Source organism: Paracoccus sediminis (assembly GCF_900188295.1).
GTDB lineage: Bacteria > Pseudomonadota > Alphaproteobacteria > Rhodobacterales > Rhodobacteraceae > Paracoccus > Paracoccus sediminis.
Window position 1 is genome coordinate 1 of the sequence record NZ_FZNM01000005.1, and the last position, 57,203, is coordinate 57,203.

51 protein-coding genes (1 of these 51 running past the window's edge) are annotated in these 57,203 nt (G+C 68.1%); 30 read left to right on the forward strand and 21 right to left on the reverse strand.

Translation table 11 applies throughout. The annotated features are described in order from the left end of the window. Positions 1–123: 123 nt before the first annotated feature. The 7 genes from CHB77_RS08870 to CHB77_RS08900 form a co-directional block, all read right to left on the reverse strand. Positions 124–375 carry a WGR domain-containing protein gene (locus CHB77_RS08870; protein ID WP_089387857.1) on the reverse strand — a complete coding sequence of 84 codons (252 nt, stop codon included), beginning with the start codon at positions 373–375 and terminating at the stop codon, positions 124–126. Between the two features lie 130 nt (positions 376–505). Further along, positions 506–2,764, reverse strand: a complete 2,259-nt coding sequence (locus tag CHB77_RS08875) for an FdhF/YdeP family oxidoreductase (RefSeq protein WP_089387858.1) — start codon at positions 2,762–2,764, stop codon at positions 506–508. Beyond that, positions 2,761–3,855 carry a catalase family protein gene (locus CHB77_RS08880; RefSeq protein WP_089387859.1) on the reverse strand — a complete coding sequence of 365 codons (1,095 nt, stop codon included), beginning with the start codon at positions 3,853–3,855 and terminating at the stop codon, positions 2,761–2,763. Before CHB77_RS08880 ends, CHB77_RS08875 begins: the two co-directional genes overlap by 4 nt. Before the next feature lie 101 nt (positions 3,856–3,956). Then, complete coding sequence (locus CHB77_RS08885) at positions 3,957–5,135, reverse strand: ABC transporter substrate-binding protein (protein ID WP_089387860.1); 1,179 nt, start codon at positions 5,133–5,135, stop codon at positions 3,957–3,959. After that, positions 5,132–5,719: an ANTAR domain-containing response regulator gene (locus CHB77_RS08890; protein WP_089387861.1), complete on the reverse strand. Its 588-nt coding sequence runs from the start codon at positions 5,717–5,719 to the stop codon at positions 5,132–5,134. The genes CHB77_RS08885 and CHB77_RS08890 overlap by 4 nt, the downstream gene beginning before the upstream one ends. An 82-nt stretch (positions 5,720–5,801) precedes the next feature. Then, positions 5,802–6,710 carry an asparaginase domain-containing protein gene (locus tag CHB77_RS08895; protein ID WP_089387862.1) on the reverse strand — a complete coding sequence of 303 codons (909 nt, stop codon included), beginning with the start codon at positions 6,708–6,710 and terminating at the stop codon, positions 5,802–5,804. Continuing rightward, on the reverse strand, positions 6,707–7,708 hold the full coding sequence (locus CHB77_RS08900; protein ID WP_089387863.1) for a bile acid:sodium symporter family protein: 1,002 nt from the start codon (positions 7,706–7,708) through the stop codon (positions 6,707–6,709). The genes CHB77_RS08895 and CHB77_RS08900 overlap by 4 nt, the downstream gene beginning before the upstream one ends. Before the next feature lie 98 nt (positions 7,709–7,806). Here CHB77_RS08900 and CHB77_RS08905 point away from each other — a divergent pair, with 98 nt between their 5' ends. The 11 genes from CHB77_RS08905 (at position 7,807) to CHB77_RS08955 (ending at position 18,224) form a co-directional block, all read left to right on the forward strand. Continuing rightward, a complete protein-coding gene (locus CHB77_RS08905) occupies positions 7,807–8,241 on the forward strand; it encodes a GntR family transcriptional regulator (protein ID WP_165456245.1) in 435 nt (144 codons plus the stop codon). 52 nt (positions 8,242–8,293) lie between these two features. Next, entirely contained in the window at positions 8,294–9,127 is an 834-nt protein-coding gene (locus tag CHB77_RS08910) for a PaaX family transcriptional regulator C-terminal domain-containing protein (RefSeq protein WP_089387865.1), read from the forward strand. A 121-nt stretch (positions 9,128–9,248) separates the two neighbouring features. Then, on the forward strand, positions 9,249–10,454 hold the full coding sequence (pcaF, locus tag CHB77_RS08915) for a 3-oxoadipyl-CoA thiolase (protein WP_089387866.1): 1,206 nt from the start codon (positions 9,249–9,251) through the stop codon (positions 10,452–10,454). Positions 10,455–10,466: 12 nt separating this feature from the next. Further along, complete coding sequence (gene paaA, locus CHB77_RS08920) at positions 10,467–11,465, forward strand: 1,2-phenylacetyl-CoA epoxidase subunit PaaA (RefSeq protein ID WP_089387867.1); 999 nt, start codon at positions 10,467–10,469, stop codon at positions 11,463–11,465. A 54-nt stretch (positions 11,466–11,519) separates the two neighbouring features. Then, positions 11,520–11,804, forward strand: coding sequence for a 1,2-phenylacetyl-CoA epoxidase subunit PaaB (paaB, locus tag CHB77_RS08925; protein ID WP_089387868.1), 285 nt, complete (start codon positions 11,520–11,522; stop codon positions 11,802–11,804). Continuing rightward, the gene (gene paaC / locus CHB77_RS08930; RefSeq protein ID WP_089387869.1) at positions 11,804–12,655 is read left to right on the forward strand and encodes a 1,2-phenylacetyl-CoA epoxidase subunit PaaC; all 852 of its coding nucleotides are present in this window, start codon (positions 11,804–11,806) and stop codon (positions 12,653–12,655) included. Before paaB ends, paaC begins: the two co-directional genes overlap by 1 nt. A gap of 4 nt (positions 12,656–12,659) precedes the next feature. Continuing rightward, positions 12,660–13,181, forward strand: coding sequence for a 1,2-phenylacetyl-CoA epoxidase subunit PaaD (paaD, locus tag CHB77_RS08935; RefSeq protein ID WP_089387870.1), 522 nt, complete (start codon positions 12,660–12,662; stop codon positions 13,179–13,181). Positions 13,182–13,216: 35 nt separating this feature from the next. Beyond that, positions 13,217–14,290 (forward strand): 1,2-phenylacetyl-CoA epoxidase subunit PaaE, encoded by a 1,074-nt coding sequence (gene paaE / locus CHB77_RS08940; protein ID WP_089387871.1) that lies wholly within the window; start codon positions 13,217–13,219, stop codon positions 14,288–14,290. A 7-nt stretch (positions 14,291–14,297) separates the two neighbouring features. After that, positions 14,298–15,050: a Phenylacetic acid catabolic protein gene (locus CHB77_RS08945; protein ID WP_089387872.1), complete on the forward strand. Its 753-nt coding sequence runs from the start codon at positions 14,298–14,300 to the stop codon at positions 15,048–15,050. A 14-nt stretch (positions 15,051–15,064) separates the two neighbouring features. Beyond that, positions 15,065–17,128, forward strand: a complete 2,064-nt coding sequence (gene paaZ / locus CHB77_RS08950; RefSeq protein WP_089387873.1) for a phenylacetic acid degradation bifunctional protein PaaZ — start codon at positions 15,065–15,067, stop codon at positions 17,126–17,128. A 76-nt stretch (positions 17,129–17,204) separates the two neighbouring features. After that, positions 17,205–18,224 (forward strand): nucleotidyltransferase family protein, encoded by a 1,020-nt coding sequence (locus tag CHB77_RS08955; protein WP_089387874.1) that lies wholly within the window; start codon positions 17,205–17,207, stop codon positions 18,222–18,224. A gap of 706 nt (positions 18,225–18,930) precedes the next feature. Here the strand turns inward: CHB77_RS08955 and CHB77_RS08965 are convergent. The 4 genes from CHB77_RS08965 to paaG form a co-directional block, all read right to left on the reverse strand. Next, complete coding sequence (locus CHB77_RS08965) at positions 18,931–19,530, reverse strand: TetR/AcrR family transcriptional regulator (protein WP_089387876.1); 600 nt, start codon at positions 19,528–19,530, stop codon at positions 18,931–18,933. Positions 19,531–19,609: 79 nt separating this feature from the next. Further along, entirely contained in the window at positions 19,610–20,920 is a 1,311-nt protein-coding gene (gene paaK / locus CHB77_RS08970) for a phenylacetate--CoA ligase PaaK (RefSeq protein ID WP_089387877.1), read from the reverse strand. A gap of 23 nt (positions 20,921–20,943) precedes the next feature. Then, positions 20,944–21,369: a hydroxyphenylacetyl-CoA thioesterase PaaI gene (paaI, locus tag CHB77_RS08975; RefSeq protein WP_207303038.1), complete on the reverse strand. Its 426-nt coding sequence runs from the start codon at positions 21,367–21,369 to the stop codon at positions 20,944–20,946. A gap of 14 nt (positions 21,370–21,383) precedes the next feature. Then, on the reverse strand, positions 21,384–22,178 hold the full coding sequence (gene paaG / locus CHB77_RS08980; protein WP_089387879.1) for a 2-(1,2-epoxy-1,2-dihydrophenyl)acetyl-CoA isomerase PaaG: 795 nt from the start codon (positions 22,176–22,178) through the stop codon (positions 21,384–21,386). A 111-nt stretch (positions 22,179–22,289) separates the two neighbouring features. Here paaG and paaN point away from each other — a divergent pair, with 111 nt between their 5' ends. From paaN to CHB77_RS09015, 7 genes are all read left to right on the forward strand, one after another. Further along, complete coding sequence (gene paaN, locus CHB77_RS08985; protein ID WP_089387880.1) at positions 22,290–23,915, forward strand: phenylacetic acid degradation protein PaaN; 1,626 nt, start codon at positions 22,290–22,292, stop codon at positions 23,913–23,915. Positions 23,916–23,940: 25 nt separating this feature from the next. Further along, positions 23,941–25,083 carry an ABC transporter substrate-binding protein gene (locus CHB77_RS08990; RefSeq protein ID WP_089387881.1) on the forward strand — a complete coding sequence of 381 codons (1,143 nt, stop codon included), beginning with the start codon at positions 23,941–23,943 and terminating at the stop codon, positions 25,081–25,083. Between the two features lie 71 nt (positions 25,084–25,154). Beyond that, positions 25,155–26,027, forward strand: a complete 873-nt coding sequence (locus CHB77_RS08995) for a branched-chain amino acid ABC transporter permease (RefSeq protein WP_089387882.1) — start codon at positions 25,155–25,157, stop codon at positions 26,025–26,027. Positions 26,028–26,029: 2 nt separating this feature from the next. Continuing rightward, entirely contained in the window at positions 26,030–26,986 is a 957-nt protein-coding gene (locus tag CHB77_RS09000; RefSeq protein WP_089388040.1) for a branched-chain amino acid ABC transporter permease, read from the forward strand. Continuing rightward, positions 26,983–27,771: an ABC transporter ATP-binding protein gene (locus tag CHB77_RS09005; RefSeq protein WP_089387883.1), complete on the forward strand. Its 789-nt coding sequence runs from the start codon at positions 26,983–26,985 to the stop codon at positions 27,769–27,771. The genes CHB77_RS09000 and CHB77_RS09005 overlap by 4 nt, the downstream gene beginning before the upstream one ends. Further along, on the forward strand, positions 27,758–28,459 hold the full coding sequence (locus CHB77_RS09010; protein ID WP_089387884.1) for an ABC transporter ATP-binding protein: 702 nt from the start codon (positions 27,758–27,760) through the stop codon (positions 28,457–28,459). Before CHB77_RS09005 ends, CHB77_RS09010 begins: the two co-directional genes overlap by 14 nt. Position 28,460: 1 nt before the next feature. Next, positions 28,461–30,422, forward strand: coding sequence for a 3-hydroxyacyl-CoA dehydrogenase NAD-binding domain-containing protein (locus CHB77_RS09015; protein ID WP_089387885.1), 1,962 nt, complete (start codon positions 28,461–28,463; stop codon positions 30,420–30,422). A 15-nt stretch (positions 30,423–30,437) separates the two neighbouring features. Here CHB77_RS09015 and otnC read toward each other — a convergent pair whose 3' ends face one another. The 9 genes from otnC to CHB77_RS09060 form a co-directional block, all read right to left on the reverse strand. Next, a complete protein-coding gene (otnC, locus tag CHB77_RS09020) occupies positions 30,438–31,085 on the reverse strand; it encodes a 3-oxo-tetronate 4-phosphate decarboxylase (RefSeq protein WP_089387886.1) in 648 nt (215 codons plus the stop codon). After that, positions 31,082–32,320, reverse strand: coding sequence for a 3-oxo-tetronate kinase (otnK, locus tag CHB77_RS09025; RefSeq protein ID WP_089387887.1), 1,239 nt, complete (start codon positions 32,318–32,320; stop codon positions 31,082–31,084). Before otnK ends, otnC begins: the two co-directional genes overlap by 4 nt. 1 nt (position 32,321) lies before the next feature. Further along, positions 32,322–33,704: a flagellar biosynthesis protein FlgA gene (locus CHB77_RS09030; RefSeq protein ID WP_089387888.1), complete on the reverse strand. Its 1,383-nt coding sequence runs from the start codon at positions 33,702–33,704 to the stop codon at positions 32,322–32,324. A 10-nt stretch (positions 33,705–33,714) separates the two neighbouring features. Next, positions 33,715–35,220 carry a tripartite tricarboxylate transporter permease gene (locus CHB77_RS09035; protein WP_089387889.1) on the reverse strand — a complete coding sequence of 502 codons (1,506 nt, stop codon included), beginning with the start codon at positions 35,218–35,220 and terminating at the stop codon, positions 33,715–33,717. A gap of 12 nt (positions 35,221–35,232) precedes the next feature. Further along, on the reverse strand, positions 35,233–35,745 hold the full coding sequence (locus CHB77_RS09040) for a tripartite tricarboxylate transporter TctB family protein (protein ID WP_089387890.1): 513 nt from the start codon (positions 35,743–35,745) through the stop codon (positions 35,233–35,235). 68 nt (positions 35,746–35,813) lie between these two features. Continuing rightward, the gene (locus CHB77_RS09045; protein WP_089387891.1) at positions 35,814–36,806 is read right to left on the reverse strand and encodes a Bug family tripartite tricarboxylate transporter substrate binding protein; all 993 of its coding nucleotides are present in this window, start codon (positions 36,804–36,806) and stop codon (positions 35,814–35,816) included. A gap of 57 nt (positions 36,807–36,863) precedes the next feature. Next, complete coding sequence (locus CHB77_RS09050; protein ID WP_089387892.1) at positions 36,864–37,925, reverse strand: 4-hydroxythreonine-4-phosphate dehydrogenase PdxA; 1,062 nt, start codon at positions 37,923–37,925, stop codon at positions 36,864–36,866. A 120-nt stretch (positions 37,926–38,045) separates the two neighbouring features. Then, positions 38,046–39,755 (reverse strand): dihydroxyacetone kinase family protein, encoded by a 1,710-nt coding sequence (locus tag CHB77_RS09055; protein ID WP_089387893.1) that lies wholly within the window; start codon positions 39,753–39,755, stop codon positions 38,046–38,048. Beyond that, positions 39,752–40,690 carry a sugar phosphate isomerase/epimerase family protein gene (locus CHB77_RS09060; RefSeq protein ID WP_242626603.1) on the reverse strand — a complete coding sequence of 313 codons (939 nt, stop codon included), beginning with the start codon at positions 40,688–40,690 and terminating at the stop codon, positions 39,752–39,754. Before CHB77_RS09060 ends, CHB77_RS09055 begins: the two co-directional genes overlap by 4 nt. Positions 40,691–40,828: 138 nt before the next feature. On the opposite strand from CHB77_RS09060, the gene CHB77_RS09065 reads away from it, so the two are divergent. Both CHB77_RS09065 and CHB77_RS09070 read left to right on the forward strand, forming a co-directional pair. After that, a complete protein-coding gene (locus CHB77_RS09065) occupies positions 40,829–41,575 on the forward strand; it encodes a GntR family transcriptional regulator (protein ID WP_089387894.1) in 747 nt (248 codons plus the stop codon). Between the two features lie 112 nt (positions 41,576–41,687). After that, complete coding sequence (locus CHB77_RS09070) at positions 41,688–42,707, forward strand: GlxA family transcriptional regulator (protein WP_089387895.1); 1,020 nt, start codon at positions 41,688–41,690, stop codon at positions 42,705–42,707. Between the two features lie 43 nt (positions 42,708–42,750). On the opposite strand, the gene CHB77_RS09075 is transcribed toward CHB77_RS09070, so the two are convergent. Continuing rightward, positions 42,751–43,746: a GlxA family transcriptional regulator gene (locus CHB77_RS09075; RefSeq protein ID WP_089387896.1), complete on the reverse strand. Its 996-nt coding sequence runs from the start codon at positions 43,744–43,746 to the stop codon at positions 42,751–42,753. Positions 43,747–43,848: 102 nt separating this feature from the next. On the opposite strand from CHB77_RS09075, the gene CHB77_RS09080 reads away from it, so the two are divergent. From CHB77_RS09080 to CHB77_RS09130, 10 genes are all read left to right on the forward strand, one after another. Then, positions 43,849–45,102, forward strand: coding sequence for a sarcosine oxidase subunit beta family protein (locus tag CHB77_RS09080; protein ID WP_089388042.1), 1,254 nt, complete (start codon positions 43,849–43,851; stop codon positions 45,100–45,102). Between the two features lie 24 nt (positions 45,103–45,126). Beyond that, positions 45,127–45,420 (forward strand): sarcosine oxidase subunit delta, encoded by a 294-nt coding sequence (locus CHB77_RS09085; protein ID WP_089387897.1) that lies wholly within the window; start codon positions 45,127–45,129, stop codon positions 45,418–45,420. Then, positions 45,417–48,398: a sarcosine oxidase subunit alpha gene (locus CHB77_RS09090; protein WP_089387898.1), complete on the forward strand. Its 2,982-nt coding sequence runs from the start codon at positions 45,417–45,419 to the stop codon at positions 48,396–48,398. Before CHB77_RS09085 ends, CHB77_RS09090 begins: the two co-directional genes overlap by 4 nt. Positions 48,399–48,409: 11 nt before the next feature. Further along, complete coding sequence (locus tag CHB77_RS09095; RefSeq protein ID WP_089387899.1) at positions 48,410–48,940, forward strand: sarcosine oxidase subunit gamma; 531 nt, start codon at positions 48,410–48,412, stop codon at positions 48,938–48,940. A gap of 47 nt (positions 48,941–48,987) precedes the next feature. Continuing rightward, positions 48,988–49,746, forward strand: a complete 759-nt coding sequence (locus tag CHB77_RS09100) for a class I SAM-dependent methyltransferase (RefSeq protein ID WP_089388043.1) — start codon at positions 48,988–48,990, stop codon at positions 49,744–49,746. Further along, positions 49,743–51,440, forward strand: coding sequence for an alpha/beta hydrolase (locus CHB77_RS09105; RefSeq protein ID WP_089387900.1), 1,698 nt, complete (start codon positions 49,743–49,745; stop codon positions 51,438–51,440). The genes CHB77_RS09100 and CHB77_RS09105 overlap by 4 nt, the downstream gene beginning before the upstream one ends. 113 nt (positions 51,441–51,553) lie before the next feature. Further along, a complete protein-coding gene (locus tag CHB77_RS09110; protein WP_089387901.1) occupies positions 51,554–53,590 on the forward strand; it encodes an HAD family hydrolase in 2,037 nt (678 codons plus the stop codon). A gap of 2 nt (positions 53,591–53,592) precedes the next feature. Beyond that, positions 53,593–55,728: a galactosyltransferase-related protein gene (locus CHB77_RS18635; protein ID WP_242626601.1), complete on the forward strand. Its 2,136-nt coding sequence runs from the start codon at positions 53,593–53,595 to the stop codon at positions 55,726–55,728. A 15-nt stretch (positions 55,729–55,743) separates the two neighbouring features. After that, positions 55,744–56,871 carry a glycosyltransferase gene (locus tag CHB77_RS09125; protein WP_089387902.1) on the forward strand — a complete coding sequence of 376 codons (1,128 nt, stop codon included), beginning with the start codon at positions 55,744–55,746 and terminating at the stop codon, positions 56,869–56,871. Positions 56,872–56,967: 96 nt separating this feature from the next. Continuing rightward, positions 56,968–57,203: the beginning of a DMT family transporter gene (locus CHB77_RS09130; RefSeq protein ID WP_089387903.1), read on the forward strand. The gene runs 697 nt beyond the window's last position; only the first 236 of its 933 coding nucleotides appear in the window; the start codon lies at positions 56,968–56,970; its stop codon lies beyond the right edge, outside the window.

Here is a 57,203-nt window from a genome sequence, read left to right on the forward strand (position 1 = left end):
AAAGCTCAGGTGCTGGTAGTGGGAAGCCATTCGTCAACCTCAATGCAAATACCTGTATTACTTTGGCATTTGCACTTCGTTTGTGAATCCACCCGACATTCCTGGATATTTTGATAACCAGAGTTATGGAACGTCTACCTCCTCGTATCCGCGGCGGGTCTTGCGCCTTATCCAGGCGGCCTGTTCCCGCACGGCGTCGGCGGGTTCCGCGAACCATTGGCATCGCTCTTGGCCGCGCCTGCCGATACGGCCCCAGTTGCGCACCAGAACGACGCCGCCGAACAGGTCCGGCACGATGTCCAGCCGATAGAACCGCGCCATGTTGCGGTGCGGATCGATGCGGTCCAGAAGAACGTTGTCTGGTCGGGTCGCCATGATGCGCAGTGTGCACCCGCAACGGCCGCAGGTCCAATGACAACCGTGAATCGATGGGCACGGACGGATTCCGTTCCGTGATGAATGAACCGGAACCCCGCCGTGACCGCCGGTCACCGCGGGGCCTGTCTCAGGCCTCGATCCGTATGGGCGCGCCCTTGTAGGCAGGCGTCTTGGACGCCTGATCGTGACAGGACAGCGGGACAAGGGGGTTGGCCTCGGGATAATAGGCGGCGACGCAGCCGGGCGGCAGGTCATAGGGCGTGACCGTGAACCCGTCGACCCGGCGGGAAATGCCGTCCTGCACGGCCGATACCAGCGTCACCCGCTGACCTTCGGTCAGCCCCGCGCGCGCCATGTCCGTCCGGGAAATCAGGACGATCATCCGATCCCCCTCAAGACCCCGCAGACGGTCGTGGTAGTCATAGATGGTGGTGTTGAATTGGTCATTGGACCGCAGCGTGACCAGCGTATGCACGCCGGTATCCGGTTCGCCGCCAACCGCGGACAGGCTGGCGGGACAGCTGAATTCGGCCTTGCCGCTGTCGGTTTCCCAATTCCGTTCGCGCGCGGAATTGCCGCGATAGAACCCTCCGGCTTCGAACATGCGGCCGTTGAAATCGGCGAACTGATCGGGATAGGTCTGTTCGATCAGATCGCGGATGCGGTCATAATCGGCGATCCAGTCGTCCCAGCGGACCAAGGGGCTGGGCGACAGGGTCGTCTTGGCAATGCCCGCGACGATGGCCGGCTCGGACAGCAGATGCCGCGACGCCGGGGGCCGCTTGCCGATCGAGGCGTGGATATGGCTGAGGCTGTCTTCCATCGTGACCGCCTGCCGGCCCGATTTCTGCTGGTCGCGTTCGGCCCGCACCAGGCAGGGCAGCAGCCACGCCCCGTCGCCCACCAGCACATGCGAGCGGTTCAGTTTCGTGGCGATCTGCACGTTCAGGTCCAGCCCGGCCCATGCCGGATCGGCCCGCCCCTGATCCGGTATCGCGCGGGCGAAATTTCCGCCCAGGCTGACGAATCCCTTGACCGTGCCGTCGATCACGCCCTGTACGACCTCGATCGTGGTCATCCCGGTGTCGCGGGGCGGATCGAAGCCGAACATTTCTGCAAGCTTGTCCAAGGGCACGAGTTCGGGCTTTTCGGAAATCCCGACCGTGCGCTGTCCCTGGACGTTGGAATGGCCGCGCACCGGGCAAATCCCCGCCCCGGTCCGGCCGATGTTGCCGCGCATCAGCAGCAGATTGACCAGCATGGCCACGCTGTCCCCACCGTGGACATGCTGGGTCAGACCCATGCCATAGACGCCGATCACGTTGCGCGACCGGGCATAAAGGTCGGCCACCTGGATCAGGTCGGCGCGGTCCAGGCCCGATACGGTCTCGATGTCGTCCCAGGACAAATCCCTGATCCAGGATTCGAACCGGGCAAAGTCGTGGCAATGCTGGGCGACAAAACCATGATCCACGGCGTCGCGGTCCAGCAGGTGCTTGCACAGACCGGCGATGGCCGCGATGTCGCCGCCGGGCCGAACTTGCAGATAGATGTCGGAAATCGGCGTGGCCCGGCCGGTCAGCATCTCGGCCGGGTTCTGCGGGTTCATGAATTCGACCAGACCGCGTTCGCGGATGGGGTTGAAGGTGACGATCCGGCACCCGCGCTTGACCGCCTGCTGGATCGGATGCAGGAACCGGGGGCTGTTGCTGCCGGTGTTCTGGCCAAAGAACAGCATCAGGTCGCAGTGTTCGAAATCGTCCAGAACGCAGGTGCCGACCGGCGCGCCGATGGTCCGCTTCAACGCCACGCTGGTGGTTTCATGGCACATGTTGGAACTGTCGGGCAGATTGTTGGTGCCGTAAAGCCGGGCCAGCAGGGCATAGAGATAGGACGTCTCGAGGCTGGCGCGCCCCGACGCGTAAAAGACCGCCGCCCTGGGATCCATCGCCCGCAGCGCCGCGCCGATGGCCGCAAAGGCGTCGTCCCAGGTCGTTGCGACATAACGGTCGCTTGCCGCGTCAAAGCGCATCGGATGGGTCAGCCGGCCCACGGCCTCCAGATCGTGATCGGGCCAGGACCGCAGTTCGGTGATGGTGTGACGGGCGAAAAAGTCGGGGGTGCAGCGGTCGCGGGTCAGATCCCAGATGGTGGCCTTGGCGCCGTTCTCGCAGAATTCGGCCAGATGCGGGGATGGCGGTTTTGCCCAGGCGCAGGACGTGCACATATGCCCGCGCGGCTTGTTCTGGCGGCGCAAGGTTTCCATCACGCCGATGCCGATGCGGTTTCGGCTGGCCTGCCGCAGGACGCTTTTCAGCGATCCCCAGCCGCCGGTGGGATGATCGTAGAAAGGGGTTGTCGGATCCTGGTCGCGCTCGTCGGTCATGCCATGCCCTTTCGCGGTTCGGCGGCGGCGGGTTCGTGGATGGGACAGCGGTTGAAACCGGCCCGGAAGTCGGCGGACATGCGATAGGGGTCGCGCCGCGCGCGGTTGATTGCCCCCAGCGGGCGATGCGCCCGCAACCCGGTCCAGACGGAAAAGCGCATGTGTTCGTCCACCAGATCGGCGCTGTCCCGGCTCCAGCCCGGCTGGGCCGGGGCGTAAAGGCGGGCCACGGCCAGAAACGGGCTGGCGGCCTCGTCCCATTGCACCGTCGGATCCTCGACCGGCATCGTTTCAAGATCGCGGCACAGCTGCGCCCGCAGGGTCCAGACGGCGTCGCCCGCCCGCATGTCGGCATCGACGGTTTCGCGGATGGCGTCCGGGCGGCCCCGCGTATCGATGATGGCGCCGGTGTGGCGGGTCAGCGTGTCGGATTCGGGCCGCAGGGACAGCTTGGCAACATGATCGCCAAAGCGGAACGGCGTCTGGGTGTAATAGGTCTCGCCCAGGGGGTGCACGTTCGGCGCGCCGCCCAGGGTCTTCAGCGTGCCGCTTTCGCCGCCCACCGCCTCGACGATCCGTTCCGCGCCCCGCAGCACGGCCGACAGGCCGCGCTTGGCCCATTCCGCGCGGTCGGTCGTCTTGGCCAGCAGCCTGAGGTTCTTCAGGAAGGCTGCCGGGTCGGGGGCGGGAAACACCGGGCCGTTGACGAAGATGAAGTCCTGGGTCTCGCCCTCGGCGCCGTCCAGCCGGTCGCCCTTGGCCCCCATGATCTTCAGCGCCAGCCCGCGCGGGACCGACACCCCGTCATGCAGCAGATCGCCCGGATTGGTCGAGATGCGAAGGATCGCCGGATGACGACCGGGCCGCGCGAACAGCCCCTGCGCCAGTTCCGGCGGCAGGTCGGGAAGGATGTCCAGTTCCCCCCGGATGATTCCGTGGCTCTTGGCGTGGACCGCGCGGACGGCATGGCCGTAATCTCGCGAGGTGATGTCCAGAATGTCGCGCAGCGTTTCGGACAGATCCCGGATGACCTGCTCCTCGTCCGGGGCGACGGTTTCGACATCGGGCGCATAGCGAACGGGTGGCTGCATGATCGATCCTTGGCGTGCGGCGGGGATTGCAGGGATCAACCATCGCGCAGGCGATCCGTTCCGGCGCAAGGCGGCAAGACGCCTGTTGGCGCGGCGTTCGGTCAGTCGCCGGACGCAGGCGCGGCGGGATCGAAGGTGAAGCCGTCGAAAAATCCGTCCGCGCGCAATGTCATGCCGCCGCGTTCGGCGGCGACGCTGCGATCCTCGGCCAGGGCGCCTTCTACACGCATCGATGCGCCAGGCAGCGGCGTGCCCGCGGGGCGCAGATGCCGGCGGTACAGGTCGGTGCGGAAATGCGGCGCGGCGCGGTCCATGGCCGCGTCGGGGTCCAGCCCATGCCGCCCCGCCATGCCGCGCGCAAACAGCGCGGCCAGGCTTTTCCACGGAAAGCTGGCGGCGCCCGCGTTGAAGGTGATGAAGCGCGGCGCCTCGCGCAGCTCGCCACGGGCCGAGATCGCCATGCGCCCGGTCAGCCCCCGTTCAGCCAGTTCCGGCGGCAGATCCAGACAGGCGCCGCGCGACAGGATTTCCGCCGCCGTTCCCCGGTGGTCAGGATCGTCCAGCCATCGTCCGGCCCGCCAGACGGCGCGCATCAGGGCGCCGGTCTCGGCCGGTTGGCGGTCGGCGACATCGCGCAGCAGCACCAGGCCCTTTTCCGGCGGCGCGGCCCAGATCGCCGTGCCCGGCAGCAGCAGGGCCGCCAGCCCGCGTTCGACGGCAAAGCTGGCCCAGGGTTCTCCTACGCAGAAGGCATCGACATCGCCCCGCGCCATCGCGTCGGCCATCAGCGGCGGCGGCACGGTAATCAGATCCAGATCGGCGGGCGCAAAGCCGCAGGCGGTCAGCCAGTGGCGCATCAATTCGGCCTGGGTGGAAAAATGGAACGGCACCCCCACCCGCAGCCTGCCCGCCACGACCGCGCGCAGGGCGGTCCCCGCAGCGCGGGCATCGTCGAAGGCGAAACCGTGGCCTGCCGCCCGCAGCCGGTGTTCCAGATCGCGATTGACCGCGACGGCCTGTCCGCCCTGGGACAGCACCATCACCAGGTCCATCGGCGGCAGCGCGGGGCCAAGCCCAAGCGCCTGCGCGACCGGCATCGGCACCAGCATGTGCGCCGCGTCGATCAGCCCCGCGCCCAGCATGTCGCGCGCCTGTGCCCAGGCGCCCAGGCGGATCAAATCCAGGGTCAGCCCCTCCTCGGCGGCAAAGCCCAGTTCCTGCGCGACGATCAGCGGCGCAGCGTCGATCAGCGGCACATAGCCCAGGCGCAGCACGGTCATCGGCCCAGCAGCCCCGCCGCCATGACCAGCTGCTGCGCGATGTCGCCCACGCGCTTGCCCCCGTCCATCGCGGTCTTGCGCAGCAGGGCATAGGCCGCTTCCTCGTCGATGCCGCGCGCCTTCATCAAAACCGCCTTGGCGCGGTCGATGATCTTGCGTTCCTCCAACGCGGCGCGGGTGGCGGCCAGTTCGGCGCGCATCTGCTGGAAGATGTGGAACCGCGCGATGGCCGCGTCCAGGATCGGCTTGATCCGTTCGGGCCGCAGCCCGTCCACCACATAGGCGGAAATCCCGGCCTCGATGGCGGCGCGCGTCATCCCCTCGTCCGACCGGTCCACGAACATCGCCACCGGGCGTTCCGAGGGGCCGGAGGCCAAGGCCAGTTCCTCCAGAACGTCGCGAGACGGATTGGCGATATCGATCAGCACCACATCGGGACGCAGATCGGCCACCTGCCGGGCCAGCCCCGACTGTTCGGCGATGATGCGGACGTCGTGGTCTCCCGCCTCGCGCAGCCCTTCGGCAATGGGCTGCGCGCGGGCGCTGTCGGGTTCGACGACGACGATGAGAAGGCGTTTCGACATGGATTCTGGTTGCACGGACACGGCGGCCTGCGCAATGCCCGGAAGGCTGCCACGGCGCCCGATGCCCAGGAAACGGGCAGACCTAACCGAACAGCGCCGCGGCCCGGTCCACCTGCCCCGCCGCGATCAGCGCCGCCAGCAGCACGCGGGCCTGACCGGGGCGCAGCACCGGCGACAGGATCGCCCCGGCCCCCGCCAGATCGTGCCCCCCACCCCCGCCGCCATAGCTTGCGGCAAGCCGTCCTGTCAGAACCCGGCTGGACACGACGACGGGCACCCCCGCTGCCCGAGCACGCGCCACGGCGGCGACCACCGCGGGCGTGGCATTCCCGGACCCAAGCGCGGCCAGCACGATCCCCTGCGCGCCCGCAGCCAGACTGGCATCGACATGCGTGCCCTCCGCGCCGGGGTGGATCGCGACCGTATCGACGCGGACGCCGCCCACCGGGGCGGTCAGCGTCACGGGCGGCGGCGCCATGTCCACCGCCAGCCGAAAGGCATCGGCGCTGTCGGTCGCCGACTTGACCAGACCCCAGGCGGGAAGCAGCCGCCCGCCAAAGGCCACCCGCACCCCCTTGCCCCCCAGGACCGCGCGGACCGCGGCGGCCATGTTCGCCGGGCCGTCCGCCTGCGGATGATCGTCGGTGAACTGTGCGCCGGTCAGGACCACCGGGGCGTCGGAATGCTGCAAGGCCAGCAGCAGGGCGGTTTCTTCCATCGCGTCGGTGCCGTGCAGGATCACGATGCCTGCCGCCCCGCGCGCCAGTTCGGCGCCGGCCGCATCGCTGATCGCCTGCATGTCGGCCAGCGTCAGGGTCGCGGAATCCCGCGCCATCAGATCGACCGGGCGCAGTCGGACCGGGGGCGGACCGTCCAGCCGCGCCAACAGGGCCTGCCCGTCCAGGCTGGGCGTGCTGGACCCGTCGGGATTGCGTTGGCTGGCGATGGTGCCGCCCGTGGCGATGACGGCGATCAGGGGCGCGTCGGTCATCGGGCGGCCTGCACGTCCAACCGGCCCATCATCCGCTGCGCAATGATCGCGCAGACGGCCAACTGCGCCAGATGGAACAGCATCAGGGGCAGGATTATCAGCGAAATGTCCTGCCCCGCGAACAGGATCCCCGCCATCGGCAGGCCGGTCGCCAGGCTTTTCGTCGATCCGCAATACAGCAGCGCCATCATATCGGCATGATCCATCCGCGCCATGCGCGCCGCCAGCATCGCCGCGCCCATCACCGCCGCCAGCAGGACCAGGCACAGGGCAACCAGCACCGCCAGCGATCCGACCGACATCACCTGCCAGATGCCGTTGACCACGCCCGCCGAAAACGCCGCATAGACGATCATCAGGATCGACCCCCGGTCCACGATCATCACGGGTTTCCTGTACCGGGCAAGCCAGCCCGCCAGCAGCGGGCGGCACACCTGGCCCAAGGCGAAGGGCAGCACGATCTGCTGGACGATCTTCCAGATCGCCGCAGGCTCGACCCCGAAGCCCGTGCCCTGCGGGATCAGCGCCGCGAACAGCAGGGGCGACAGGACCACCCCGATCAGGTTCGAGATCGAGGCCGCGCAGACCGCCCCCGCGACATTGCCCCGCGACACCGCCGTGAACGCGATGGAGCTTTGCACAGTGGACGGCATGCAGCCGATATACAGGAACCCCACCCCGATGGCGGCCGGCAGCCAGATCATCGACAGGGGCTTCAGCGCCAGGGCCAGCACCGGGAACAACACGAATGTCAGCGCCAGCACCGACAGTTGCAGCCGCCAGTTGGTCAGCCCCGCAACGATGGTGGCCGTGGTCAGCTTGGCGCCATACAGAAAGAACAGAAGCGCGATCACCCAATAGGTCAACTGGGACAGGATCGCGGCCCCCGCGCCCCGCGCAGGCAGGATGGTTGCCAGCACCACGCTGAGGATCAGCAGCAGCATGTAGCGGTCGAACCCGAAGCGGGCCAGGACGGCCTCGGCCTTGCGCAACGACATGACGGTTCCCTGATATTTTATCTGCGTCTGCCTATACGTTTGGGGCATAGGCAAGCCAAGCGCAAAGCATGGCGGATTTTTCTGGATATTGGACGATCGTGACATCTGACCCCAAGACCTTGCTGGATCTTTTCGAAGCCCTGGCGGAAATCGAGGCGCTGTGCGCCACCCTTGCCGCCCAGCGCGCGCGGGCGTCCGACCTGCGCCGGCTGGAAGACGCCCTGCGGCGGATGGAGGTTGCGGCGCCCCCGGAATATCCGCAGCTGAACCTGGATTTTCACGACAGGGTGTGCCGCATGTCGCGCAATGGCGAACTGGCCCGGCTGGCCTGCGGGCTGCGGCATCGCCTGGCGCCCCTGCGCCATGTTCAACTGGCCCATGCCGACCGGCAGGAACGGTCGATGCGGGAACATCAGGCCCTGGTCGACGCGATCGGCGTCCGCGACGGGCCCCTGGCGGGCAGCATCATGCGCGCGCATCAACGCATCGCCATGCGCGAGGTGCTGTTTCTTCACGAACCCTCGGCCGTTTGACATCGGGCGGCGCTGCCCCTACCCCGGTGGCACCCCATGCCCGGATCCGCCGATGAGCCAGACCGACCTGATCCCGCGACTGACCGCCGATCTGCCCATCACCGCCGGATCCTTCATCGTCACCGTCTATGGCGATGTCGTGGTGCCGCGCGGCGAGGTGTTGTGGATCGGCAGCCTGATCGCGATCTGCGCCCGCATCGGCATCCGCGAGAACCTGGTGCGCACCGCCGTATCGCGCCTGGTCGCGGCGGATCGGCTGGAGGGCACGCGGGTCGGGCGGCGCAGCTTTTACCGCCTGGCCCCCGCCGCGCGCGCCGAATTCGCGGATGCGGCGCGGCTGCTGTATGCGCGAACCGAACCGTCGGGCGACTGGCTGGTGATGCTGGCCCCCGACATGCCCGAGGATCTGGCCCGGCGGCACCGCATGGCCCGGATGGGGGGCGACCTGTGGCTGTGCCCGGCGCGGAACGGTTTGCCCGATGCGGGCGGGCTGGTTCTGGTGGCCTCGCCCGTGGCGGGGCTGGAACACGTGCCGCAGTTGGCGGGTTTCTGGGATCTGGAGACCTTGGCCGACGGCTATCGCGTCGTGCTGGACCGTTTCCGCCCGCTGGCCGATGACCTTGCGCTTTCACCCGAGGACGCCCTGACCGCCCGGCTGCTGCTGGTCCATCAGTATCGCGGCGTCCTGCTGCGCGATCCTGGCCTGCCTGCCGCAGCCTTGCCGTCCGACTGGCCGGGGACGATGGCGCAGGCCCTGTTCCGCAGCCTCTACATCGCACTGTCCCCCCTGGCCGAGGCGCATATCGCCCGCGTGATGGAAGGCGAAGACGGCCCCTTGCCCCGGACCACCCCACGGACGCAGGCGCGTCTGACCGCGCTTGGCTGAAACATTACAAAACATCGCATATTTTTCTTTGCGATGTAATGTATCGTCTGCTATAAGCTGACCAATCGGTCGATGAATTGGGAGAATCATCGGCGTCTTCTGCACATTCCGGGGGTCTTGCATGCCTGATGCCTTCATCTGCGACGCGATCCGCACGCCGGTCGGCCGTTACGGCGGCGCGCTTGCCACGATCCGCGCCGACGATCTGGCCGCCCTGCCGCTGAAGGCGTTGATGGGCCGCAATCCCGGCGCGGACTGGTCCGCCGTGGACGACGTGATCCTGGGATGCGCCAACCAGGCCGGAGAGGACAACCGCGATGTCGCGCGCATGGCTGTGCTGCTGGCCGGAATGCCGGTGGGCGTGCCGGGCACCACGGTCAACCGGCTGTGCGGATCGGGCATGGACGCCATCGGCATGGCGGCGCGCGCGATCCGGGCGGGCGATTGCGATTTCATGGTCGCGGGGGGCGTGGAATCCATGACCCGCGCGCCTTTCGTGATGCCCAAGGCGGAAACCGCATTCTCGCGGTCGAACGCGGTTTATGACACCACGATCGGCTGGCGCTTTCCGAACCCGGCGCTGAAAAAGGCGTTCGGCACCCATTCCATGCCCGAAACCGCCGACAACGTCGCCGCCGACTTCGGCATCAGCCGGGCCGACCAGGACGCCTTTGCGGCCCGGTCGCAGGACCGCTGGGCCGCGGCCCAGGCGGCGGGCCTGTTCCGGGACGAGATCATTCCGGTCCATGTGCCGCAGAAAAGGGGCGACCCGGTGGTCTTCGACACCGACGAACACCCCCGGCCCGGCACGACCGCCGAAACCCTGGCAAAGCTGCGCGGCGTGAACGGCCCCGACCTGACGGTGACGGCGGGCAACGCGTCCGGCGTGAACGACGGGGCCGCGGCCCTGGCGATCCTGTCCAAGGATGCGGCCCGCGCCCAGGGCCTGACGCCCAAGGCCCGCATCGTCGCGATGGCCGCGGCGGGCGTGGAACCCCGCATCATGGGCATCGGCCCGGTGCCCGCGGTGCGCAAGGTTCTGGCGCGCGCGGGCCTGTCGCTGGACGCCATGGATGTGATAGAATTGAACGAAGCCTTTGCCGCACAGGGGCTGGCCGTGCTGCGTGACCTGGGACTTGCCGACGACGACCCGCGCGTGAACCCGAATGGCGGGGCCATCGCCATCGGTCATCCCCTGGGCATGTCCGGCGCCCGGCTTGTGACCACGGCGATGTATCAGTTGATCCGCACCGGCGGGCGATACGCGCTTTGCACCATGTGCGTGGGCGTGGGCCAGGGCATCGCCATCATCGTCGAACGCGTCTGAAGGGAAACTGCCATGTATGCACAGATGGTCACATCCGAAGGGTCCAAGGCCCGCAAGGACATGACGCCCGACGAAACCGCCTTCCAGGACCGCATCGACCGGAACGAGAAGATCGAGCCCAAGGAATGGATGCCCGACGGCTATCGCAAGACGCTGATCCGCCAGATCGGCCAGCACGCGCACAGCGAGATCGTGGGGCAACTGCCCGAAGGCAACTGGATCACCCGCGCCCCCACGCTGGAACGCAAGGCGATCCTGCTGGCCAAGGTCCAGGACGAGGCGGGCCATGGCCTGTATCTGTATTGCGCCGCCGAAACCCTGGGCGTGTCGCGCGACGAATTGCTGGAGGCGCTGCATTCCGGCAAGATGAAATATTCGTCGATCTTCAACTATCCGACGCTGACCTGGGCCGACATGGGTGCGGTCGGCTGGCTGGTCGACGGCGCGGCGATCATGAACCAGGTGCCCTTGCAGCGCACGTCCTATGGTCCCTATGCCCGCGCCATGGTCCGCATCTGCAAGGAGGAGTCGTTCCACCAGCGGCAGGGTTACGACATCATGATGAGGATGTGCGCGGGCACCCCGGAACAAAAGGCGATGGCCCAGGACGCGCTCAACCGGTTCTGGTATCCGGCGCTGATGATGTTCGGGCCGTCCGACAAGGATTCCGTCCATTCCGCGCAATCGATGGCGTGGAAGATCAAGATGAACACCAACGACGAACTGCGCCAGAAATTCGTGGACCAGACCGTGCCGCAGGCCGAATACCTGGGCCTGACCGTCCCCGACCCGGACCTGGCATGGAACGAGGACAAGGGCGGCCATGATTTCAGCGAACCCGACTGGTCGGAATTCTTCGCCGTCATCGCCGGGAACGGTCCCTGCAACGCCGAACGCCTGGGCGCACGGGTGAAGGCGTGGGAGGACGGCGCCTGGTTCCGCGACGGGCTGATGGCGCACGCCGCCAAGGCCGGCGAACGCGCACGCGCCGCCCGCCACGCCGCCGAATAACCGGGCATCCCTGCCCGCCCAGCCACGTCCCCGCAGCTTTTGGGAGGAAACGACATGTCCGGCGAATGGCCGCTTTGGGAAATCTTCATCCGGGGCCAGCACGGCCTGAACCATCGCCACGTCGGCAGCCTGCACGCGCCCGATGCCGAAATGGCGATCCGCAACGCCCGCGACGTCTATACCCGCCGCAACGAGGGCGTGTCGATTTGGGTGGTAAGGTCGAACGACATCACGGCCTCCAGCCCGTCGGAAAAGGGGCCGCTGTATGATCCGTCGAACAGCAAGGTCTATCGCCATCCGACCTTCTACGACATCCCCGATGAAATAGGTCACATGTGATGCCCTCGCTGCCCGACATGACCACGCCGAACCTGACGGCGCTTGCCGGTCAGGCCCTGGCCGACAGCGGCCACGTCCAGGTGCCCGCCCCCGATGCCGGACAGGACGCCCTGGTGGAATGGCTGCAACGGATGGGCGACAACGGCCTGATCCTGGGCCACCGCCTGTCCGAATGGTGCGGCCATGGCCCCGCGTTGGAGGAGGACATCGCGATTGCCAATCAGGCGCTTGACCTGATCGGCCAGTGCCGGTTGTGGCTGGGCCTTGCGGCCGAGGTCGAGGGCCGCGGCCGCGATGCCGACGCATTTGCCTATCTGCGCGACGCGGGCGCGTTCCGCAACCTGCTGCTGGTGGAACTGCCCAACGGCGATTTCGGCGTCACGCTGATGCGGCAGTTCCTGTTCGACGCCTTTCATGTCGAACTGCTGCGGGCGCTGAAGGCATCGTCGGACAGCCGCATCGCGGACATTGCCGCCAAGGCCGAGAAGGAGGTCGCCTATCACCTGGAACGCTCTGCCGATCTGGTGATCCGGCTGGGCGACGGCACGGATGAAAGCCACCGCCGGATGCAGGACGCGCTGAACCGGCTGTGGTCCTATACCGGCGAGATGTTCCTGGACGACGCCGTGGACCAGGCCATGGCCGATTCCGGGATCGCGCCGCTGCCGTCATCGCTGAAGGATGCCTGGGACCGGACGGTCGCGGCGGTCCTGGACGAGGCGACGCTGGCCCGTCCCGCCGATGGCTGGCACCACAAGGGCGGCAAGAAAGGCATCCACACCGAACATCTGGGCTATATCCTGGCCGAGATGCAGTTCCTGCAACGCGCCTATCCCGGCGCCCGGTGGTGACGCCATGCCCGCCACGGCGCTGCCCCGTACCGACCTGATCTGGGACTGGCTGTCGCAGGTGCCGGACCCGGAAATCCCGGTCATCAGCCTGACCGACCTGGGCATCATCCGCGATGTTCAATGGCGGGGCGATACCCTGGTCGTCACGGTGACGCCCACCTATTCCGGCTGCCCCGCGACCGGCATCATCAACCTGGACATCGAAACCGCGCTGCGGTCCCACGGGATCGAAAAGCTGGAACTGAAACGCCAGCTTGCCCCCGCCTGGACGACCGACTGGATCACCGCCGAAGGGCGCGACAAGCTGCGCGCCTATGGCATCGCGCCCCCGGTCGATGGCACGGCCGCGGACGGGGTGCTGGCGGGCCGGGTGTCGCGCCTGATGGGCGGCAACCTGACCATCCAATGCCCGCGCTGCGGATCGACCCATACGCAAAAGGTCAGCCAGTTCGGCTCGACCCCCTGCAAGGCCAGCTGGCGCTGCGCCGACTGCCTGGAACCCTTTGACTATTTCAAGTGCATCTGACGGCACGCCCCCACTGACGCCCAAGGAAGACCCCGATGGCACGCTTTCTGCCCCTGACCGTCACCGACGTGCGTCGCGAAACCCGCGATGCGGTGGTCGTGACCCTGGCGCCCCGCGATCAGGACCGCGCCCTGTTCGATTTCACCCAAGGGCAATACCTGACCTTCCGCCGCGCCTTTGACGGAGAGGAGTTGCGCCGGTCCTATTCGATCTGCGCGGGCGTCGATGACGGCTGCCTGCAAGTCGGCATCAAGCGCGTCGATGGCGGGGCCTTTTCCACCTGGGCCAACGAAAACCTGGCGCCGGGCGACATGATCGAGGCGATGCCGCCGATGGGCAAGTTCTCGATTCCCTTGGACCCGGACACGGCGCGGCATTACGTGGGCTTTGCCGCCGGATCGGGGATCACGCCGGTCCTGTCCATCGTCAAGACGGTGCTGCGGCGCGAACCGAAATCGCGCTTTACCCTGGTCTATGCCAACCGCCAGATCAGCAGCATCATGTTCCGCGAGGAGCTTGAGGATCTGAAAAACCTGTATCTTGGCCGCTTTTCGGTCCTGCATGTGCTGGAAAGCGAGGCGCAAGAGATCGACCTGTTCACCGGCCGCATCGACGCCGCCAAGATGACCGCGCTGTTCGACCGCTGGATCGACCCCCGGTCGGTCGATGCCGCCTTCATCTGCGGCCCCGAGCCGATGATGCTGACCGTGGCCCAGTCGCTGCGAGACCATGGCCTGCGCGACGACCAGATCCGGTTCGAGCTGTTCGCCAGCGGCCAGCCGGGCCGCGCCAAGGCCCGGCCGGTGTCGAAGGCGGCCGAGGGCGGCGAGGGCACGCAGGCGACCGTCACGCTGGACGGCGCCACCCGCAGCTTTGCCATGCCGCGCCAAGGGCAGACGATCCTGGACGCCGCCATCGCCAACACCCTGGACGCTCCCTATTCCTGCAAGGCGGGCGTCTGTTCCACCTGCCGCTGCAAGGTGCTGGAGGGCGAGGTCGAGATGGCCGTGAACCACGCTCTCGAGGATTACGAGGTGCGGGCGGGATATGTGCTGTCCTGCCAGGCCTATCCGCTGACCGACCGCGTGACCGTCACCTATGACGAATGAGGGCGCCATGTCTGAGACCATGAGCATCGAGGATTATCTGGCCCAGGGCGGCATCCTGACGGCGCCGGGCAACGTGCCCCCCCGCTATCGCGGCGAACTGCTGCGGCTGATGGCGTCTTTCGTGGACAGCGAACTGGCGGCCTCGGCGGGGTTCGCCTCCTCGATCAACTTCGCCCCCGGCATCCGCGAACGGATCGCCGCCAGTCGGATCACGCTGGAAAAGGCCGATCACGCAGAACGCGTGCTGGCGGTGATGGCCGATTTCGGCACCGACACGGACCGTTACCAGTCCAGCCACGACTGGGCCGCCCGCGTCCCCCGCGACAGCGACCTGGGCGCCGCCCGGCGCGAGGGCGACATGCGCTTGTCGGTGTTCCACTATCCGATCACCGGCTGGACCGACGCCGTGGTGATGAACGTGCTGCAAGGCTTGGCCACCGGCGTGCAGATGACGGAACTGGCCCTCGTTTCCTATGCCCCCCTGGCCGAGGTGTTCCGCGCCATCGCCCCGCGCGAGGCGCGCCACGCCGAACTGGGTCTTGAAGGATTGGCCAGGGTCGTCGTGACCGACGAAGGCCGCAGGCAGGCGCGGGAAAGCCTTGGCTATTGGCGCCCCCGCATCGCGGCAGGCTTCGGGGCTGCCAATTCGGCCCGTTACGGCATGCAGGCGCGGTGGGGCATCCGTCACACCCCGAACGAGGATCTGCTGGCCCGCTGGGACAGGCTGACCCGCGATCATCTGGCCCCCCTGGGCCTGTAAGGAAGGACAAGACCATGACCATCACGCTTCGCGCCCCGCGCCGCCTGGAAAGCCATGTCTGCGGGGAATGGGTGCCCGGCGCGGGTGACGGCCAAACCCTTCTGGACGCCGCCACGGGCGATCCGGTGGCGATCATCGATTCCACGGGCATCGACTTCGCGGCGGCGCTTGATTACGGGCGGACCACCGCCGGGCCACGGCTGCGGGCCATGACGTTCCATGAACGGGCCGGGATGCTCAAGGCGCTTGGCCTGGCGCTGATGGAGCGCAAGGAAGACTTCTACGCCGAAAGCCTGCACACCGGCGCGACCCGCGCCGACGGCTGGGTCGATATCGAGGGCGGCATCGGCACGATGCTGACCTTCGCCTCCAAGGGCCGCCGTGAACTGCCCAATGCCCGCGTGCTGACCGACGGCGGCGTGGAGCCGCTGTCGCGCGACCACAGCTTCAGCGCCCAGCACATCCTGACCCCGCTGCACGGCGTGGCGGTCCACATCAACGCCTTCAACTTTCCCGTCTGGGGGATGCTGGAAAAGATCGCGCCGACCCTGCTGGCGGGCGTTCCCTGCCTGGTGAAACCGGCCAGCCAGACCGCCTATCTGACGGAACTGGTGGTCCGCCGCATCATCGACACCGGCATCCTGCCCCCCGGCGCGCTGCAACTGGTCTGCGGATCGGTGGGCGATCTGCTGGATCACGTCACCGAACAGGACGCCGTGACCTTTACCGGATCGGCCCATACCGGGCGCAAGCTGAAGACCCACCCCGCGATCATCCGGCATTCCACCCGCTTCACGATGGAGGCCGACAGCCTGAACGCCACCATCCTTGGTCCCGACGCGGTGGCGGGCACGCCGGAATTCGACCTGTTCGTGCGCGAGGTCGCGCGCGAGATGACCAGCAAGGCGGGCCAGAAATGCACCGCCATCCGCCGCGTCATCGCCCCGCGTGGACAGGTCGATGCGCTGATCGCCGCGCTGCGCGACCGTCTGGACAAGACCGCCCTCGGCCTGCCGGGCGACGAGGGCACGCGCATGGGGCCGCTGGCCAGCCTCGATCAGCGCGCCGAGGTCCGCGCGCGCATCCGCGAATTGCAGGCGGTGGCGCAGATCGTCGCGGGCGATCCCGACGACGTGCGCATCGCCTCGGGCGACGCCGACAGGGGCGCCTTCCTGAACCCCGTGCTACTGTATGCCGACGCGCCCTTCGACGCGGCCCCGGTCCATGATTGCGAGGCGTTCGGGCCGGTGTCTACGGTGATGCCCTATGACGACCTGGACGAGGCCGTCGCCCTGGCCGCGCTTGGGCGGGGATCGCTGGTGTCTTCGGTCTTCACCGACGACCGCGACGTGGCCGAACGCGTGGTGCTGGGCGTGGCGCCGTTCCACGGACGGGTGCTGATCGGCAACCGCACCTCGGCCAAAACGTCCACCGGACACGGCTCTCCCTTGGCGCCGCTGGTTCATGGCGGCCCCGGCCGCGCGGGCGGGGGCGAGGAAATGGGCGGCATTCGCGGCGTCAAGCATTTCATGCAGCGCACCGCCGTCCAAGGCGCGCCCCGCCTGCTGTCTGCCGTGACCGGCCGCTGGATCGAGGGGGCGGAGACCCGGCAGGGCATCCACCCGTTCCGCAAGTCGCTGGCGGAACTGCGCATCGGCGACCAATTGGTCACGGCGGCGCGGCAGGTGACTCGACAGGATGTCGAACATTTCGCGCAATTCACCGGCGACACCTTTTATGCGCACATGGACAGCGAGGCCGCCAAGGCCAACCCGTTCTTCGACGACCGCGTGGCCCACGGCTATCTGATCGCGTCATTCGCCGCCGGGCTGTTCGTCGAACCCAATCCCGGCCCGGTTCTGGCGAACTATGGCGTGGACAACCTGCGCTTCCTGACCCCGGTCTATTTCGGCGATACCCTGCGCGTCCGCTTGACTTGCAAGGAGATCAACCCGCGCGAAAACGCCGGGCATGGGGAAGTCCGTTGGGATTGCCAGGTCACGAACCAGGACGGCGCCGTGGTCGCCCAGTACGACGTGCTGACCATGGTGGCCAAGGACTGGCCGCCGGTGGCGTGACCGGCGGTATGTGCATCAAACTTATCCTTGATGCACACTTGCCTTGTGTGCATCAAACTTTTACATGATGCACACGATGGAAGCGATCTCTCATTCCCGCGCCGCGCAGGTCGCCTATCAGGATCTGCTGCGGCTGCATCTGGACGACGCCGCGTCGGAACTGCTGGGCAGCGTCGAGGAACGGCATCGGGGCGGGCGGGTCTATCTGTATGACCGGTTCCGCCTGGGGACCGAGATGAAAAGCCGCTATCTGGGCGAAGGCACCCCCGACCTGCGCGCCCGCCTGGCCCGCGCGGCCGATCTGCGCGCCGATGCCAATGCGCGGCGGACGACCATGGCCCGCCTGGCCCGCACCCTGCGGGCCGAGGGCTTCGTCACGACCGACCGCGACACCGGCTCGATGCTGGGGGCCTTTGCGCGGGCGGGGGTGTTCCGGCTGGGCGGCACCCTGATCGGCACGGCCGCCTATGCCCTGTACCAGGGCGATCTGGGCGTGCGCTTCGATTCCGAGGAATTGGCCCAGACCGGCGACATCGATTTCGCCAGCTTCGAACGCCTGTCCCTGGCCCTGGGCGACCGGGTAGAGGAAAACCCCGGCGCCATCCTGACGGCGCTGAAATTCGATCCGGTGCCGGGCGTGGCCGACCGGCAGGTGTGGAAATGGCGCCAGAACCGGGGGCAAGCCCTGGTCGAATTCCTGACCCCCGCCTTTGGCGACGAACGCGTCAAGCCCCTGCCCGCCCTAGGGGTCAGCGCGCAGGGGCTGAATTATCTGAACTTCCTGCTGGCCGATCCGATCCCCGCCGTCGCCCTGTATAGGGCAGGGATCTTGGTCCAAATCCCCCGCCCCGAACGGTTCGCGATCCACAAGCTGATCGTCGCGGATCGCAGGGTTGGTGGGCCGGACCAAGCCAAGGCGCGCAAAGACCGCGGCCAAGCGGCCTTCCTGATCGCCGTCCTGGCGCAGGACCGCCCCGACGACCTGGCCGAGGCTTACGGGGACGCCCGGTCGCGCGGGCCGCGATGGCGGGAGCGGATCGCGGCGAGCCTGGCGCGGATGCCGGGGGCGGAGGGGGTGTTGCGGGGGCTGGGGTGATGGCGATCGGTGATGCGGTAGGATGCGTGCTTGCACGCATCCTACGCTTGCGGCCCCTTATAAGCGTAATCCCAGACAAGTTGCTCCAGCGGAGGAAACTTTCGAGGGAAGTTGCGAGGCTCAAAGGGTAGTCTTTCTAAGGCAGCGTTTTCGACGGACAGATCGAGATAACCGTGTTGTTGAGAATAGTAGTAACAAATTTTAAGGTATCGCCGCAGTATTCCAAGGCTAGGAAAGGTTTGGTTTTCTCTGTGCCATCCCATTAGATCCTTGGCTCCTCGGCTGATATTGCAACGCGGACAAGATCTTACTTGGTTCAATGGAATGTATAAACCGTACAGTTTGCTTCGTGGAACCATGTGATCCCAATGGTATTTGGAGGATAAGCAGCCAAAATGAGCGCAAACGTGCGCCCCATCCTGTGAAAGCCTATCATCTCGATCTAAATCACGGATTTTCTTTTGTGACCCTTGAAAGTGGGACATCAAAATATTCGCTGCTTTGGTTCGTCCATTTGGATGAGGTGAAGGCTCTCCCTTCCTTGTGCGCTCCATAATCTCGCGGGAGACGCTGAGCATGGAGTATGACCAGAAGATATAATCTCCGACAGTGTGAAGCTTCCTCTGCCGCTTCGGCTCATCCCACTGCCAGCAAATCGCCATTAAACTATCTTGCTCCGTCCTTTTTGACTGCAACGCCCACCCCCTCACCGCACCGCCTTGATCCCCTCCAGGATCAGCGTCGTCGCCACGTCGGCGTAATCCTCGCGGCTGATGCGGCCGCCGTCCTTGAACCACATGTAGACCCAGTTCATCATCCCGAACAGAGACATGGTGACGGGCATCAGCAGCGGACGGTCCTTGTCCTTGAGATCCGGGTTGATCTGGTCCAGCACCGCCGAGAACCGTTTCACGATCCCCCGTTCCACCGCCATGATCCGCGCCTTCTGCTCGTCGGTCAGCGCGGCGGTGGCGTTCAACTGGACCTTGTGCTGGTTGTCCGCGCCGCGATAGGTGTCCAGCACCGCGCCGACCAGACTGCGCAGCCGCCGGCGGGGGTCCAGGGCGGGGTCGTCGGCGGCCTCGATGGCGTCCTGCAATTCCTCCAGATGCGTCATGATGATCGCGAAGATCAGCGCGTCCTTGCCGGGGTAATAATGATACAACAGCGCCTTGCTGACCTGGGCCTGCTGGGCGATCTGCGCCATCGACGCCTTGTCCATGCCCTGTTCGGCAAAGACCGACGCCGCATGATCCAGGATGCTGCGGCTCTTTTCCTCGAAATCCTGTGCCCGCGTCCGCGCCATGCTCAATGTCCTGCCTGTTCGTCGCCCGCCGCTTTAACCGGGGGTTGTGGGAAAGTCATCACTGCCCCCGGCGCGACGGTCATTCTTTCGGGCGATTGTCGATGACCCGCTTTGCCTTGCCTTCGGACCGGGCGACGCCGCCGGGGTCGCGCACCTCGATCCGGGTGGAAACGCCCACCACCGACTTGATGTGATGGCCCAGTTCCTTGGCGGATACCGCACGGGCGTCGGCTGCCGCGTGGTCTTCGACGCATTCGACATGGACGATCATCGTGTCCATGCGGCCTGCACGGGTCAGCTCGATCTGGAAATGCGGGGCCAGCCCTTGGCATTTCAGGATCTGCTCCTCGATCTGGGTGGGAAAGACATTGACGCCGCGCAGGATAATCATGTCGTCGCAGCGCCCGGTGATCTTCTCGATCCGGCGCATGGATCGGGCGGTGCCGGGCAGCAGCCGCGTCAGGTCGCGGGTGCGATAGCGCACCATCGGCAGGCCTTCCTTGGTCAGCGTGGTAAAGACCAGTTCGCCCATCTGGCCATCGGGCAGGACGTCGCTGGTCACGGGGTCGATGATCTCGGGATAGAAATGATCTTCCCAGACGTGCAGGCCGTCCTTGGTTTCCACGCATTCCATCGCCACGCCCGGCCCCATCACCTCGGACAGGCCATAGATGTCCACGGCGTGCATGTCGAAGGCCTCCTCGATTTCCCGGCGCATGGCGTTGGTCCAGGGTTCGGCGCCGAAGATGCCGACCTGCAAGGACGACTGGCGCGGATCCAGGCCCTGGCGGCGGAATTCGTCCAGGATCGACAGCATGTAGCTGGGCGTCACCATGATGATGCGCGGCTGAAAATCGTGGATCAGCGTCACCTGCCGTTCGGTCATGCCGCCCGACATGGGAACGACCGTACAGCCCAGCCGTTCGGCCCCGTAATGCGCGCCAAGCCCGCCGGTGAACAGCCCATAGCCATAGGCGTTGTGCAGCATGTCGCCGGGCCGCCCGCCCGCCGCGCGGATCGACCGGGCGATCAGGTTGGCCCAGTGGTCGATGTCGGCCTGGGTATAGCCCACCACGGTCGGCTTGCCGGTGGTTCCCGACGATCCGTGGATGCGCACCAGTTTCGACTGCGGCACGGCGAACATGCCGAAGGGATAACAGTCGCGCAGATCCTGCTTCACGGTAAAGGGGAACCTGGCGATGTCGCGCAGGGACTTCAGATCCTCGGGATGGACATCGGCCTGGATGAACCGGTTGCGGTAGAAGGGCGAATTTTCAAACGCGTGCTTCAGCGACCGCTTCATGCGATGGAATTGCAGCGCCTCGATCTCGTCGCGGGACGCGGTCTCGATCGGGTCGAGATCCTTGGGGTTCGGGGTCAGGTCTTCCATGGTTCTCCTCCCTGGAATGCGGTTCAGGCGGGCAGGTGCGTGCCCTTGACGGTGCGCGAATGGCCGCGGAATTCGGCCACATGGTCCCCGTCCTGATTGGTGATGCGGATGTCGTAGAGGCCCGACCGGCCCCGGCGCGAAGTTTCGGTGGCGGTGGCTGTCAGCCGGTCGCCGATCCGGCCGGGGATCAGGTAGGTGATGGAACAATGCTGCGCCACGGCCATCTGGTTATGGCTGTTGCAGGCGAATGCGAAGGCGCTGTCGGCCAGCGTGAAGATGTATCCGCCGTGGCAGTTGCCGTGTCCGTTCGACATGGCGTCGGTGACGGTCATGGACAGCGTGGCCTGTCCCGGCGCGATGCGGTCCAGCACCATGCCCAGCCGCTGGCTGGCGGAATCGTCGTTCCACAGGGCGCGGGCGGACGCCTCGGCCAACTCCTGCGGGGTCATGTCGCTGGCGGGTTTCATCGGCCGCTGAACCGCGCCGAGCGCTTTTCCAGAAAGGCGGTAACGCCCTCGGCGTAATCCGCGCTGCGGCCCGCCTGCTGCTGGGCGTCGCGTTCCGCGTCAAGCTGCTGGTCCAGGCTGTTGGTCGCCGCGTCCTGAATCAACCGCTTGGTCAGGCCCAGGCCCAGGGTCGGGCCGGCGGCAAGGCTGGCCGCCAGGGCCTGCGCCTGATCCATCAGGTCGGCATCGTCCACGGCCTTCCAGATCAGCCCCCAATCGGCGGCCTTTTCGGCCATCAGCGGCTCGGCCGTCAGGGTCAGCGCCTTGGCGCGGGGTTCGCCCAGGATGCGCGCCAGCGACCAGGTGCCGCCCGCATCGGGGATCAGGCCGATCCTGGCAAAGGCCTGGATGAACCGCGCCGATTTCGCGGCCAGAACGATGTCGCAGGCCAGGGCGATGTTGGCCCCCGCACCCGCCGCGACGCCGTTGACCGCGCAGACCACGGGCTTTTCCAAGGACCGGATCAGCCGCAGCGTCGGGTTGTAGAACATGTCCAGCGTATGCCCCAGATCCGGCGCAGGCCCGCCCCTGCGGGGATCGCGGTCGCCCAGATCCTGCCCAGCGCAGAAGCCGCGCCCCGCGCCGGTCAACAACACCGCCCGCACAGCCGAATCATCATGCGCCCGCCGGATGCCCTCGCGCAGCGCCCGGTGCATGTCCTCGTTAAAGGAATTCAGCTTGTCGGGGCGGTTCAGCGTCAGCGTCAGCACGCCGTCGGCCAAGGCCGACAGCACCGTTTCGGAACGGGTCATGGTCGTCTCCCTTGCGCCGATTTCTCGGCCTCCTCGCAGAAAGTTGTTGCATAAACCGACCGGTCGGTCAATGATATTCGCGAGCCGGAGGAGGAACCGGCGGAGGAACCCATGACCGCGTTTTTCGCCCGCCATCGCCCGATGCTGGATGACGCCGTTCAGGCGCTTGCCGCGCGCGGGTTCTGGACGCCCTTCCCCGAGGTGCCCAGCGGAAAAATCTATGGCGACACCGCCAAGGCGGATGGCGAGGCGGCTTATGCGGCGCTGATCGGGCGCGACTTCGCCCTGCCCGGCCATCCCGGCCAGCGCCGCCTGGGGGCCGAGGTTTCGCCCTGGGGCGATGCGCTGCGCATCGCCTATCCGGCGGCGGACACGCCTGCGCTGATCGCGGCGGCACAGGGGGCGGCGGACGATCTGGCAGCGGCAAGCGTGGAACAGCGCGTCGGCGCCTGCCTGGAGATTCTGGCGCGGCTGAACCGGATCAGCTTCCTGCTGGGCCACGCGACGATGCACACCACGGGCCAGGCCTTTGCCATGGCCTTTCAGGCGGGCGGGCCGCATGCGCAGGATCGCGGGCTGGAGGCGGTCGCGGTCGCCTGGATGGAAATGACCCGGTTCCCGGAAACGGCCCGCTGGGTAAAGCCGCAGGGCAAGGCCGCGCCCCTGGTGATCGACAAGCACTGGACGCTGGCGTCGGCCGGGGTGTCGCTGGCCATCGGCTGCAACACCTTTCCGACCTGGAACAGCTATCCGGGCATCTTCGCCAGCTTAGCTGTCGGCAACCCGGTGATCGTGAAGCCGCATCCCGCCGCGATCCTGCCGCTGGCCCTGACCGTGCAGGCCGCGCGCGAGGTTCTGGCCGAGGCCGGGCTGCCCGCCGACGCCATCCTGCTGGCCGTGGACGAACCGGGGGCCGAGATCACCCGGCAACTGGCGACCGATCCCGCCGTGCGGCTGATCGACTATACCGGGTCATCCACCTTTGGCGCCTGGCTGCGCGACCATGCCCGGCAGGCGCAGATCTTCGCCGAGGAAACCGGGGTCAACAGCGTCGTTATCGCCGCCACCGACGATTTCGATGGCATGTGCGCGAACCTGGCGTTTTCGCTGTCGCTTTATTCCGGACAGATGTGCACCGCGCCGCAGAACCTTTATGTGCCGCAGGGGGGGATCGCGACGGATCGGGGGCACATGACCGTCGATCAGGTGGCCCAAGGGCTGGCCCGCGCCATCGACACGCTGCTGGCCGATCCGAAACAGGCGGCGGGCATCTGCGGCGCCATCGCCAATCCCGCGACGCGGGACCGCGTGGCCCAAGCCCGTGTCCAGGGCCGCGTCATCCGCGACGGCACGCCCTTGCTGCTGGCGGTCGACCCCGACGCCCCCGTGGCGCAGGACGAATGCTTTGGCCCCGTAGCCTTTGTCATCCCCTGCGCGAACGCCGACGACGGCATCGCCCGCGCCGCCGGTCTGGCGGCCCGCAAAGGTGCCATCACCGCCGCGCTGTACGACACCGACGACGCCCGCATCGCGCGCGCCGTCCGGGCCTTTGCCCGCGCGGGCGTCAACCTGTCGGTCAACCTGACCGGCGCCATCTATGTCAACCAGTCGGCGGCCTTCAGCGATTTCCACGTCACCGGCGCCAACCCCGCCGGAAACGCTAGCCTGACCGACACCGCCTTCGTGGCGACCCGCTTTCGCCGCGTGATGTGGCGCAGGCCCGCCACCGCCGCTTGAACCACGTTCTCTGGGGAGGAGACACATGCACAAGACCCTGACCACCACGGCCCTTGCCACGCTTCTGGCCCTTGGCGCCACCGCCGCCAGTGCCGAAATCCGCATCGGCGCGTCCCTGTCCGCCACCGGCCCCGCCGCCTTCCTGGGCGATCCCGAGGCAAAGACCCTGGAAATGCTGGTCGAACAGATGAACGAGGCAGGCGGCATCGACGGCGAGGAAATCGCCCTGACGCTGTATGACGACGGCGGCGATCCGAACAAGGCGCGCACCTTTGCCACCCGCCTGATCGAGGATGACGAGGTCGTGGCGATCATCGGCGGATCGACCACCGGCACGTCCATGTCGATCCTGTCGGTCGCCGAGGACAACGAGATCCCCTTCATCTCGCTGGCGGGCGCCATCGACATCATCGATCCGGTCAAGCCCTTCACCTTCAAGACGCCCCACACCGACCGCATGGCCTGCCAGAAGATCTTCGAGGACATGCAAAAGCAGGGCATCACCACCATCGGCATGATTTCCGGCACCGACGGCTTTGGCGCGTCGATGCAGGCGCAGTGCAAGGCGGTCGTGGGCGAATACGGCATCACCGTCGCGGCGGACGAGACCTACAACCCCACCGACGCCGACATGACCACGCAGCTGACCAAGATCCGCAACACCGAAGGCGTGCAGGCCGTGCTGAACCCCGGCTTCGGCCAGGGGCCGTCGATCGTGACGCGCAACTATCGCCAGCTGGCCATCGACCTGCCGCTGTATCAGTCCCACGGCGTGGCCTCGGACGGCTTCATCGAACTGGCGGGGGCGGATGCCGCCGAGGGCGTGCGCCTGCCCGGCACCGCGCTGCTGATCGCCGACCAGCTAGCTGCGGACGATCCGCAAAAGCCGGTGGTGGACGCCTACAAAGCCGCGTTCGAGGAAAAAACCGGCACATCCGTCGGCACCTTCGGCGGCTATGCCAACGACGCCTTCCTGATCCTGACCGACGCCATCGCGCGGGCGGGCAGCGCCGAGCCGCAGGCGATCCGCGACGCCATTGAATCGACCAGCGGCCTGGCCGGAACCACCGGCATCTATACCATGTCCGCCGACGATCACCTGGGCCTCGACCTCTCCGCCTTCCGCATGTTGCAGATCAAGGGCGGCGAATGGACCGTGGTGGAATGATCCGCTGACCGCCGCGCCCTGTCCGTTTCGCACGGGCCGGGCGCGGCATCCCCTGCCAGAAAGGGTGTATCATGCCGGAACTGCTGCAATTCTTGTTTTCGGGCGTGACGGTCGGCGCGGTCTATGCGTTGGTCGCGCTTGGCTTCACGATCATCTACAACGCATCCGACGTGGTGAACTTCGCCCAGGGCGAATTCGTCATGCTGGGCGGGATGCTGACCTTTGTCTGCCAGGCGGCGGGCCTGCCGCTGCCGCTGGCCGCGCTGATCGCCATCGCCGTCACATCCGCCATCGGCGTGGCGATGAACAAGCTGGCGATCGAACCCGCGCGCGGGGCGCCCGTAGTGTCGCTTATCATCATCACCATCGGGGCATCGATCTTTATCCGGGGCGGGGCGCAACTGCTGTTCGGCAAGCAGATCCACAGCTTTCCGGCCTTTTCCGGCGACACGCCCCTGCGCATCGGCGGGGCCACGATCCTGCCGCAAAGCCTGTGGGTGATCGGCGGCGCGGTGGTGGTGTTCGTCGGCCTGTGGCTGTTCTTCACCCGCACCCTGACGGGCCGGGCGGTGCTGGCGACATCCAACAACCGGCTGGCCGCGCAACTGGTGGGCATCAACACGGGCTTCGTGATGATGCTGTCCTTTGCGCTGTCGGCCGGCATCGGCGCCTTGGCGGGGGTGCTGGTGACGCCGATCACGCTGACCGCCTATGACGTGGGGCTGGCCTTTGCGCTGAAAGGCTTTGCCGCCGCCATGCTGGGCGGGATGGGCAACCCCAAGGGCGCGCTTGCGGGCGGGTTCCTGCTGGGCCTGATCGAGGCGCTGACGGCGGGATACCTGTCGTCGCAATACAAGGACGCCGCGGCCTTCGTGGTGATCCTGCTGGTGCTGTTCTTCATGCCGCAGGGCCTGTTCGGCGCCAGGACGGTGGATCGGGTATGACCATGAAGCTGACCCCGAAAACCGCGACGCTGCTGGTCCTGGTCGCCTTGGTCGTCCTGTCGCCGGTGCTGTTCCCCTCGGGCTATTACTACCGCGTCGGCGCGCTGATCTTCGTCAACGCCATCGCCGTCACGGGCATCGTGATCCTGACCGGATACGCGGGCCAGATCAGCCTGGGACACGCCGGGTTCGCCGGGATCGGCGCCTATGCCTGCGCGCTTGCCCCGGTGCATCTGGGCCTGCACCCGTCGCTGGCGCTGCTCCTGGGGGCGTCGGTGTCCGCCCTGCTGGCCTTCCTGGTCGGGCGCCCGATCCTTCGGCTGAAGGGCTATTACCTGGGCGTCGCCACGCTGGGCTTCGGCATCCTGATTTCCATGGTGCTGAACAACGAACGCCAACTGACCGGCGGCCCCGACGGGATCGAGGTGCCGGAACTGGGCCTGCGCGCGCTGCTTAACGACATGGGCCTGGACCTGACCAACGGCCAGTTCTGGTACTGGTTCTGCGGCATTGCCGTGATCCTGGGCGCCTGGCTGGCGCTGAACCTGCATGGCAGCCCCACCGGCCGCGCCCTGCGCGCGCTGCACGGATCCGAGGTCGCGGCGCGGACCGTGGGCATCCACGTGGCGCGAATGAAGTTGCAGGCCTTTGTCGTCTCGGCGGTCTATGCGTCCGTGTCGGGATCGCTGCTGGCCTTGCAGAACAAGTTCATCACCCCCGATGTGGCGGGCTTCATGCACTCGATCGAGATGGTGACGATGGCGGTCCTGGGCGGCGTGGGGTCGGTGCTGGGGGCGGTCTTCGGCGCGGCGGTGCTGACGCTGCTGCCGCAGGTGCTGACGGTGTTCGCCGAATACGAACAGCTGGTGCTGGGCCTGGTGATGATGCTGGTGATGATCTTCCTGCCGCAGGGGCTGCTGCCGTCGATCCTGCGCCGCGTCCGGGGGAAAGACGAATGACCGCGCTTTTGTCCGTGGAAGGCCTGGGCATCAGCTTCGGCGGCCTCAAGGCCGTGAGCGATGTCAGCTTCACCGTCCAGCCGGGAGAGATCACGTCCGTCATCGGCCCGAACGGCGCCGGCAAGACGACGCTGTTCAACATGATTTCGGGCATCTATCAACCCGGATCGGGACGCGTGGTGCTGGGGACCGAGGATGTGACCGGCATGGCCCCGCATCGGCTGGCCCGGCGCGGCATGTCGCGGACCTTCCAGAACCTGCAAATTTTCCAGTCGATGACCGTGCTGGAAAACGCCATCGCGGGATTTCACCTGGCCGAACGCGGGCCGGTTCTGGCGGATCTGCTGGGCCTGCCCGCATCCCGCCGCCGCGCCGCGCAGGCGCAGGCGGGCGCGCGCGCCCTGCTGGCCCGCGTCGGGCTGGACCGCGCAGCAGAGCGAGAGGCCGGGAACCTGTCCTATGGCGCGCTGAAACGGCTGGAAATCGCCCGCGCCCTGGCGCTGTCGCCGAAAATCCTGCTGCTGGACGAACCCGCCGCAGGCTGCAACGCCGTCGAGACCGAGGAGATCGACCACCTGATCGCCGAGGTCGCGAAATCCGGCGTGGCGATCCTGCTGGTGGAACACGACATGAAGATGGTCATGCGCATATCCAACCACATCGTCGTTCTGGACCATGGCGAGAAGATCGCCGAGGGCGATCCGGCCAGCGTCAGCCGCAACCCGGCGGTCATCGCCGCCTATCTGGGCACGGATGCAGAGGAGGCCGCCCATGCTGACGGTTGAAGGGCTGCGGTCGCGATACGGCCGGATCGAGGTTCTGCACGGCATCGACCTGACGGTGCAGTCGGGCGAGATCGTCACCGTCGTCGGCGCCAACGGCGCGGGCAAGACGACGCTACTGAAATGCCTGTCGGGCACGCAGCCGGTATCCGGCGGCACGATCACCTTTCGCGGCGAAAGCCTGACCGGGGTTCCCGCGCATCGCCGCCCGGCGCGCGGGCTGACCCAATCGCCCGAGGGACGGCAGATCTTCACCAACCTGACGGTCGAGGAGAACCTGCGCCTGGGCGCGTTCCTGTATGCCGACGACCGGGTGGACAAGGACATGCAGGACGCCTTTGCGATGTTCCCGATCCTGCGCGAGAAACGCAACCTGCCTGCGGGCGGGTTGTCGGGCGGGCAGCAGCAGATGCTGGCCATGTCGCGCGCGCTGATGGGGCGGCCGTCGTGCCTGCTGCTGGACGAGCCGTCGATGGGCCTGGCCCCGATCATCGTGCGGCAGATCTTCGACGTGGTCGGCAGCCTCAAGGCGCTTGGCGTCACGGTGCTGCTGGTGGAACAGAACGCCTTTGGCGCGTTGAAGATCGCGGACCGGGGCTATGTCATGGAAACCGGGCGCATCATCATGTCGGGCGCGGCGGACGACCTGATCGCCGACCCCCGTATCCGCACAGCCTATCTGGGGATCTGACATGTCCGTTCTGACCATTGCCCGTGACGGCGACATCGCCGTCGTCACCGTGGACAACCCGCCGGTCAACGCCCTGTCGCAGGCGCTGCGGCAGGCCTTGTGGGATGCGGTTGCCGCCGTGGACGCCGACCCCGAGGTCCGCGCCGCCGTGCTGACCTGCGCGGGCCGCACCTTCATCGCCGGGGGCGACGTGACCGAATTCGGCAGGCCGCCGCAGGAACCGCACCTGCCCGACCTCGTGGACCGGATCGAAGGCGCGGCAAAGCCGTGGATTGCCGCCATTCACGGTTCCGCCCTGGGGGGTGGGTTCGAGGTGGCGATGGGCTGCCGCTTCCGCATCGCGCTGGACAGCGCCTCGGTCGGCCTGCCCGAGGTCAATCTCGGGATTGTGCCGGGTGCCTCGGGCACGGTGCGCACGCCGCGGTTGGCCGGCGTGGCGGCGGCGGTCGATCTGGTCACCTCGGGCAGGCCGGTGCGCGCCGCCAAGGCGCTGGGGCTGGGGCTGGTGGATGCGGTGGCGCCGGACGACCTGCCGGGGAACGCGATCGCCTTTGCCCGCGAGGCGCTTGGCCGCGACCGGCCGCCGCCGGTTTCGGCCCGCCCGGTCGAGGCGCCGGACGCGGCCTTCTGGGAGGAGCGCCGGGCGGCCGTGGCCAAGGCCGCCAAGGGCGCGGACGCCCCGTTGCGCGCGCTCGATTGCCTGCGCAAGGCCGCCGAGGCGCCCTTTGCCGAGGCCATGGCCCATGAACGCCAGACCTTCCTGGATCTGCGCGGATCGGATCAGGCGGCGGCGCTGCGCCATGTGTTCTTTGCCGAACGCGCGGCCCCGCGTCCCGCGCATCTGCGGGACGTGGACCCCCTGCCCCTGCGCCGCGCGGGCGTGATCGGCGGCGGCACCATGGGCGCGGGCATCGCCGCCGCCCTGCGCGACGCGGGCATCCCCGTCACCCTGATCGAGCGCGACGACGATGCGGCGGCACGCGGCCTGGCCACGCTGCGCGGCATGTTCGACGGCGCCGTGAAACGCGGCACGCTGTCGGACGCGCAGGCGGCGGACCGCATGGCCGGGGTGACGGCGACCACCGATCACGCGGCCCTGTCCGACGCCGATCTGGTGATCGAGGCGGTGTTCGAGGACATCGCCGTCAAGCGCGCCGTGTTCGAGCGCCTTGCCGCCGCCTGCCGCGCCGACGCGGTGCTGGCGACCAACACCTCGTATCTGGACCCCCGCCTGATCGCCAAAGGCGTTCCCCATCCCGACCGCTTCATCGGGCTGCATTTCTTCAGCCCCGCCAATGTGATGCGGCTTGTGGAAATCGTCCCGGTGCCGGAAACATCCGGCCGGACGCTGGCCACGGGCTTTGCCCTGGCGCGGGCGCTGAACAAGATCCCCGTGCAGTCGGGCATCTGCGAAGGCTTCATCGGCAACCGCATCCTGAAACGTTACCGCGCAAGCGCCGAGGCCCTGGTCCGCCAGGGGATCCCGCTGGCCGAGATCGACGCGGCCATGCGCGGATACGGCCTGGCGATGGGCCCGTTTCAGGCGCAGGATCTGGGCGGGCTGGACATCGCCTTTCTGCAACGCGAAGGCGCGCGCGCGGCGGGGCAGGACGTGCCCGAAACGCTGGGCGACATCCTGGTCCGCGCCGGACGCAAGGGCCAGAAGACCGGCGGCGGCTGGTACGACTATGCCCCCGGCGACCGCAGCCCGCAGCCATCCGCCGCCGTGGCGGACCTGCTGGCCGGGCGGATCACCGGCACCCTTGCGATGGACCGTGATGCCATCGCCCGCCGCCTGGTCGCCGACATGGCGGCCGAAGGTCAGGCGATCCTGGACGAGGGCATCGCCGCAAGCCCGGCCGAGATCGACCTTGTGGAAATCCACGGATATGGCTTTCCCCGCTGGCGGGGCGGTCCGATGTTCGCGGCCCGCCATCGTCCGACGAACGACCTTGCATCGTAATCGGGGCCGATCAGGTCAGCCGTCCCAGGCGACATCATGGATGTGCACCAGTTCGGCCACCTGTTCGGGCGTCAGCATTTCGGGCGTGGTGCCGCGCAGCAGCAGGGCCAGCCGCGCCGTGGCCTCCAGCTCCTCGATGGCATTGCAGGCGGCCTCCAGGTCCAGGCCCGCCACGACCGGCCCATGGTTGGCCAGCATCACCGCCGACCGTGTGCCCGCCAGCCCGCGCACCGCATCGCCGATGGCCGGATCGCCGGGCCGGAAATAGGGCAGCAGCTTCACCCGGCCCAGTTGCATCAGGGCATAGGGCGTGATGGGCGGCAGGAAATCGTTGGGATCGGTATCTGGCAGGGTGGACCAGGCGACGGAATGGCACGAATGCAGATGCACCACCGCCGCCGTGCGGCTGCGGGTCTGATAAAAGGCGGAATGCAGCGGCATTTCCTTGGTGGGCCGGTCGCCGCCCACATGGTTGCCCGCCGCGTCGAACCGCGACAGCCGCGCCGGATCCAGGCGGCCAAAGCTGGTGCCGGTCGGGCTGACCAGCAGCCCGCCGTCATCGGTGCGCGCGCTGATGTTGCCGGTCGATCCATGCGTCAGGCCCCGGTCGAACAGCGATTTCGCCAGCAGGCAGATGCGTTCGCGCAGGGTCGCGTCGGTCATCCGGCCAGCCTTTCGGCGGCTTTTGCGAAAAACTCCTCGGCGCCGAAATTGCCGGATTTCAGCGCCAGGACCAGGTTTTCGCCTGCCCGGATCGCGGGCACGCCGGGGTCGATTTCAGGACCGATTTCCAGGGCGCCGATCCCCAGCCCCTCGACCACGGCGCCCGAGGTTTCACCGCCTGCGGTAATCAGCCGCGTCACGCCGCCCGTGACCAGCAGGCGGGCGGTTTCCGCGAAGAACGCATCCAGGCGCGCGGCGACCGCTTTGGTCCCGTGACGCCCCTGCACCGCGCGCACGGCGTCGGGATCGGCCGAGGAATAGACCAGCGGCAGGCCGTCCTGCGACAGCGCCCACCGGGCCGCGTCGGCGGCGGTCGCGGTGCCCGCCATCACCGCCTCGGGGTCGATACCGGATGCCGGATGGCCGTCGGCGATGTGCCGGGCCACCTGCCCCCGCGTGGCGCGCGAGCAGGATCCCGACAGCGCGGCCGCCCGCCCTGCCTGCCCGCGCCACGGCAGAGCGTCCGACGACAGCAGCCCCCGCGCGCGGAAATTGCCGGGCAGGCCAAGGGCGATCCCCGACCCGCCGGTCAGCAGCAATTGGTCGGCCACCGCCTGACCCAGCGTGACCAGATCCTCGTCCCGGATCGCATCCGTCACCACGAAGCGATGGCCTTGCGCCGACAGCGCCGCACGCACCGCATCGGCCCCCTGCCAGACAGTCCCGGCGGGGATATGGCCCAGGCCGTCGCGGATCTGCAAGCCCAGCCAGCGGCGCAGGTCGGGGTCCGTCATCGGGGTCAGGGGATGGTTCTCCATCCCGCTTTCGGACAGCAAGCGGTCGCCCACGAACAGGTGGCCCTGAAAGACCGTCCGCCCGGTGGCCGGAAAGGCCGGGCAGAAGATCACCCGGTCGGCGTTCAGCGCATCTGACAGGGCCTCGGCCACCGGGCCGATGTTGCCCTGGGGCGTCGAGTCAAACGTCGAGCAATACTTGAACAGGAACTGCCGGCAGCCCTGCGCGCGCAGCCAGTCCAGGGCCTCCAGCGACAGGCGCACGGCCTCGGCCACGGGCAGGGTGCGCGATTTCAGCGCAACGATGCCCGCTTCGACATCGGGGGCGGCGGGGGCGGACGGCGTGCCGGAATACTGCACAGTCCGCATCCCGGCCTTGACCAGGGTGTTGCCCAGGTCGGACGAGCCGGTGAAATCGTCGCCGATGCAGCCCAGCAGCATATTACGTCCAGTCCGTCACGGCATCCTGCGCCGCGCGCAGGCGATACAGGTCCGACCCGGTATCCAGATCCACGTCGCCGCACAGGATCAACTGCCCCGCCCCCACGTCGCGCCGCAACCGCCGACCCGAGAGCAGATAATACGGAATCGGCGCGTCGTTCGATAGTCCCCGCGCGGGCGTCATCCGGCCCGACACGCCAGCAATGGTATGGTGATGTCCTTCGGCCACCAACAGCGAACCGGCGGGCAGGCCGGCATCGGCATGGGCGGTCAGGTCCATGACCGGGCGGGGTTGTTCGGCACCCGAGGACACGCCCAGCAGCGCGGCCTCGAACACCGTGGTCGCGGCCTCCAGGCCCAGCAGGTGGCGTGGAAGGCCGATCATCGCGGTGCGGCCGTTGCGGGCGACCACATGGCCCTTGCCCTTCAGCATGGCCCAGGTCTCGTCATCCTCGCAGGCGACGGTCACGAAGACACCGCCGGCGAAACTGGCCTCGCCCGGCAGGCGCAGGCAGTTGAACACGTCCAACTGCCCCTGCCCGGTCAACAGCCCGCCGTCGGCCACGGGCGCCATCAGGTCGGCCAGTTCGGCGATGCGCGCGATGGGCGCATGGTAATCGGGACGGTCGGGGGCCATGCCCAGGGCGTTGGCGACCACGACCATCTCGCACAGGTCGGGGACCGCGCGCTGCGGCAGGGGCACCAGCCGCGCGCGGGCGGCGACCACCTGATCCCAGGGGCGATCCGCCGGATCCAGCCAGTCGCCAAAGCCCGGCGCATCCACCGTCACGCCGTTGCTGGTGATCTTGCCCGTCGCGGGATCATAAACGAAATCGTATTCGCTGGACTTGCCCGCCGCCACGATCCGCAGCCCGCAGACCTGCGCCCAGGTGGCCAGCCCGATCAGCAGGCTGGGCTGATCCCCGTCGATGGGCGAACAGACGACGCCGCGGGCCAAAGCCATGCGCGCCAGGATCGGGCCTGCCACGCTGTCGGTTTCCTTTGTCACCATCACCACATGCTTGCCCGCCGCGATGGCCAGGCGCGCATGGCGGGCGCCGGCCTCGGGGTTGCCGGTGGCCTCCAGCACGACATCGACGGGCAGATCCGCCACCACGGCCAGATCGGCGGCGGCGATGGCCCGGCCCGCGTCCCAGGCTGCCTGCGCCGCCGCGGCGTCCGCGCATTCGGCAATGTCCGCGACCCCGGCCGAGGCCAGACCCGCCGCCGCCGCCGCCGTGTCGCGATCCACCGCCACGCGGCAGGCCAGCCCTTTTACATGCCGCGCCTGGGCCAGAAAGCTGCGGCCAAAGCCGCCGGTGCCGACGATGGCGCATTCGACCGTCCGGGCGCCAAGCCCGGCGAAATAGCGATGATGGTTCATGGTCTTTTCCCTATTCCACCGGAACCCGGCGCCGGAACCGCGATCCAAGCGCGATCAGTTTGGGCAGCACCAGCAGCGCGATGCCCACCGCCATGATGCCGCTGACCAGGGGGTTGGCAAAGAAGATGCCCAGCGATCCGTCCGACAGCACCATCGACTGGTGAAAGGCGTTTTCCGCCTTGTGGCCCAGCACCATCGCCAGCACCAGCGGCGCCAGCGGGTAATCCAGCCTGCTGAACAGATACCCCACCAGACCAAAGATCAGCACCAGCCACAGGTCGAAGGTCGCGTTCGACACCGTATAGGCGCCGACAAAGCAGATCGCCACGATCATCGGGCCGATGATGGTAAACGGGATGCGCAGCAGCGCCGCGAACATCGGCACGGTGGCCAGCACCAGGACGACCCCGATCAGGTTCGACACATACATGCTGGCGATCAGCCCCCAGACGAAATCGGGCTGGGTCGCGAACAGCATCGGTCCCGGCGTCAGGCCCCAGATCATCAGCCCGCCCATCATCACGGCGGCGGTGGCCGACGACGGCACGCCAAGCGCCAGCATCGGCAGCATCGCACAGGATCCCGCGCTGTGGTCGGCCGTTTCGGGCGCGACGATGCCTTCCGGGCGGCCGGTCCCGAAGGGCGCGCCCTTGCGCGACGACGACCGGGCGATGCCATAGCTCATGAAGGACGCGGCGGTCGGCCCGCCCGGCGTGATGCCCATCCAGATGCCGATCAGGCCCGAACGGATATAGGTCGCCCAGTATCGCGGCAGTTCCGCGATGGTCCTGAACACGTCGCGCAGGTCGATCCTGGAGGCCACGCCCCGGAACCGCAGCCCCTCCTGCACGGTGGACAGCAGCTCTCCGATCCCGAACAGGCCGATCACCACGACCAGAAAGCTGATGCCGCTCAGCAGATCCTCGAACCCGAAGGTCAGGCGGATGGATCCCGTCACGCTGTCCATGCCCACCGATGCCAGCAGCAGGCCGGTGGCCAGCGACACCAGCGTCTTGGCGGGGGCGGCGCTGCCCATGCCGATAAAGGCGGCGAAGGCCAGGAAATAGACCGCGAAATATTCGGGCGCGCCAAAGCGCAGCGCAAAGCGCGACGCCCAACCGGCCAGCAGGGTGATGACGATGACGCCCAGCAGCGCGCCGAATCCTGCCGACATGAAGGCCAGCGTCAGCGCGCGGGTGGATTCCCCCGACCGCGCCATCGGATAGCCGTCAAAGGTCGTGGCGACGGATGACGGCTCGCCCGGAATGTTGAACAGGATGGATGTGGTGGACCCACCGAACAGCGCGCCCCAATACATCGACGACAGCAGGATGATGGCCGAGGTCGGGTCCAGCGTGAAGGTCAGCGGGATCAGCAGGGATACCCCGTTAGGTGCGCCCAGGCCGGGCAGCACGCCCACGACCAGGCCCATCAGCACGCCCGCGACCATCAGCATCAGGTGCATCGGCGTGATGGCGATGCCGAAGCCCTGCATCAGAAGATCGAAATTGCCCATGTCCCGGCCCCCTTAGTAGATGCCCAGAAGCGGCTCGATCGGGCCCTTCAGCAGCGGAATCTTGAAGATGACCTCGAAGATCAGATACAGCGACACCGCAAAGGCCACGCCGACGCCAAGCGCCAGCGGCAGGCGGTATCCGCCCTGGCGCCACGCGCTCCAGGCGATGTAGAGGATTGAGCCCGCATAGATGCCCAGGGTCAGGGTGGCGACGACAAAGGCCAGCAGGGCGGCGATGAAGACGCCCAGGCGGCGGGCGCGTTCGCGGTCAAGGAACGGCTCCTCGACCTCGCCCCCGCTGGCGGCATGACGATGGGCGGCGCGATGTTTCAGAAAGGCCGCGACCAGGTTCCACAGGCTGGCGCCGATCAGGATCAGCCCCACATAGAACGGGAAATAGCCCGGCTGCGGACCGCTCTCGGTCCAGCCATGGCCCAGTTCGGATGCGCCGATCATCCCGGCAAGGCCCAGAAGACCCGTGGTGACGGCCGTGCCAAGTTCGGCATGAAAGACCTTGACGGTCATGTTCCCCCCTCTGGATGGTCGCGACCTGCGCCGGATCCCCCGCAGGGAATCCGGCATGGGTCAGCCGTTTACTGGACGGTCCAGCCTTCGGCCTCGAAGACCTTGACGGCATCGGCTTCGCTGGCGTCGATGAACGCGGCCAGTTCCTCGCCGGTCATGAACGTCGCCGACTGCGAGGTCTTGGCCAGGTAATCCTTCCAGTCCTGGCTTTCCGAGACCTTTTGCAGGGCATCCTGGTAATAGGCCAGCACCTCGGGGTCGGTGCCCGCTGGCAGCCAGACGGTGCGCGGCATCTGATAGCTGGTGATGTCCAGCCCCTGTTCGGCGCAGGTCGGGATGTCGTGCCAGCCCATGTCGCCGCTGACGGGTTCGGATTCCGCCATCCGTTCGGGGGCAAAGACGCACAGCGGACGGATCGCGCCCGCCTGCCACTGGCCGACGTTTTCATTGGGGTTGTTCACATTGGCCGCGACATGGCCGCCCGCCAGTTGCACCCCGACCTCTCCGCCGCCGTTGAAGGGGACGTATTTGAAATCGGCGCCGGTGGTCTGTTCGATCAGCGCGACCAGGGTTTCGTCGGTGTCCTTGGACTGGCTGCCGCCAAAGGGAATGGTGCCCGGCGCGTCCTTGGCGGCGTTCACCAGATCCATCACGGTCTGATACGGGCTGTCCGCCTTGACCCAGACCAGGAATTCATCCAGCGCAAGCGCCGCGACCGGCTGCAAATCCTCGGTCGTATAGGCCAGCTTGGCGACATGGGGCAGCAGATAGACGTTGTTGGTCCCGAAGATCAGCTTGTGCGGGTCGCCTTCGTTCTGGCGGGCATACAGGAACGCCTCGGCGCCCGATCCGCCGCCCTTGTTCAGCACGACGATGGGGTTGTCCATGATGCCGTCGCGGGTCAGGACCGACTGGATGGTCCGGGCAAAGTTGTCGGTGCCGCCGCCCGCACCCGATGCGACGACGAATTCGACGGGACGGCTGGGGGCGAATTGCGCGGATGCAGGCGCGGCCAGCATCATCGCGGTTGCGGCCAGAAGGCCGGCTTTTGTCATGGTCATGGATTTTCCTCCTCCGGGGGTTAAACCGGCCCCAGGGCACGGGGCCGGAATCTGGTTTTATTCGGCAACAAGCACCGCGGCGCCCGCGACATCGGCGGTTGCCCAGTCGGCCGGCAGCGGCCGGCGGTCGCGGGGCGGGTTCAGTTTCGCCAACCGCGCGCCCAGCAGGGCGGCCTGCATCGTGGCGCCCAGATCCGCCTTGCCCTTGCCCGCGATGTCGAAGGCGGTGCCGTGGGCCGGGGTGACGATCGGGAATCCGTAACCCGCGATCAGGGTGACGCCGCGGTCAAAGCCCATCAGCTTCATCGCGATCTGGCCCTGGTCGTGATACATGGTCAGCACCGCGTCGAATTCGCCGCGCACAGCGCGCACGAACACGGTGTCGGACGGGATCGGCCCCTTGGCATCGATGCCTTCGGCCACGCCGGCGGCGACGGCGGGGGCGATGATGTCGTCATCCTCGGTCCCGAAGTTGCGGCCGTCGCCCGCGTGGGGGTTCAGCGCGGCCACGCCGATCCGGGGGTTGGGCTTGCCCGCCCCGGTCATGGTGTCGTGCGTCAGGCGCAGGCTGCCCAGGATGCGCTCCACGCTCATCCGGCCGGCGACCTCGCTCAGCGGGATGTGGGATGTCACGCGGGCGTTCCAGACCTCGTCCAGGACGTTGAATTCGCGGCCCGAACGGTCGGTGTCCAGCACGCGGTCGATGAAGCCGATCTCATCGACATAAGACGGACGCGCAAGGCGCATCGAATGCTTGTTGAAGGGCGTGAACATCACCGCATCGGCAATGCCCGCCTGGGCCAGCCGCAGCACGGCGGCAAAGTTCTGCAAGGACGCAGCCCCGGCTTCCGGGCTGGATCCGCCCAGCGACACACGGTCGGCCGGAATATTGGCCAGATCGACCAGGACATGCCCCGAGGGCAGATCGCCCGTCACCCGGTCAGCCGGGATCACCGGCAGATCCAGCGTCACCCCGGCATGGCCCGCGCCCATGGCCAGCACGCTGGCATCGCCCACCACGACGATGCCGTTGTCCGCCATTGCCGGATCGGCCAGCAGCCTGGCGGCCAGTTCGGGGCCGACGCCCCCGGCGTCGCCGATTGCCAATGCTATGCGCATGTCGCGATTCTCCGTCCTCTATGTAACATTCTGTATGCAGAATTAAGCATCGGATCCACTGAATTCTGTCGGTTCCTTCGGTCAAGGACCGGGCATGGCGATCCTGCCCGGCCGAAGTTATCAGTCCGGCAGATTCGCGCCCACGACGCGGGCGCACAGCGCCAGCGAAATTGCGCCCGCATCCGGGTGGCCCAGGCTTCGTTCCGCCAGGGGGCGCGCGCGGCCCAGCCGGGGGGTCAGCCCGGCGGTGGCGTCCGCCGCCTCGGTCGAACGGGCGGCGGCGGCGGCCCAGGCGATCCCCAGGGTTTCGCCCGCGCCGACGCGTTCGTTCAGCACCTGGACGAACGGCACCAGCGAATCCACCAGGGTCTTGTCGCCGACCCTGGCGCCACCCAGCCGGACGATGGCGTCCTGCGCCGCCTGCGCGCCCTGCGCGACGGTTTCCCCCGACGGCCTGTCGGCGTCGCCAAGCGCCTGCCCCCAAGCCCGCAGCGCCACGCCCCACAGCGCGCCCGAGGTTCCGCCCGCGCGGTCCGCCCAGGCATCGCCCGCCAGCGACAGCACCGTCCCGGCGCCTGCCCCCGCAGCGACCGCCTGATCGGCGGCCGCGGCGGCGGCGGCGGATCCGCGCGCCATCCCCTGCCCATGGTCGCCGTCGCCCGCCTGCGCGTCGATGCGGCCCAGTTCTTCCTCGGCATCCGCCAAGGCACGGGCGACATGGCCGATCAACATGGCCACGCAGCGCCCCGCATCCTGCGATTCCGGGCTGCCCTGTGCGATCTCGGACACCGCCTCGGCCGCGGTTTCGACGGCATCGTCGGCGACCGGGCGCGCCACGGTGCCCCTGCGGAACGCAGGCGCGTCGGCGGGGGCGCACCAATGGCCCTCAAGCTCGTCGTCCAGCCAGGTCAGGGTCAGCGAACAGCCCGCCATGTCCAGGCTGGTGACGAATTCGCCCACCTCGGGGTTCACCGGGGTCAGCCCGGCATCCGCCAGCATCCCCGTCAGATGATGCCACAGGACGAACAATTCCTCGTATTTCGTACGGCCCAGGCCGTTCAGGACCACGGCCACGCGACCGCCATGGCCTGCCGGGCGTTCGGCCAGCAGCGGATCCAGCAGGGTCCGCGCCAGTTCGACCGCAGACATCATCGCCTGCGTGCTGATCCCCGGCTCGCCATGGATGCCAAGACCCATGCCGACCCGGCCCGCATCCACCGTGAACAACGGCGTGCCCTGCCCCGGCAGGGTGCAGCCGTCGAAGGCCACGCCAAAGGACACCGTGGCCCCGTTCGCCTTGGCGGCGACGGCCATCACGGCGTCCAGGTCCAGGCCAGCCTCGGCCGCGGCGCCGACGATCTTGAACACCGGCAGGTCGCCCGCCACGCCGCGCCGCTTGGCGCGTTCGTCGGGTTTCGCGCTTGCCACGTCGTCGGTCACGGCCAGGATGCGCGCGTCGATCCCCTCGGTCCGCAGGCGTTCGGCGGCCGACCCGAAGTTCAGCACGTCGCCCGCATAGTTGCCGAAACCCAGGATCACCCCGCCGCCCCGGTTGGCCGCCCTGGCGACCCCGTGAATCCATGCCGTCGAGGGCGAGGCGAAGACATCACCCGCCACCGCCGCATCGGCAAAGCCGGTGCCGACATAGCCCAGGAAGGCCGGGTAATGCCCGGATCCGCCGCCGACCAGCAACGCCACCTTGCCGCGCGGCCCCGGCGCGGCGCGCACGGCCCCATGGGGGACCGCGCGCACGCGGTCGGCATTGGCGGCGCAAAAGCCCTGCAACGCGGTTTCGGCGAACCGGTCGGGCGCGTCAAAGACCTTGGTCATGTGCGGATCGTCCTCCCCCTCAGGATCTGTCGGATATAGTCGCGGTTCCCGGCGCAGACGCCCAGACCGTCGCCCCCGTAATGTTCCACCAGAAAGGGGCTGTCAAAGCCTGCCTCGATCGCCTTGCGGATCGCCAGGCGCCAGTTGATCGTGCCGCCCAGCAGGGGCGCGGGATGGGACATGACCAGGCCCGAGGGATCCTCGATCCGGTAGTAGTTCTTGACGTGCCAATAGCCCGCGAAGGGGATGCACAGGTCGATCATCTCGGACCAGTGGTCCACCGGGCGGTGCAGGCGGATCAGGTTGCCGATGTCGATGTTCAGCCTGACCGAGGGATGGTCCACGTCGGTGACAAAGCGCACCGCATCGCGCGCCGTGCCGACATAGGTGTCCTCGTACATCTCCAACGCGATCTGGATGCCAAGATCCGCCGCGTGGCGGGCCAGGTCGCGGATCCGGTCAACGGCCAGCGTGCGGGTGGCGGCATCGTCGGGGTTCCTGACGCCCTGTTCGGTCCAGAACCACAACGCCTTCTGCTGCGCGGGGGTGAACGGCCCGAAGAAGCCAAGGCTGACATGGCGCGCGCCCAGTTCGGCGGCGGTGTCGATGACGCGGTGGCTGTAGGCCAGGTATTCGTCGCCATGTTCGGGGTCGATGACGCTGCGCCGGGACGTGGAAATCGCCGGGACCGCCAAGCCCAGATCCGTGCAGATCGCCACGAAGTCCGCCCGCCGCGCCGGATCCAGATCGGCCACGCGCAGCCAGGAATCGGTCGGATCCACGCAGTCGAATCCGGCATCGGCCACGTCCGTCAGGCTTTCGGCCCAGACGGCGGGGTCGGCGTCCTGCACCAGGCTGCCATCGGGCAGACGGCCCGGAAAGGGGATCATCGCCGCGGCGATGGGCCAGGTTTCGGCAGTCCACGGCAAGGGCAAGGCGGGCCTCCTGTGTTCAGACCAGAGGGGGGCCTGCGCCGTGCATGGCGCCCTCGTCCCCCCGAATCACTCCTCCGCCGACGACACTAGCAGAATGGGATCGTTCTGCAAGAATACTGTATGCAGCATTTAGCGCGCATGATTGACTTGTGGGTCCGCCCGGCATACCCATGGCGGATCAGCAGCAAGGATGCCGTGGTCGTGCTCAGTCCCCCGCCAGCCAATCCGGACGCGCCGGCGCGCATCGAACGGCATTCGCTGCACGATGCCATCGTCTCCCGCCTGCGCGACATGATTATCGAAGGCCACCTGCCCCCCGGCACCCGCATCAACGAAGGCCAGATCGGCGCGCAGCTGGGCGTGTCGCGCACCCCCCTGCGCGAGGCGATCAAGTATCTGGCCAGCGAGGGGCTGGTCGATCTGGTCCCCAGCCGCGGCGCGGTCGTCAAGACCTTCGGCGCCAAGGAAGTCCTGGACATGATCGAGGTGATCCGCACGCTGGAACAGTTCGCGGGCGCCCGCGCCTGCCAGATCGCCACAAACCAGGACATCGGCGCGATCCGCGACCTGCACGACCAGATGATCGCCTGCTACGAGGCGGGCGACCGGCTGCAATACTACAAGCTGAACCAGGCGATCCATTCCGGCATCGTCGCGCTTGCCGACAACGCGGCGCTGTCCGACGTGCATTCCATGGTGCAGACGCGCCTGAAACGCATCCGCTTCATCGGCCACGAAGGCCCGGAAAAATGGGCCAACGCCGTGGCCGAGCATCAGGAAATGATCGCCGCCCTGGAATCGCGCGACGCGGACCGGCTGTCGGCGATCCTGGGGCAGCATCTGACGCTGGCCTGGGAACGGGTCAAGGACGGGCTGTCGCCCTAGGGCGTGACGCAAGCCTCACATCGTTCTGCCGCGAATATCCAGGCGGGCGGGCGGACTCTCTGTCACGCTTCGGTCACGAACAGGCCGCAGCTTTCGCGACGGAGACGACGTAATGGCATCCCCGACCCCCCGGTGTTTCACCTTTCTGCTGCTGGATCGTTTCACGATGCTGCCTTTCGCGGCCACGCTGGACGCGCTGCGGCTGGCCAACAAGCTGTCGGGCAAGCCGCTGTACGAATGGCGGCTGGTGGGGACCGCCGGGCCGTTCGCCACCTGTTCGAACGGATCGCGGATGGCCGTGGACGCCGGGGTGGACGATGACATCGCCGCCACGCGGGACGAGGTGGTGGTGGTCTGCGGGGGCGATGCCATCACGACGCAGGGCACGCGGCCGGTGCTGGCCTGGCTGCGCCGGCAGGCCCGGTCGGGCGCGACGATGGCCGCGGTCTGCACCGGCGCGCACCTGCTGGCCAAGGCCGGGCTGCTGGACGGGCGGCGCGCCACGATCCATTGGGAAAACCACGATTCCTTTGCCGAGACCTTTCCCGACGTGGCGCTGCACCGTCAGGTGTTCGTCGATGACGGCGCGCGGCTGACGGCGGGGGGCGGCACCTCGTCCATCGACATGATGCTGCACCTGATCGGCCAGACGCATGAACGGGATCTGGTGTCGCAGATCGCCGACCAGATGCTGCATACCGCCATCCGCACCGGGCGCGATCACCAGCGGCTGTCGGTGGCCACCCGGATCGGCATCCGCCACCCGCGCCTTGCCGCCATCGTCACCCGGATCGAGGCGAACCTGGAAAATCCGATCAGCCCGCCCGAACTGGCCGCCGACGCCGGCATCTCCACCCGCCAGCTTGAACGGTTGTTCATGCGGTATCTGGACCGCAGCCCGAAACGCTATTACCTGGAGGCCCGCCTTGGCCGGGCGCGCCACCTGCTGCTGCTGACCGACCTGCCCCTGATCGAGATCGCCGTCGCCTGCGGTTTTTCCAGTTCCTCGCATTTTTCCAAATGCTATCGGGAACGCTACGGCTCCTCGCCGCATCGGGAACGGGGGGTGCAAAAGGCGGCGGTGGTGGCCATGCCCGCCCGGCCCGATCCCGTGCTGGCGCTGGCAAGCTGACCGGAAACGGGGTGCTGGCCCGGCCCCGTCGGACGCAGCGCCGCTAGGGCGTTTCTCCTGCCCCCCTGCGCCACAGGTCCGGCGTCATCCCCATCGCGTCCCGGAACACCCGGATCAGGTGGGACGCGTCGCAGAACCCCGTTTCCGCCGCGATCTGGCTGACGGTGCGGTCGGGGCGGGCCAGCAGCATCCTGACCTGCGACAGGCGCACGCGCATGAAGGCGTCCGACGGCGACAGCGACAGGGACGCCGCGAAATGGCGTTCCAGCTTGCGGCGGCTGACGCCCAGATGCGCGGCCACGTCGGCGACGCCGGGGGGCGTGTCCAGGTTCTGTTGCAGCATCAGCAGGGCGCGGCGGACCAGGGGATCGTCCGCCGCAAGGTCCAGCGGCAGGCCGGGCTGGGGATCGTCGGCGGCCATCGCCTCGTCGATTATCATGATGTGCAGGCTTTTCTGCGCCGCCGCCCGGCCGATGTGGCGGTCGATCAGGAAAGCCGCCAGATGCGCGGAACTGGCGCCCCCCGAACAGGTCAGCCGGTCGCGGTCCACCACGAAAATCCGGTCGGACACGGGCCGCAGCCCGTCGAACTGTTCCAGGAAATCCTCGTGGTGGAACCAGCTGACGCAGCAGCGGTATCCGTCCATCAGCCCGGCACGATGCAGGATGAAGGCGCCGGTGCAGACGCCGACCAGCGGCACCCCTGCCTTGGCCGCGCGGTGCAGGAAGGCCGTATAGTCGGGGTCCAGCCTCTCGATCTCGTCGATCAGGCCGCCGACGACGACGATATAATCGAAGCGCGACGGATCGCCCAGCTTCTCGTCCGGGGTGACGGCGATGCCGCAGCTGGACTGCACGGGTTGGTTGGCGGTCGCCAGCACCCGCCAGGAACAGCGGATCGGGCGGGACCGGTCGCCTTCGTCGGCGGCCAGCCGCAGCACGTCCACGAAATTGGCAAAGGCCGACAGGGTGAACCGCCGCGCCAGCACGAAACCGACGCGCAGCCGCAGGGAATCGGTGGGGGCCGGACGGTCGCGCATGACGCAAATGTAACATTGCCCTGGCGCAGGAATCCAGTCGCCATGGTCGGGTTTCTGGCAGTTTCGCGGCAGATCGGAATCGCCCCGAAAGGTCCGCCCGCCATGACCCATTTTTCCGCCTTCTCGCTGCTGAAACAGGCGCTCAACGGCCACAAGGGCTGGCGCGAACAGTGGCCCGACAGCCAGCCCAAGGCCGAATACGACGTGGTGATCGTCGGCGCGGGCGGGCACGGGCTGGGCGCGGCATACTATCTGGCCAAGGAGCACGGCATCACCAATGTCGCGGTGATCGACAAGGGCTGGCTGGGCGGCGGCAACACCGGGCGCAACACCACCATCATCCGGTCGAACTATCTATACGACGAAAGCGCCAAGCTGTACGACCACGCGCTCGACCTGTGGGACGGCCTTTCGCAGGAACTGAACTACAACGTCATGTATTCCAAGCGCGGCGTGCTGATGCTGGCGCACAATGTCCATGACGTGCAGTCCTTCCAGCGGCATGTGAATTCGAACCGGCTGAACGGCGTGGACAACCGCTGGCTGACCAAGGAAGAAGCCAAAGCCTTCTGCCCGCCGCTGAACATTTCGCCCGATGCCCGCTATCCGGTGATGGGCGGCGCGTTGCAGATGCGGGCGGGCACGGCGCGGCATGACGCGGTGGCCTGGGGCTATGCCCGCGCGGCGGCGGCGCGGGGCGTGGACATCATCCAGAACTGCGCGGTGGGCGCCATCCGGCGCGGCCCGGACGGGGCGGTGATCGGGGTCGAGACCGCCAAGGGCTTTATCCGCGCGAAAAAGGTCGCGGTGTCGGCGGCGGGCAACACCAGCGTGGTGATGGACAGCGCCGGACTGCGGATGCCGCTGGAAAGCTTTCCGTTGCAGGCCCTGGTCAGCGAGCCGGTGAAGCCGATCTTCCCCTGCGTGGTCATGTCGAACACGGTCCACGCCTATATCAGCCAGTCCGACAAGGGCGAACTGGTGATCGGGTCTGGCACCGACCAGTACACCAGCTATAGCCAACGCGGCGGGCTGCCGCTGATCGAACATACCGTGGCCGCGATCTGCGAGGTGTTCCCGATCTTCACCCGGATGCGGATGCTGCGCAAATGGGGCGGCATCGTGGACGTGACCCCCGACCGCTCCGCCATCCTGGGCAAGACGCCGGTCAAGGGCCTGTATGTCAACTGCGGTTGGGGCACGGGCGGGTTCAAGGCCACGCCGGGGGCGGCACATCTGCTGGCCTGGACGGTCGCCAGGGACGAGCCGCACCCGCTGAACGCGCCCTTCACGCTGGAACGCTTTGCCACCGGCCGTCTGATCGACGAAGCCGCCGCCGCCGCAGTGGCCCATTAATCTGCGCGCATTGAGGACCGAACCATGCTGCTGATCCACTGCCCTTACTGCGACGACACCCTGCCCGAACTGGAATTCGCCTATGCGGGCGAGGCGCATATCGCCCGCCCGGCCGACCCCTCGGCGCTGACGGACGAGGAATGGCGCGACTTCCTGTTCATCCGCACCAACGCGCGCGGGCCGCATTACGAACGCTGGCGCCACATCGGCTGCGGGCGGTTGTTCAACGCCCTGCGCGACACGGTCAGCGACCGTTTCCTGACGACCTACAAGGCGGGCGAGGCCCGTCGTCCCCTGACCAACGAGGCCGCAGAATGAGCCGCTATCGCATCTCGGGCAAGGGCCGCGTCGATCATGCCGCGCCCGTGTCCTTCACCTTCGACGGCAAGACCTATCGCGGGCTGCGCGGCGATACGGTCGCGTCCGCCCTGCTGGCCAACGGCGTCCACCTGATGGGCCGGTCCTTCAAGTATCACCGCCCGCGCGGCGCCGTGACCGCCGGGTCCGAGGAACCGAACGCGCTGATCGGCACCTCGCGCGGGCCGGGCCGGTTCGAACCCAACACGCGGGCCACCGTTCAGGAACTGCGCGCCGGGCTTGTCACCGAAAGCCAGAACAAGTGGCCGTCGCTGTCCTTCGACCTGGGGGCGGTGAACGACCGGGCCTATATGCTGTTCTCGGCCGGGTTCTACTATAAGACCTTCATGTGGCCGAAATCCTTCTGGGACAAGGTCTATGAACCCGTGATCCGGGGCGCGGCGGGCCTGGGCAGGTCGCCCACCGAACCCGATCCCGACCATTACGCCAGCCGCTATCTGCATACCGACGTGCTGATCGTTGGCGCCGGGCCTGCGGGCATCGCCGCCGCCTTGGCCGCCGCGCAGTCGGGCGCGGACGTGACCCTGGTGGACGAGAACCCGGAGATGGGCGGATCGCTGCTGTCCGATCCGGGCGTCGCAATCGACGGCAGGCCCGCCTGGGACTGGATCGACGCGCAGCTGGGTCGCCTGCGGGCGGCAGGCGTGCGGCTGATGACGCGGACCACGGCCATCGGGTATTACCACCAGAACATGGTGGGCCTTTGCCAGCGGCTGACCGATCACCTGGACAGCCCGCCCAAGGGGGCGCCCCGCGAACGCATGTGGCGGGTGCGCGCAAGCCAGGTGGTGCTGGCGCAGGGCGCCCTGGAAAAGCCGCTGGTCTTCGACGGCAACGACCGGCCCGGCGTGATGCTGGCCGGGGCCGCGCAGACCTATCTGCACAAGTACGGCGTCCGGGTCGGCGATGCCCCCGCCGTCGTGACCAGCCATGACAGCGCCTGGTATGCGGCCTTCGACCTGGCCGACAGCGGCGCCAAGGTCGCGGCGATCATCGATACGCGCGCCACGGTGCGCCCCGACCTGCTGGACGCCGCCCGCCAACGCGGGATCGAGGTTCTGGCAGGCCATACCGTGACCACCACCACGGGCCGGTTGCGCGTGAAATCCCTCCGCGCCGCCGCCGTCCGGGGCGGCACTGTCAGCGGGGGCCGGACCATTCCCTGCGACTGCCTGCTGATGTGCGGCGGCTGGACACCCTCGCTGCACCTGTTTTCCCACACGAAGGGTTCGCTGGCCTGGGACGCGGACGGCGGCACCTTCCTGCCCGACCGCAAGACCGAAGCGGTCGAGATCGCGGGCGCCGGACGCGGGCTGTGGGGTTACGACCCGGTGCTGGCCGATGGCGCGGCGGCAGGCCTACGGGCCTTGCAGGGCCTGGGCCGCGCCGGACATCCGGCCGCGTTCCGGGTGGCGAACGACCGTCCCGGCACGGGCACCAGCCACACCGAACTGCCGACCGACGGCAATCCCGGCAAGGCGCGCGCTTTTGTCGATTTCCAGAACGACGTGACCGCCAAGGACATCCGCCTGGCCGTGCGCGAGGGGATGCGGTCGATCGAACATGTCAAGCGGTACACGACGAACGGCATGGCGACCGACCAGGGCAAGATGTCGAACATCAACGGGCTGATGATCGCCGCCGACGCGCTTGGGAAACAGCCGCCGCAGGTCGGCCTGACCACCTTTCGCCCGCCCTACACGCCGACCAGCTTCGGCGCCTTCTGCGGATACCTGCGGGGCGAGACGTTCCAGCTGACCCGCAAGACGCCCATCGACCCTTGGGCCGAGGCCAATGGCGCGGTGTTCGAACCCGTCGCCCAATGGCGCCGCGCCTGGTATTTCCCCAAAGCGGGCGAGGACATGCACACCGCCGTGCTGCGCGAATGCAAGGCCACGCGGGCGTCCCTGGGGATCTTCGACGCCTCGACCCTGGGCAAGATCGAGGTCGCGGGGCCGGATGCGGTCGAATTCATGAACCGCATGTACACCAACCCCTGGACCAAGCTGCAACCGGGCCGCTGCCGTTATGGCCTGCTGCTGGGAGAGGATGGATTCATCCGCGACGACGGCGTGATCGGGCGGCTGTCCCCCGACCTGTTCCACGTCACCACCACCACCGGCGGCGCGGCGCGCGTGCTGACCATGATGGAGGATTACCTGCAAACCGAATGGCCGGATCTGGATGTCTGGCTGACCTCTACCACGGAACAGTGGGCGACGGTCGCGCTGAACGGGCCGAACGTGCTGGCGATGCTGAAACCGCTGGTCCAAGACGTGGACTGGGACGATTTCCCGCACATGTCCTGCGCCGAATGCACGGTCGCGGGCCTGCCCGCGCGCCTGTTCCGCCTGTCCTTTACCGGCGAGATCGGATTCGAGGTCAACGTCCCCGCGCGCCACGGCCTGACGCTGTGGGAAACGCTGATGGAGGCCGGCAAGCCCTTTGACATCTGCCCCTATGGCACGGAAACCATGCACGTCCTGCGCGCCGAAAAGGGCTACATCATCGTGGGCCAGGACACCGACGGCACCGTCACCCCGCAGGACGCGGGCCTGGACTGGGCCATCGGCAAGGCCAAGAAGGACTTCGTCGGCAAGCGGTCGCTGTCGCGCCCCGACATCGTGGCGAAAGGCCGCAAGCAGCTGGTCGGCCTGCTGACCGAGGATGGCAGCCTGTTGCAGGAAGGCGCGCAGATCGTGCTGGACCCGGACCAGCCCAAGCCCATGCGGATGGTGGGCCACGTCACCTCGTCCTATCCGTCCACGATGGGCCATCCCATCGCCATGGCGGTGATCGAGGGGGGCTTCGACCGGATGGGCGAGACGGTGTTCATCCCGATGCCGGACGGGGTGCGCCGCGCGCGCATCACCTCGACCGTGTTCTACGACCCCGACAACGCGCGGCTGAAGGCATAAGGAGAGACGCGATGACCTATGAAAAGCATCAGTTCCACAGCGCCCCCGTCCTGATCGAGGATCTGGCCCCCGTCCTGCGCCTGTCCCTGCGGGTGAAACCCGCGCATCGCGATACGCTGGCCCGCGTCCTGGGCCTGGATCTGCCGGTTCGCGTGGGCGCCCGCAGCGCCGCGGCGGGAACCGAGGCGCTGTGCCTTGGTCCCGACGAATGGCTGCTGACCGCGCCCGAAGGCACCGATCTGACCACCCCAGCCCGCGCGGTCCATGCGGATGCGCCCCACAGCCTGGTGGACATCAGCGACCGCGAAATCACCCTGCGCCTGACCGGCCCCGCCGTGCTGGACCTGCTTTCCGCCTGCTGCCCGCGCAATGTCGCGGCCATGCCCGTGGGCGCTGCGGCCCGCACGGTCTTCGACAGCGCCACCGTGATCCTGTGGCGCGACGGCATCGACAGCTTCCGCATGGATGTCTGGCGCAGCTTCGCCCCGCATGTCCGGTCGCTGCTGGCGCAGGTGCAGGGGGAAATCGCCGCCGGCCTGTGACCGGGGGCGGGCTTGGCGGCGGATGCGGGCCGGGCTATCGTGCGGCCATGACAGCGACGCCCGCGCAAACCAACTGGTTCGACCGGGGCGGGGGCCGCTATGCGGCATTCCGCCCGAACTACCCGCCCAAACTGGCCGCCCATCTGGCGGGGCTGGCGCCGGGGCACGGGCTGGCGGTGGACGTGGGATGCGGCACCGGGCAGTTGACCGTCCAACTTGCCGGTCATTTCGACGGGGTGATCGGCTTCGATCCCAGCCCGGCGCAGCTGGACCACGCTGCCCCTCATCCCCGCGTCACCTATCGCCCCGCCTCGGCCGAGGCCCTGCCCCTGCCCGATGCCCGCACCGACCTGATCGCCGCGGCGCAGGCCGCCCACTGGTTCGACCTGCCCGCCTTCTATGCCGAGGTTCGCCGCGTCGCCCGGCCCGGCGCGATCGTCGCCCTGGCCAGCTATGGCGCGCCGCGGCTGGACGACGCGGCGCTGAGCGATCGTTTCGACCGTTTCTACCATGACGGGATCGGTCCCTTCTGGCCCCCCGAACGTCGGCTGGTGGACAGCGGCTATGCCGACCTGGATTTTCCCTTTGACGAACTGCCCGCCCCGGCCCTGGCGATCCGCCGCGACTGGCCGCTGGACACCTTCCTGGGCTATCTGTCCACCTGGTCCGCCATCCGTCAGGCACAAGATGCCGGGCAAGGCGACCTGTTGACCGATTTCGCCGACGACCTGTCCCGGTTGTGGGGCGCCGCAGACCGGTCCCGGCGCGTCGTCTGGCCCGTCGCGATGCGGATCGGCCGCCCATGACCGATCCCGGCGGCCCAAGACCCTGGTGGCGCCGCCTGGTCCACTTCCTGGACGACAACGTGACCGGCGTCGGGCTGGTGCTAGGGGCGCTGTTCATGGCGGCGTCGCTGACCCCCAGCCTGATCCCCCGCAGCGAGATCGTGCAGGGCGTCCTGGCCGGGGTCTGCTTTGCAGCCGGTTACGGCGTGGCGATGCTGGGCCGCTGGATCTGGATGACGCTGGATCTGCCGATGCTGCGCGGGCCGCTGGCGCGGCGGGTGCTGCTGGCCCTGGCCCTGGTGGCGGCGCTGATCGTCGGCTGGTTCCTGTCGCAGGCGACGGCATGGCAGAATTCGATCCGGGCGCCGATGGGCATGGACCTGGCGCCGCCCCGGCTGCCGCTGATGATCGGCACCCTGGCCTTTCTCGTGGCGGCCCTGCTGCTGACGCTGGGCAAGCTGATCGCGCTGTTCGTGCGCCGCCTGACGCGCCGGATCGAACGCGTGGTGCCGCGACGGGCGGCGCATCTGCTGGGCCTGGTGATCGGGGCAATCCTGCTGTGGTCGCTGGCCAACGGCGTGCTGTTCAGCGGATTCATCCGCACGGCCGACACGTCGGCCCGCGCGCTCGATGCCGCGATCCCCCCCGACAGCCTGCCCCCCGCGGACCCCCTGCGCACCGGCAGTCCCGCATCGCTGGTGTCCTGGGAGGATCTGGGCCGCGAGGGACGCAACCATATCGCCACAACCCCCACCGCCGACGCCATCGCGGCGGTGACGGGCGGCCCGGCGATGCAGCCCCTGCGCGCCTATGTCGGGCTGAACGCCGCCGACACGGCGGAACAACGCGCGGCTCTGGCCGTGGCGGAACTGGACCGCATCGGCGGGTTCGGCCGGTCCATTCTGGTGGTCGCCATGCCCACCGGCACCGGCTGGCTGGATCCGGCTGCGATGACGACGCTGGAATACCTGCATCGCGGCGACGTGGCGACGGTCGCGCTGCAATATTCCTACCTGCAAAGCTGGATCTCGCTGCTGGTCGAACCCGACTATTCGGCCGAGGCCGGGCGCGCCCTGTTCAGTGCCGTCTATCGCCACTGGCTGACCCTGCCCGAGGATGCCCGTCCCGATCTTTACCTCTATGGTCTCAGCCTGGGGGCATACAGTTCCCAGCAATCCCTGCGCCTATCCGAGATGATCGACCAGCCCTTCGCGGGGGCGCTGTGGGTCGGGCCGCCGTTTGTCAGCCCCTTGTGGCAAACGCTGACGCGGGAACGCGATCCGGCCTCGCCCGAATGGCTGCCCCGCATGGACCGGGGACAGACGGTGCGGTTCACCAATGGCGACCAGGGCCTGTCGCCCGACGACATGTGGGGCGGGATCCGCATCGTCTATCTGCAATACGCCAGCGATCCCATCGTGTTCTTCGATACCGGGGCGGTCTGGCGCCGCCCGGACTGGATGAACCCGCCCCGCGGGCCGGACATATCGCCCGCGCTTCGCTGGTATCCGATCATCAGCTTTCTGCAACTGGCCTTCGACATGGCGGTATCGCTGCATGTGCCGATGGGTCACGGGCATCTGTACGCCTATGACGACCACATCGCCCCTTGGATGGCGGTGACGCAGCCGCCGGGCTGGGACGCGGCGGGGCTGGCTCGGCTGCGGGCGCATTTCCGCGCCGTTCAGGCCGCCGAGGCGGGCCAAGCGGATTAACCTTCCGCAACTTTCCCGCCGGGCAGGAACCCGCCCCGGACGATCACGTTGGTGTGGCGCGGGGACGGGCGCCACGGCCTCCCCCCTGCCCCAGCGTTCCAGACGAGGTTTCGATGTATGTGATGCACATCGCCCTCGGCGGTTGCATCAGCCAGCCGCCGATCCGCTATGGGCTGACCCAGGACACGGGCGGCCATATCGCCTATGTGCTGGGCGCGGCGCAGGCGCAGGCCCGCCGGCCCGAGGTGCGGCGCGTCGATATCCTGACCCGTCTGTTCGACGACCCGGCGCTTGGCCCCGATCATGCGGTCCCTGTTCAGCAGATCGGTCCCAGACTGCGCATCCTGCGGCTGAAGGGACCGTCCGCCGCCTATCGGACCAAAGAGGCGCTCGAGGCCGAGCTGCCCGCGCTGACGGGCGCCTTTCTGGATATGCTGTCCCGTTCGCCGTGCAGGCCCGACATTCTGCACTGCCATTTCGCCGATGCCGCCGAACTGGGCGCCGCCGCCCGCGCGCGCTTCGGCATTCCGATGGTCTATACCCCCCATTCGCTGGCCATCGACAAGCGGGGCTGCGTCGGGGGCGATTGCAGCGACCGCATCCGCCGCGAACGGGCCGCGATCATCGGCGCCGATGCCATCATAGCCTCGTCGCGCGACGAGGCCGAACGCCAGATCGCCGCCTATGACCCCGGCAGCGCGGGGCGCGTCTGGCGGATCAATCCCGGTATCAGCCTGCCGGCCGCCGCTGATGACGGACAGGCCCGGCGGCGGCTGGCGGACGGCCTGGATCGTCCGGACCTGCCCTTTCTGCTGGCCATCGCCCGGCCGGTCGAAAAGAAGAACCTGGCCGGGCTGATGCGGGCCTATCGCGACTGCCCCGACTTGCAGGACGCGGCCAATCTGGTGATCGTCGCAGGTCAGGACGGATCCGAACCCGAACAGCGCGCCGTCCGCGCCGAACTGGCCGCACTGGCCCGCGGCCTGCCGGGCCGGGTGCTGCTGCCCGCCCGCCACGACACGACCCTGGTGCCGCAGCTTTACCGCCTGGCCGCTGCGCAGGGCGGGGTGTTCGTCAACCCGGCCCTGCATGAACCCTTTGGGCTGACCCTGATCGAGGCCGCGCGCTTTGGCCTGCCGGTCGTCGCCACACGAAACGGCGGGCCGGTCGATATTCTGGGAACCATCGGCCATGGGCGGCTGGCCGATCCGCTGTCGGGTCCGCAGCTTGCCGATGCCTGTCTCGGCATCCTGCGGGACCGGGGCGAATGGCGCCGCCTGTCCCGGAACGCCCTGGCCAACCACCGTCAATTCGACTGGGATGCCTGGGCCGACCGCCTGTCGCTGATCGCCCGCCGCCTGACGCGCAAGACCGCGCCCCTGCGGCCGGCTTCCCTGCCCCGGACGGTGCTGGCCTTCGACATCGACGGCACGCTGACGGGCTGCCCCCGGTCCGCCGCCGCCTTTGCCCGCTGGATGGGCGGCGCCCCACGCCGCCGGCAGCATGCGGTGATCGCCACCGGCCGGTCCCTGCCCGAGGCGCGGCGCATCCTGGCCGATTGGGCGCTGCCCGAAACCCCGGTAATCATCACCTCGGTCGGGTCCGAGATCTGGCGGGCCGACCGGCGCGGGTCGCTGGCCTTGTGCGGCGATTACGCCGACTGGATCGGACAGGATTGGCAGCCTGATGCCATTCGCGGCCTGCTGGCCGACATGCCGGTGGCATGGCAGGCCCCCTGCGATCAGCGCCGCTGGAAGATCAGCCTGTCCGGGACGGAATCGCAGGCGTTGGACATCCGGGACGCGTTGGCCAGGGCGGGGCTGGCGGCGCGGGTGGTCCCCTCGCACGGGCGATTCATCGACATCCTGCCGCAGCGGGCGGGCAAGGCCGGCGCCCTGTCGTTCGAGGCCGCGCGGCTGGGTCTGGGTCTGACCGATTGCATCGCCGCGGGCGACAGCGGCAACGACGCCTGCATGCTGGCCGCCGCGGGCCGGGCCATCGTCGTGGGCAACGCCCTGGCCGAACTGCGCCTGGCCGACCGGCCCGACCTGTATCGCGCCAGCGCCCGTCATGCGGCGGGAGTGATCGAGGGGCTGGAGCATTTCGGCCTGACCGACCGGCCCGCCGCCCGCGCCATCCCGGCGGAATGACCATGCGGCCCCTTGGATATTTCGTGCATCACCAGGGACGCGGCCATGCGGAACGCTGCGCCGCCATCGTCAACGCCCTGCCGTCCGCGCGCCCGGTCACGATCTTCTGCGCGCGCGACGACATCTTTCCCGCGCTTCGTCCCAACGTCCGCATCTGCCGCATTCCGTCGCTGTTCGAACGGCGCGGCGACGAAGGCGGCGCCATGGACCACATCCCGACCCCCGACACGATGCATTGCGCGCCCCTGGGCTGGCCCGGCATCCGCAAGGCCATGGCGGTGATGGCCGACTGGTTCGACCGGGCCGATCCGGCGCTGATGATCTGCGACGTGTCGGCCGAGGTGGCGCACCTGGCCCGGCTGTGTTCCGTTCCTCATGTCAAGGTGCTGCAACATGGCGACCGCAGCGATCCGGGCCATATGGCCGCCTACCGCGGCGCGGCGGGGCTGATCGCGCCCTTCGCGCCGGAACTGGCGCAGGACGATTGGCCCGCCTGGATGATGGGCACGATCCATTGGGCGCCCGGCATCGGCATCGACGCCGCGATGCCCGACCGCGCCACGGCCCGCACGACGCTGGGCCTGAACCCAACGGACCGAATCGTTCTGGTGGTGTCCGGCGCGGGCGGCAGCGGCTTTGCCCAAGCCCCGCTTGGGGTGGCCGCGCGCACGTTCCCCGACACGCGGTTCGTCACCATTGGCGACGTTCAACGCGACTGGCACGCGACCGAACCCGCGAACCTGGCCCATCTGGGCTGGGTGGACAATGCCGCCGACCACATCGCGGCGGCCGACATCGTGATCGCGTCCACCGGCAACACCACCTGCCAGCAGATCCTGACGGCGGGCAAGCCCTGGCTGGCGGTGCCGGAATGGCGGTATTTCGACGAACAGGTCGCCAAGGCCGCCTGCCTGGATCGCGCGGGCGCCGCCGTGACGCGCCCGCATCTGCCGTCATCCGCCCACGCCTGGACCGCCGCCCTGGCCGAGGCGACGGCCCGCCACGATCCCGCCGCCCAGGCCGCACTGATCCGGCCCCATGCCGACCGCCGGACGGCGGACTGGCTGGAAGGGCTGATCGCCCGCCTGTGGCCCGACGATGCAGCAACCGCCCCCGCCCCGGAACCCGCCATGCCTGATCCGTCCTTCCGCACCGTATCCGCCCTGACCATCGCCCGCGGCCGGGCCGATCACCTGAGAAACGTGATCCGGGGCCTGGCCCGGCAGACGCAGCCGCCCGTGGACCTGATCGTGGGGGTGATGCAGCCCGAACCCTATGCCGACCTGTCCGACGCGCCCTTTCCCGTCCGCCAGATCCTGGTGCCCGGCGACGACCTGCCCTTGGCCCGCGCCCGCAACGCCGTGGCCCGCGCGGCCCTGGGCGAGGTTCTGGCCTTCATCGACGTGGACTGCATCCCCGCCCCCACGCTGATCGCCGATTACGCGCGCATCTGCGCCCCCGGCGCGGGCCTGATGATGGGAGAAGTCCTGTATCTTCCCGGCGGCGCGACCGACGGGGGCATCGACTTCGACCGCTTCGCCTCCATCGCCGTCAAGCATTCCGACCGCGCCGGCCCGCCCGCGCGGCCGGTGGAACGCTGCAACGACTATCGCTGCTTCTGGTCGCTGAACTTTGCCATTCCTGCCGGGGATTTCGCCCGGTCCGGGGGCTTTGACGAACGCTATGCCGGCTATGGGGGCGAGGATACGGATTTCGGGCGCACGCTGGACGCGCAGCTGATCCCGATCAACTGGTGCCAGGGCGCGCGGGTCTATCACCAGTATCACCCGCATTTCATGCCGCCCGTCCACCATGTCGAATCCGTGGTCCGCAACGCCGAACTGTTCCGCCGGAAATGGGGCCACCGCACCATGGAGCATTGGCTGTACTGCTTCGGCCTGATGGGCCTGATCGAGAACACCCCCACCGGTCTGCGGATCCTGGGGGAACCGACCGACGATCATCTGGCGCTGTGCCGCCAGCAGTCGGACCAGCCCTATGCCAACACCCGCCGCGTGATCGACCTGTTGAACGCGCAGGCGGCGGGCGGTGTGGCCAACGACGCGGCAACCCCCGTCGAACGCCGCCGCGCCACCGATCTGGCGCAACGGGCGATGCTTCTGCCCGCCGCCGAGTGACCGGGGCCGGATGACATGCGCATCGCCCTGCTGGCCCATGTCCGCCATCCCATCGCCCCCCCGTTCATGGGCGGGATGGAATCCCATACCTGGCATCTGGCGCGGGGGCTGACGGCGCGCGGCCACGATGTGACGCTGTTCGCATCCGGCGACAGCGATGCGGCGGGGGAATTGTGGCCGGTCCTGCCGCAATCCTATCACGGCGACTACCTGCCCGGCGAACCCGAACTGAACGCCTGGCTGGACGCGCGGTTCGCCAAGGCGGCGGAAACGCTGCTTGGCGGGGGCTTCGATATCGTCCACAACAATTCGCTGCACCGTTATCCGCCGCGACTGGCGCGCCAGCATCGTCTGCCCTGTGTCACCTCGCTGCACATCCCGCCCTTCGAGGCGCTGCACCGGGCGGTCCTGGGCAGCGCCGCCCCCTGGTCGCGGTTCACCGTCACCTCGGCCCGCCAGATCGAAAGCTGGTGGGGCGACGCCCCCCCGCCCGAAGCCGCGGTGGTCCATAACGGCATCGACACGGATCTGTGGCCCTTTGGCCCCGCGGGCGACGGCAGCGCCGTCTGGGCCGGGCGGATCACGCCCAACAAGGGCGCGCATCTGGCCGTCCGCGCGGCGGCGCTTGCCGGGATGCCGCTGGCCCTGTTCGGCGCGGTCGAGAACCGGGGCTATTTCAACGCCGAAATTGCGCCCTTCCTGCAAGGGGATATCCGCTATGGCGGGCATCTGTCGGGGCCGGAACTGGCGCGGGAATTCGGCCGCGCCTCGGTCCTGATGTTCACGCCGCTGTGGGACGAACCCTTTGGCCTGACCGCCATCGAGGCGATGTGCTGCGGCCTGCCCGTCGCCGCCATCGACATGGGCGCCGCGCGCGAGGTGATCGGTCCCGCCGGGCGTTTTGCCGAGGCTCCCGAACCGCAGGCCCTGGCCGACGCGGCCCAGGCGGCCCTGTCGATCCCGCGCCGCGCCGCGCGTGACCGGGTGCTGGAATGCTTTGCCCTCGACCGGATGATCGCGGGTTACGAACGCCAGTACGCCCTGGCCATCGAAGGGCTGGCGCAGACCGCGGCGCCGGTCGCCTTTGCGGCCTGGGATCTGTGCGTGCTGCCGGAACGGGACCGGATCGCGGCGGCGTCCTGACCCGGATTTTCTGCACGATCTGCAAGACAGCCTCTTGTGGCCCGGCCGTCCCCGCCCTAACCATGGCGCGTCCGATGTCCCGACGGCGTTCGCACCATGCCCTACCAGAATCCGATGCAGGGAATCCTGCTGAAATGCGCCAGCGTGGCGGTGTTCACGGTGATGGCGGCGATGGTCAAGGCCACGTCCGAAACCGCGGATGTGCCGGCGGGCCAGCAGGTGTTCTTCCGGTCGCTGTTCGCGATCCCGGTGATCCTGGCCTGGCTGGCCCTGCGCGGCGAACTGTCGGTGGGCCTGCGCACGGTCCGGCCCATGGGCCATGTCTATCGCGG

What these genes read in the sequence shown, in the direction of transcription:
- paaE (WP_089387871.1), top strand. Translation starts at nt 13,217, where the DNA reads ATGGCACGCTTTCTGCCCCTGACCGTCACCGACGTGCGTCGCGAAACC.
- otnC (WP_089387886.1), bottom strand. Translation starts at nt 31,085, where the DNA reads ATGACCGACGCGACCCTGCGCGAACGCATCTGCCTGCTGGCGAAATCG.
- CHB77_RS09065 (WP_089387894.1), top strand. Translation starts at nt 40,829, where the DNA reads ATGATTGACTTGTGGGTCCGCCCGGCATACCCATGGCGGATCAGCAGC.
- CHB77_RS18635 (WP_242626601.1), top strand. Translation starts at nt 53,593, where the DNA reads ATGCGGCCCCTTGGATATTTCGTGCATCACCAGGGACGCGGCCATGCG.
- CHB77_RS08900 (WP_089387863.1), bottom strand. Translation starts at nt 7,708, where the DNA reads ATGTCGTTGCGCAAGGCCGAGGCCGTCCTGGCCCGCTTCGGGTTCGAC.
- CHB77_RS09015 (WP_089387885.1), top strand. Translation starts at nt 28,461, where the DNA reads ATGTCCGTTCTGACCATTGCCCGTGACGGCGACATCGCCGTCGTCACC.
- CHB77_RS09045 (WP_089387891.1), bottom strand. Translation starts at nt 36,806, where the DNA reads ATGACCATGACAAAAGCCGGCCTTCTGGCCGCAACCGCGATGATGCTG.
- CHB77_RS09085 (WP_089387897.1), top strand. Translation starts at nt 45,127, where the DNA reads ATGCTGCTGATCCACTGCCCTTACTGCGACGACACCCTGCCCGAACTG.
- CHB77_RS09010 (WP_089387884.1), top strand. Translation starts at nt 27,758, where the DNA reads ATGCTGACGGTTGAAGGGCTGCGGTCGCGATACGGCCGGATCGAGGTT.
- CHB77_RS08945 (WP_089387872.1), top strand. Translation starts at nt 14,298, where the DNA reads ATGTCTGAGACCATGAGCATCGAGGATTATCTGGCCCAGGGCGGCATC.
- CHB77_RS08910 (WP_089387865.1), top strand. Translation starts at nt 8,294, where the DNA reads ATGAGCCAGACCGACCTGATCCCGCGACTGACCGCCGATCTGCCCATC.
- paaA (WP_089387867.1), top strand. Translation starts at nt 10,467, where the DNA reads ATGTATGCACAGATGGTCACATCCGAAGGGTCCAAGGCCCGCAAGGAC.
- CHB77_RS09035 (WP_089387889.1), bottom strand. Translation starts at nt 35,220, where the DNA reads ATGGGCAATTTCGATCTTCTGATGCAGGGCTTCGGCATCGCCATCACG.
- CHB77_RS09050 (WP_089387892.1), bottom strand. Translation starts at nt 37,925, where the DNA reads ATGCGCATAGCATTGGCAATCGGCGACGCCGGGGGCGTCGGCCCCGAA.
- CHB77_RS09110 (WP_089387901.1), top strand. Translation starts at nt 51,554, where the DNA reads ATGTATGTGATGCACATCGCCCTCGGCGGTTGCATCAGCCAGCCGCCG.
- otnK (WP_089387887.1), bottom strand. Translation starts at nt 32,320, where the DNA reads ATGCTGCTGGGCTGCATCGGCGACGATTTCACCGGCTCGTCCGACCTG.
- CHB77_RS08965 (WP_089387876.1), bottom strand. Translation starts at nt 19,530, where the DNA reads ATGGCGCGGACGCGGGCACAGGATTTCGAGGAAAAGAGCCGCAGCATC.
- CHB77_RS08890 (WP_089387861.1), bottom strand. Translation starts at nt 5,719, where the DNA reads ATGTCGAAACGCCTTCTCATCGTCGTCGTCGAACCCGACAGCGCCCGC.
- CHB77_RS09100 (WP_089388043.1), top strand. Translation starts at nt 48,988, where the DNA reads ATGACAGCGACGCCCGCGCAAACCAACTGGTTCGACCGGGGCGGGGGC.
- CHB77_RS09105 (WP_089387900.1), top strand. Translation starts at nt 49,743, where the DNA reads ATGACCGATCCCGGCGGCCCAAGACCCTGGTGGCGCCGCCTGGTCCAC.
- paaZ (WP_089387873.1), top strand. Translation starts at nt 15,065, where the DNA reads ATGACCATCACGCTTCGCGCCCCGCGCCGCCTGGAAAGCCATGTCTGC.
- paaN (WP_089387880.1), top strand. Translation starts at nt 22,290, where the DNA reads ATGACCGCGTTTTTCGCCCGCCATCGCCCGATGCTGGATGACGCCGTT.
- paaG (WP_089387879.1), bottom strand. Translation starts at nt 22,178, where the DNA reads ATGACCCGTTCCGAAACGGTGCTGTCGGCCTTGGCCGACGGCGTGCTG.
- paaD (WP_089387870.1), top strand. Translation starts at nt 12,660, where the DNA reads ATGCCCGCCACGGCGCTGCCCCGTACCGACCTGATCTGGGACTGGCTG.
- CHB77_RS08995 (WP_089387882.1), top strand. Translation starts at nt 25,155, where the DNA reads ATGCCGGAACTGCTGCAATTCTTGTTTTCGGGCGTGACGGTCGGCGCG.
- paaB (WP_089387868.1), top strand. Translation starts at nt 11,520, where the DNA reads ATGTCCGGCGAATGGCCGCTTTGGGAAATCTTCATCCGGGGCCAGCAC.
- CHB77_RS09070 (WP_089387895.1), top strand. Translation starts at nt 41,688, where the DNA reads ATGGCATCCCCGACCCCCCGGTGTTTCACCTTTCTGCTGCTGGATCGT.
- CHB77_RS09080 (WP_089388042.1), top strand. Translation starts at nt 43,849, where the DNA reads ATGACCCATTTTTCCGCCTTCTCGCTGCTGAAACAGGCGCTCAACGGC.
- CHB77_RS09055 (WP_089387893.1), bottom strand. Translation starts at nt 39,755, where the DNA reads ATGACCAAGGTCTTTGACGCGCCCGACCGGTTCGCCGAAACCGCGTTG.
- CHB77_RS08895 (WP_089387862.1), bottom strand. Translation starts at nt 6,710, where the DNA reads ATGACCGACGCGCCCCTGATCGCCGTCATCGCCACGGGCGGCACCATC.
- CHB77_RS09000 (WP_089388040.1), top strand. Translation starts at nt 26,030, where the DNA reads ATGAAGCTGACCCCGAAAACCGCGACGCTGCTGGTCCTGGTCGCCTTG.
- CHB77_RS08880 (WP_089387859.1), bottom strand. Translation starts at nt 3,855, where the DNA reads ATGCAGCCACCCGTTCGCTATGCGCCCGATGTCGAAACCGTCGCCCCG.
- CHB77_RS09090 (WP_089387898.1), top strand. Translation starts at nt 45,417, where the DNA reads ATGAGCCGCTATCGCATCTCGGGCAAGGGCCGCGTCGATCATGCCGCG.
- CHB77_RS09030 (WP_089387888.1), bottom strand. Translation starts at nt 33,704, where the DNA reads ATGAACCATCATCGCTATTTCGCCGGGCTTGGCGCCCGGACGGTCGAA.
- CHB77_RS08875 (WP_089387858.1), bottom strand. Translation starts at nt 2,764, where the DNA reads ATGACCGACGAGCGCGACCAGGATCCGACAACCCCTTTCTACGATCAT.
- CHB77_RS09040 (WP_089387890.1), bottom strand. Translation starts at nt 35,745, where the DNA reads ATGACCGTCAAGGTCTTTCATGCCGAACTTGGCACGGCCGTCACCACG.
- paaK (WP_089387877.1), bottom strand. Translation starts at nt 20,920, where the DNA reads ATGGAAGACCTGACCCCGAACCCCAAGGATCTCGACCCGATCGAGACC.
- CHB77_RS09005 (WP_089387883.1), top strand. Translation starts at nt 26,983, where the DNA reads ATGACCGCGCTTTTGTCCGTGGAAGGCCTGGGCATCAGCTTCGGCGGC.
- CHB77_RS09075 (WP_089387896.1), bottom strand. Translation starts at nt 43,746, where the DNA reads ATGCGCGACCGTCCGGCCCCCACCGATTCCCTGCGGCTGCGCGTCGGT.
- CHB77_RS08990 (WP_089387881.1), top strand. Translation starts at nt 23,941, where the DNA reads ATGCACAAGACCCTGACCACCACGGCCCTTGCCACGCTTCTGGCCCTT.
- pcaF (WP_089387866.1), top strand. Translation starts at nt 9,249, where the DNA reads ATGCCTGATGCCTTCATCTGCGACGCGATCCGCACGCCGGTCGGCCGT.
- CHB77_RS08885 (WP_089387860.1), bottom strand. Translation starts at nt 5,135, where the DNA reads ATGACCGTGCTGCGCCTGGGCTATGTGCCGCTGATCGACGCTGCGCCG.
- CHB77_RS09095 (WP_089387899.1), top strand. Translation starts at nt 48,410, where the DNA reads ATGACCTATGAAAAGCATCAGTTCCACAGCGCCCCCGTCCTGATCGAG.
- CHB77_RS09125 (WP_089387902.1), top strand. Translation starts at nt 55,744, where the DNA reads ATGCGCATCGCCCTGCTGGCCCATGTCCGCCATCCCATCGCCCCCCCG.
- paaI (WP_207303038.1), bottom strand. Translation starts at nt 21,369, where the DNA reads ATGACCCCGCAGGAGTTGGCCGAGGCGTCCGCCCGCGCCCTGTGGAAC.
- CHB77_RS08870 (WP_089387857.1), bottom strand. Translation starts at nt 375, where the DNA reads ATGGCGACCCGACCAGACAACGTTCTTCTGGACCGCATCGATCCGCAC.
- CHB77_RS08955 (WP_089387874.1), top strand. Translation starts at nt 17,205, where the DNA reads ATGGAAGCGATCTCTCATTCCCGCGCCGCGCAGGTCGCCTATCAGGAT.
- paaC (WP_089387869.1), top strand. Translation starts at nt 11,804, where the DNA reads ATGCCCTCGCTGCCCGACATGACCACGCCGAACCTGACGGCGCTTGCC.